This window comes from Bacillus sp. UNC125MFCrub1.1, from assembly GCF_000701305.1.
GTDB classification, from domain to species: Bacteria; Bacillota; Bacilli; order Bacillales; family Bacillaceae; genus Bacillus; species Bacillus altitudinis.
This window is the reverse complement of the sequence record NZ_JNIG01000015.1, coordinates 1-45,798: the sequence shown is the minus strand read 5'-3', so window position 1 is coordinate 45,798 and position 45,798 is coordinate 1. Positions and strand designations below refer to the sequence as shown.

At 41.9% G+C, this 45,798-nt stretch carries 55 protein-coding genes, 2 rRNA genes, 1 pseudogene and 2 other annotated features; all 58 genes and pseudogenes read right to left on the bottom strand.

Translation table 11 applies throughout. The features are described 5' to 3' along the window. Positions 1-126, bottom strand: a pseudogene (locus N521_RS19575) (type I methionyl aminopeptidase); the annotation flags it as partial. Beyond that, complete coding sequence (locus tag N521_RS12700; protein WP_007496336.1) at positions 123-776, bottom strand: adenylate kinase; 654 nt, start codon at positions 774-776, stop codon at positions 123-125. The gene N521_RS12700 and the pseudogene N521_RS19575, both read right to left, overlap by 4 nt. A 55-nt stretch (positions 777-831) precedes the next feature. Next, a complete protein-coding gene (gene secY / locus N521_RS12695) occupies positions 832-2,124 on the bottom strand; it encodes a preprotein translocase subunit SecY (RefSeq protein ID WP_007496334.1) in 1,293 nt (430 codons plus the stop codon). A 1-nt stretch (position 2,125) separates the two neighbouring features. Beyond that, positions 2,126-2,566, bottom strand: coding sequence for a 50S ribosomal protein L15 (gene rplO / locus N521_RS12690; RefSeq protein WP_003216888.1), 441 nt, complete (start codon positions 2,564-2,566; stop codon positions 2,126-2,128). Between the two features lie 30 nt (positions 2,567-2,596). Then, the gene (gene rpmD, locus N521_RS12685; RefSeq protein WP_003217067.1) at positions 2,597-2,779 is read right to left on the bottom strand and encodes a 50S ribosomal protein L30; all 183 of its coding nucleotides are present in this window, start codon (positions 2,777-2,779) and stop codon (positions 2,597-2,599) included. A gap of 13 nt (positions 2,780-2,792) precedes the next feature. Continuing rightward, positions 2,793-3,293 (bottom strand): 30S ribosomal protein S5, encoded by a 501-nt coding sequence (gene rpsE, locus N521_RS12680; RefSeq protein ID WP_007496332.1) that lies wholly within the window; start codon positions 3,291-3,293, stop codon positions 2,793-2,795. 24 nt (positions 3,294-3,317) lie between these two features. Continuing rightward, positions 3,318-3,680: a 50S ribosomal protein L18 gene (gene rplR, locus N521_RS12675; RefSeq protein WP_003216951.1), complete on the bottom strand. Its 363-nt coding sequence runs from the start codon at positions 3,678-3,680 to the stop codon at positions 3,318-3,320. A gap of 32 nt (positions 3,681-3,712) precedes the next feature. Next, entirely contained in the window at positions 3,713-4,249 is a 537-nt protein-coding gene (gene rplF, locus N521_RS12670; RefSeq protein WP_008345395.1) for a 50S ribosomal protein L6, read from the bottom strand. A gap of 31 nt (positions 4,250-4,280) precedes the next feature. Then, the gene (gene rpsH, locus N521_RS12665; protein ID WP_007496327.1) at positions 4,281-4,679 is read right to left on the bottom strand and encodes a 30S ribosomal protein S8; all 399 of its coding nucleotides are present in this window, start codon (positions 4,677-4,679) and stop codon (positions 4,281-4,283) included. Positions 4,680-4,710: 31 nt separating this feature from the next. Beyond that, positions 4,711-4,896, bottom strand: a complete 186-nt coding sequence (gene rpsN, locus N521_RS12660; RefSeq protein ID WP_008356542.1) for a 30S ribosomal protein S14 — start codon at positions 4,894-4,896, stop codon at positions 4,711-4,713. A 22-nt stretch (positions 4,897-4,918) separates the two neighbouring features. Next, positions 4,919-5,458, bottom strand: a complete 540-nt coding sequence (gene rplE / locus N521_RS12655) for a 50S ribosomal protein L5 (protein WP_003217159.1) — start codon at positions 5,456-5,458, stop codon at positions 4,919-4,921. Between the two features lie 25 nt (positions 5,459-5,483). Further along, positions 5,484-5,795 (bottom strand): 50S ribosomal protein L24, encoded by a 312-nt coding sequence (gene rplX / locus N521_RS12650; protein WP_007496325.1) that lies wholly within the window; start codon positions 5,793-5,795, stop codon positions 5,484-5,486. Between the two features lie 35 nt (positions 5,796-5,830). Further along, a complete protein-coding gene (rplN, locus tag N521_RS12645) occupies positions 5,831-6,199 on the bottom strand; it encodes a 50S ribosomal protein L14 (protein ID WP_003216882.1) in 369 nt (122 codons plus the stop codon). 39 nt (positions 6,200-6,238) lie between these two features. Continuing rightward, positions 6,239-6,502 (bottom strand): 30S ribosomal protein S17, encoded by a 264-nt coding sequence (rpsQ, locus tag N521_RS12640; RefSeq protein WP_003216906.1) that lies wholly within the window; start codon positions 6,500-6,502, stop codon positions 6,239-6,241. A 25-nt stretch (positions 6,503-6,527) separates the two neighbouring features. Further along, positions 6,528-6,728, bottom strand: coding sequence for a 50S ribosomal protein L29 (gene rpmC / locus N521_RS12635; RefSeq protein WP_003217155.1), 201 nt, complete (start codon positions 6,726-6,728; stop codon positions 6,528-6,530). Continuing rightward, complete coding sequence (gene rplP / locus N521_RS12630; RefSeq protein ID WP_003225801.1) at positions 6,718-7,152, bottom strand: 50S ribosomal protein L16; 435 nt, start codon at positions 7,150-7,152, stop codon at positions 6,718-6,720. Before rplP ends, rpmC begins: the two co-directional genes overlap by 11 nt. Before the next feature lies 1 nt (position 7,153). Next, a complete protein-coding gene (gene rpsC, locus N521_RS12625; RefSeq protein WP_003217241.1) occupies positions 7,154-7,810 on the bottom strand; it encodes a 30S ribosomal protein S3 in 657 nt (218 codons plus the stop codon). A gap of 3 nt (positions 7,811-7,813) precedes the next feature. Next, positions 7,814-8,155 carry a 50S ribosomal protein L22 gene (gene rplV / locus N521_RS12620; protein WP_007496316.1) on the bottom strand — a complete coding sequence of 114 codons (342 nt, stop codon included), beginning with the start codon at positions 8,153-8,155 and terminating at the stop codon, positions 7,814-7,816. A gap of 17 nt (positions 8,156-8,172) precedes the next feature. Beyond that, the gene (rpsS, locus tag N521_RS12615) at positions 8,173-8,451 is read right to left on the bottom strand and encodes a 30S ribosomal protein S19 (RefSeq protein ID WP_003216920.1); all 279 of its coding nucleotides are present in this window, start codon (positions 8,449-8,451) and stop codon (positions 8,173-8,175) included. A gap of 57 nt (positions 8,452-8,508) precedes the next feature. Further along, the gene (gene rplB / locus N521_RS12610) at positions 8,509-9,342 is read right to left on the bottom strand and encodes a 50S ribosomal protein L2 (protein WP_007496314.1); all 834 of its coding nucleotides are present in this window, start codon (positions 9,340-9,342) and stop codon (positions 8,509-8,511) included. 28 nt (positions 9,343-9,370) lie between these two features. Then, positions 9,371-9,658, bottom strand: coding sequence for a 50S ribosomal protein L23 (gene rplW, locus N521_RS12605; protein ID WP_003217016.1), 288 nt, complete (start codon positions 9,656-9,658; stop codon positions 9,371-9,373). Continuing rightward, a complete protein-coding gene (gene rplD, locus N521_RS12600; protein WP_007496312.1) occupies positions 9,658-10,281 on the bottom strand; it encodes a 50S ribosomal protein L4 in 624 nt (207 codons plus the stop codon). The genes rplW and rplD overlap by 1 nt, the downstream gene beginning before the upstream one ends. 27 nt (positions 10,282-10,308) lie before the next feature. Beyond that, positions 10,309-10,938, bottom strand: a complete 630-nt coding sequence (gene rplC, locus N521_RS12595; protein ID WP_007496311.1) for a 50S ribosomal protein L3 — start codon at positions 10,936-10,938, stop codon at positions 10,309-10,311. A 37-nt stretch (positions 10,939-10,975) separates the two neighbouring features. Continuing rightward, a complete protein-coding gene (gene rpsJ / locus N521_RS12590; RefSeq protein ID WP_003156464.1) occupies positions 10,976-11,284 on the bottom strand; it encodes a 30S ribosomal protein S10 in 309 nt (102 codons plus the stop codon). Between the two features lie 218 nt (positions 11,285-11,502). Continuing rightward, complete coding sequence (locus N521_RS12585; RefSeq protein ID WP_035391587.1) at positions 11,503-12,462, bottom strand: alpha/beta fold hydrolase; 960 nt, start codon at positions 12,460-12,462, stop codon at positions 11,503-11,505. Between the two features lie 108 nt (positions 12,463-12,570). Further along, the gene (tuf, locus tag N521_RS12580) at positions 12,571-13,761 is read right to left on the bottom strand and encodes an elongation factor Tu (RefSeq protein WP_007496302.1); all 1,191 of its coding nucleotides are present in this window, start codon (positions 13,759-13,761) and stop codon (positions 12,571-12,573) included. Positions 13,762-13,878: 117 nt separating this feature from the next. Then, the gene (gene fusA, locus N521_RS12575; protein WP_007496301.1) at positions 13,879-15,957 is read right to left on the bottom strand and encodes an elongation factor G; all 2,079 of its coding nucleotides are present in this window, start codon (positions 15,955-15,957) and stop codon (positions 13,879-13,881) included. A gap of 54 nt (positions 15,958-16,011) precedes the next feature. Then, the gene (rpsG, locus tag N521_RS12570) at positions 16,012-16,482 is read right to left on the bottom strand and encodes a 30S ribosomal protein S7 (protein WP_003216884.1); all 471 of its coding nucleotides are present in this window, start codon (positions 16,480-16,482) and stop codon (positions 16,012-16,014) included. 121 nt (positions 16,483-16,603) lie between these two features. Beyond that, positions 16,604-17,023 (bottom strand): 30S ribosomal protein S12, encoded by a 420-nt coding sequence (gene rpsL / locus N521_RS12565; protein ID WP_003216962.1) that lies wholly within the window; start codon positions 17,021-17,023, stop codon positions 16,604-16,606. Between the two features lie 113 nt (positions 17,024-17,136). After that, positions 17,137-17,385: a 50S ribosomal protein L7ae-like protein gene (locus N521_RS12560; protein WP_008345416.1), complete on the bottom strand. Its 249-nt coding sequence runs from the start codon at positions 17,383-17,385 to the stop codon at positions 17,137-17,139. A gap of 146 nt (positions 17,386-17,531) precedes the next feature. Then, a complete protein-coding gene (gene rpoC, locus N521_RS12555) occupies positions 17,532-21,131 on the bottom strand; it encodes a DNA-directed RNA polymerase subunit beta' (protein ID WP_035391584.1) in 3,600 nt (1,199 codons plus the stop codon). A 61-nt stretch (positions 21,132-21,192) separates the two neighbouring features. Beyond that, on the bottom strand, positions 21,193-24,774 hold the full coding sequence (gene rpoB / locus N521_RS12550; protein WP_007496297.1) for a DNA-directed RNA polymerase subunit beta: 3,582 nt from the start codon (positions 24,772-24,774) through the stop codon (positions 21,193-21,195). A 255-nt stretch (positions 24,775-25,029) separates the two neighbouring features. After that, positions 25,030-25,635, bottom strand: coding sequence for a class I SAM-dependent methyltransferase (locus N521_RS12545; protein ID WP_007496296.1), 606 nt, complete (start codon positions 25,633-25,635; stop codon positions 25,030-25,032). A 96-nt stretch (positions 25,636-25,731) separates the two neighbouring features. Then, complete coding sequence (gene rplL / locus N521_RS12540) at positions 25,732-26,097, bottom strand: 50S ribosomal protein L7/L12 (protein WP_008345418.1); 366 nt, start codon at positions 26,095-26,097, stop codon at positions 25,732-25,734. A gap of 42 nt (positions 26,098-26,139) precedes the next feature. Further along, the gene (gene rplJ / locus N521_RS12535; RefSeq protein ID WP_007496293.1) at positions 26,140-26,640 is read right to left on the bottom strand and encodes a 50S ribosomal protein L10; all 501 of its coding nucleotides are present in this window, start codon (positions 26,638-26,640) and stop codon (positions 26,140-26,142) included. A gap of 69 nt (positions 26,641-26,709) precedes the next feature. Beyond that, positions 26,710-26,850 (bottom strand) — a sequence feature (ribosomal protein L10 leader region). 46 nt (positions 26,851-26,896) lie between these two features. Continuing rightward, a complete protein-coding gene (rplA, locus tag N521_RS12530; protein ID WP_007496292.1) occupies positions 26,897-27,595 on the bottom strand; it encodes a 50S ribosomal protein L1 in 699 nt (232 codons plus the stop codon). A 99-nt stretch (positions 27,596-27,694) separates the two neighbouring features. Further along, positions 27,695-28,120, bottom strand: coding sequence for a 50S ribosomal protein L11 (gene rplK, locus N521_RS12525; RefSeq protein ID WP_003216956.1), 426 nt, complete (start codon positions 28,118-28,120; stop codon positions 27,695-27,697). 171 nt (positions 28,121-28,291) lie between these two features. Continuing rightward, entirely contained in the window at positions 28,292-28,825 is a 534-nt protein-coding gene (nusG, locus tag N521_RS12520; RefSeq protein ID WP_003217197.1) for a transcription termination/antitermination protein NusG, read from the bottom strand. A gap of 171 nt (positions 28,826-28,996) precedes the next feature. Further along, positions 28,997-29,173, bottom strand: coding sequence for a preprotein translocase subunit SecE (gene secE / locus N521_RS12515; protein ID WP_008345422.1), 177 nt, complete (start codon positions 29,171-29,173; stop codon positions 28,997-28,999). Between the two features lie 34 nt (positions 29,174-29,207). After that, positions 29,208-29,357, bottom strand: coding sequence for a 50S ribosomal protein L33 (gene rpmG / locus N521_RS19295; protein WP_008356502.1), 150 nt, complete (start codon positions 29,355-29,357; stop codon positions 29,208-29,210). 76 nt (positions 29,358-29,433) lie between these two features. Next, on the bottom strand, positions 29,434-30,090 hold the full coding sequence (gene sigH, locus N521_RS12510) for an RNA polymerase sporulation sigma factor SigH (RefSeq protein ID WP_008345424.1): 657 nt from the start codon (positions 30,088-30,090) through the stop codon (positions 29,434-29,436). Between the two features lie 63 nt (positions 30,091-30,153). Continuing rightward, positions 30,154-30,666: a ribosome-dependent mRNA decay endonuclease Rae1/YacP gene (rae1, locus tag N521_RS12505; protein ID WP_007496285.1), complete on the bottom strand. Its 513-nt coding sequence runs from the start codon at positions 30,664-30,666 to the stop codon at positions 30,154-30,156. A gap of 2 nt (positions 30,667-30,668) precedes the next feature. Further along, positions 30,669-31,418 (bottom strand): 23S rRNA (guanosine(2251)-2'-O)-methyltransferase RlmB, encoded by a 750-nt coding sequence (rlmB, locus tag N521_RS12500; RefSeq protein ID WP_008345427.1) that lies wholly within the window; start codon positions 31,416-31,418, stop codon positions 30,669-30,671. Further along, positions 31,402-31,833, bottom strand: a complete 432-nt coding sequence (locus N521_RS12495) for a Mini-ribonuclease 3 (RefSeq protein WP_008345428.1) — start codon at positions 31,831-31,833, stop codon at positions 31,402-31,404. Before N521_RS12495 ends, rlmB begins: the two co-directional genes overlap by 17 nt. A gap of 3 nt (positions 31,834-31,836) precedes the next feature. Further along, positions 31,837-33,237, bottom strand: a complete 1,401-nt coding sequence (gene cysS, locus N521_RS12490; RefSeq protein ID WP_008345429.1) for a cysteine--tRNA ligase — start codon at positions 33,235-33,237, stop codon at positions 31,837-31,839. Beyond that, on the bottom strand, positions 33,234-33,887 hold the full coding sequence (gene cysE / locus N521_RS12485; protein ID WP_017366453.1) for a serine O-acetyltransferase: 654 nt from the start codon (positions 33,885-33,887) through the stop codon (positions 33,234-33,236). Before cysE ends, cysS begins: the two co-directional genes overlap by 4 nt. A gap of 81 nt (positions 33,888-33,968) precedes the next feature. Continuing rightward, positions 33,969-34,198 (bottom strand) — a binding site (T-box leader). Then, positions 34,199-35,650, bottom strand: a complete 1,452-nt coding sequence (gene gltX / locus N521_RS12480) for a glutamate--tRNA ligase (RefSeq protein ID WP_035391581.1) — start codon at positions 35,648-35,650, stop codon at positions 34,199-34,201. A 94-nt stretch (positions 35,651-35,744) separates the two neighbouring features. After that, positions 35,745-36,221, bottom strand: a complete 477-nt coding sequence (ispF, locus tag N521_RS12475) for a 2-C-methyl-D-erythritol 2,4-cyclodiphosphate synthase (RefSeq protein WP_007496273.1) — start codon at positions 36,219-36,221, stop codon at positions 35,745-35,747. 3 nt (positions 36,222-36,224) lie between these two features. Then, positions 36,225-36,914 (bottom strand): 2-C-methyl-D-erythritol 4-phosphate cytidylyltransferase, encoded by a 690-nt coding sequence (ispD, locus tag N521_RS12470; RefSeq protein ID WP_008345432.1) that lies wholly within the window; start codon positions 36,912-36,914, stop codon positions 36,225-36,227. Positions 36,915-36,927: 13 nt separating this feature from the next. Further along, positions 36,928-38,028, bottom strand: coding sequence for a PIN/TRAM domain-containing protein (locus N521_RS12465; RefSeq protein WP_003217214.1), 1,101 nt, complete (start codon positions 38,026-38,028; stop codon positions 36,928-36,930). A gap of 153 nt (positions 38,029-38,181) precedes the next feature. After that, positions 38,182-39,261, bottom strand: a complete 1,080-nt coding sequence (gene disA, locus N521_RS12460; protein WP_007496267.1) for a DNA integrity scanning diadenylate cyclase DisA — start codon at positions 39,259-39,261, stop codon at positions 38,182-38,184. 2 nt (positions 39,262-39,263) lie between these two features. Further along, positions 39,264-40,643, bottom strand: coding sequence for a DNA repair protein RadA (gene radA / locus N521_RS12455; protein WP_017359160.1), 1,380 nt, complete (start codon positions 40,641-40,643; stop codon positions 39,264-39,266). Positions 40,644-40,736: 93 nt separating this feature from the next. Continuing rightward, the gene (gene clpC / locus N521_RS12450; protein WP_007496263.1) at positions 40,737-43,172 is read right to left on the bottom strand and encodes an ATP-dependent protease ATP-binding subunit ClpC; all 2,436 of its coding nucleotides are present in this window, start codon (positions 43,170-43,172) and stop codon (positions 40,737-40,739) included. Further along, positions 43,169-44,260: a protein-arginine kinase McsB gene (locus N521_RS12445; protein WP_008345444.1), complete on the bottom strand. Its 1,092-nt coding sequence runs from the start codon at positions 44,258-44,260 to the stop codon at positions 43,169-43,171. The genes clpC and N521_RS12445 overlap by 4 nt, the downstream gene beginning before the upstream one ends. 4 nt (positions 44,261-44,264) lie before the next feature. Next, positions 44,265-44,822 (bottom strand): protein-arginine kinase activator protein McsA, encoded by a 558-nt coding sequence (locus tag N521_RS12440; RefSeq protein ID WP_007496258.1) that lies wholly within the window; start codon positions 44,820-44,822, stop codon positions 44,265-44,267. Positions 44,823-44,836: 14 nt separating this feature from the next. Continuing rightward, positions 44,837-45,301 carry a CtsR family transcriptional regulator gene (locus tag N521_RS12435; RefSeq protein WP_035391577.1) on the bottom strand — a complete coding sequence of 155 codons (465 nt, stop codon included), beginning with the start codon at positions 45,299-45,301 and terminating at the stop codon, positions 44,837-44,839. Between the two features lie 177 nt (positions 45,302-45,478). Continuing rightward, positions 45,479-45,594 (bottom strand): 5S ribosomal RNA (gene rrf, locus N521_RS12430). A 61-nt stretch (positions 45,595-45,655) separates the two neighbouring features. After that, positions 45,656-45,798, bottom strand: a 23S ribosomal RNA gene (locus N521_RS12425); the annotation flags it as partial.

Sequence of the window (45,798 nt, the reverse complement as noted above, 5' to 3'; positions counted from 1 at the left end):
TTGATCCAATTCTTTTGTCGAAATACCTGGTTTTATGTGTTTCTTCAGCTCTTCATGAGTCAGTGCGACAATGCGTCCAGCTTCTCTCATAATCTCAAGCTCGCGAGGAGTTTTACAGATAATCATTTATTTAATCCCCCAAGCAGGTCCTTGATATCAGCGTAAACATCGTTAATGTGCTTCGCACCATCAATGTTTGCAAGATATCCTTTTTCTGAATAGAAATTCAGTAAAGGTTCAGTCTGCTTTAAGTTCACTTCAAGTCTTGTCGAAACGGTTTCTGCATTATCATCTGCACGTTGATAAAGCTCGCCTCCACACTTGTCACAAACATTTTCTTTCGCAGGTGGATTAAATACTAAATGATATGTTGCTCCGCAATCTTTGCAAATTCTTCGGCCAGTCAGACGCTCCATCAAAGCATCTTTATCGACTTTAATATTAATGACATAATCAATCGTTCTGCCAAGGTCCTTTAGAATGTCTTCTAAAGCTTCAGCCTGAGCGACAGTTCGCGGAAATCCGTCCAGAAGAAAACCTTGTTCACAATCATTCTTGCCAAGTCTTTCTCTAACAATACCGATTGTGACCTCATCAGGAACAAGCTCTCCTTTATCGATAAAGGATTTTGCTTCGAGTCCAAGTTGTGTCTCCTCTTTCATAGCAGCACGGAACATATCTCCTGTTGAGATATGAGGGATCCCATAATCATCAACAATTCGTTCTGCCTGAGTGCCTTTACCAGCACCCGGAAGCCCCATTAAGACTAAGTTCATTTCGGATTTCCCCTTCCTTACTTAGAGAGGTTGGGCAGGAGCCCAGCCCTCTGTTTTATTTCATAAATCCACGGTAGTTTCGTTTCACTAATTGGCTTTCAAGCTGTTTCATTGTTTCAAGTGCAACACCTACAACAATGAGAAGACTTGTGCCGCCAATTTGTGCAGCGGAAGGTAATCCAGCGAATTGAATGAAAAAGATAGGAAGTATTGAAATCACGGCTAAGAAAATGGCGCCCACAAACGTGAGTCGGTACAAAATGCTCGTAATTCTATCTTGAGTCATTTTCCCTGGACGAACTCCCGGGATATAGCCACCCTGCTTTTGCAGATTTTCAGCCATTTGTTCAGGGTTTACTTGGACAAAGGCATAAAAATATGTGAAAGCAACAATCAGTGCTACATAAATCGTCATACCGATTGGCTTAGTATAGTCAAAGTTGTTAGTTATCCAGGTTGTCACATTATTTGTTCCGAAGAACGATGCGATCGTCTGCGGAGTAATAATGAACGAAACGGCAAAGATGACTGGAATCACCCCTGCTGGATTCACTTTCAATGGAAGGTGCGTTGCTTGACTAGCAGACATTTGTGCACGGCCAGTTCCTTTTGAATATTGAATCGCAATCTTTCTCACTGCCATTTGAATGTAAATAACACCGATAACAATGACAAGAATAGCAATCACAATAAGGGCAATTTTCAGGATTTGCATGAACAGCTGTCCATCTCCACCTACAAATTGCTGAGCGTACACTTGCTTTAATGTTTGAGGGATACCTGCGATGATACCGGCAAAGATAATAATCGAAATACCGTTACCAACACCGTGAGCAGTAATCTGCTCTCCCAGCCACATTAAAAATGCTGTTCCCGCAGTGAGTACGACCGCAATTAAGAGATACGTTGAAACACCTGGGTTTTCAATCAGCATGCCTCCTGCCATATTGTTAAATCCATATGACATTCCTAACGCCTGGATAAATCCTAGAACAATTGTAAAATACCTTGTGAATTGTGCTAATTTTCGGCGGCCAACCTCTCCTTGCTTTGACCACTCAGTAAACTTCGGTACAACATCCATCTGCAAGAGCTGGATGATGATCGAAGCAGTGATATACGGCATAATCCCCATTGCAAGAATGGAGAATTGGAAAAGTGCCCCGCCCCCAAACGTGTTGAGGATTCCGAAAACACTCATTTGATCCTGTGCCTGGAGAACTTCGGCGTTCACATTAGGCACAGGGATGAAAGCACCTATACGAAAGACGACTAACATTAAAAGTGTAAATATAATCTTATTCCGTATATCTTTCACGCGCATAAAATTGGAGATTGTCTTAAACAAGTTAGATCACCTCGGCTGTACCGCCAGCAGCTTCAATCGCTTCTTTAGCAGAAGCAGAGAATTTATTGGCTTTTACAGTTAATTTTTTTTCTAATTTACCGTTGCCAAGAATTTTTACTCCTGCTTTTAACTTGCTTATTGCACCAGTCTCTAGAAGAAGTTCAGGAGTGACTTCCGTTCCTTCGTCAAAACTGTTTAATCTGTCTAAGTTGATTACCGCGTAATCTTTACGGTTGATGTTTGTAAAACCACGTTTTGGAAGGCGTTGGAATAAAGGCATTTGACCACCTTCGAATCCAGGGCGTACACCGCCGCCAGAACGAGCGTTTTGACCTTTATGACCTTTACCAGAAGTTTTACCGTTACCTGATCCAATACCACGACCAACACGGTTGCGTACTTTACGTGAACCTTCTGAAGGCTTCAATTCATGAAGTTTCATTTGGGCACCTCCTTATCGATTAAAAATGTTTTATTGTTCTTTAACAGAAACTAAATGAGACACCTTGTTAATCATGCCGCGGATCGCTGCATTGTCTTCATGTACGACTGTTTGGTTTGTTTTCTTTAGACCAAGAGTACGAACAGTGACACGCTGATCTTCTGGGCGACCGATTACACTGCGTTTGAGGGTAATTTCTAATTTATTTGCCATTATTGTTCCCTCCTTATCCTAACAGGTCTTCTACAGATTTTCCACGAAGCTTCGCTACATCTTCAGCACGTTTAAGTTCACTTAAACCTTGAAGTGTTGCGCGGATCATGTTGATCGGTGTATTAGAACCTAGAGATTTAGAAAGGATATCAGCTAGACCAGCAAGCTCAAGTACCGCACGCACTGGGCCTCCAGCGATAACTCCTGTACCTTCTGAAGCAGGCTTCAATAGAACGTTTCCTGCACCGAATCGACCGATGATTTCATGTGGAATTGTAGTTCCAACCATTGGTACTTCAATTAAATTCTTTTTCGCGTCTTCAACAGCTTTGCGGATCGCTTCTGGTACTTCTTGCGCTTTACCAGTACCGAATCCTACATGACCGTTTTTGTCACCGACAACAACTAAAGCTGCAAAACGGAAACGACGTCCACCTTTAACAACTTTCGCTACCCGGTTAACCGTAACTAAGCGTTCTTCTAACTCTAATTTGCTTGGGTCAATACGACTCATTCGGATGTGTCCCTCCTTCTTTTATTAAAATTTAAGTCCAGCCTCACGAGCAGCTTCAGCTAGAGCTTTTACACGTCCATGATATAAGTATCCTCCGCGGTCAAATACCACGTTAGAGATGCCTTTTTCAACAGCACGTTTTGCAACAAGTTCGCCAACTTTAGTAGCAGCTGCAGCGTCAGAACTATTCTCGATCTTTAACTCTTTATCAAGAGTAGAAGCACTTACAAGTGTTACACCGTTAACATCATCAATTACTTGAGCGTAGATGTTCTTGTTAGAACGGAAAACGTTAAGGCGAGGTCTTTCAGCAGTACCTGAAAGTTTCGCACGAACACGAGCGTGTCTTTTAAGACGAGTAGCGTTTTTGCTAGTTTTCGTAATCATCCGAGTCACTCCTTTCTTCACATTAAGCGATCTTACTTACCAGTTTTTCCTTCTTTACGGCGAACGAATTCACCTTCGTAACGAATTCCTTTACCTTTGTAAGGCTCTGGAGCACGGACAGCGCGGATGTTAGAAGCTAGAGCTCCTACACGCTCTTTATCGATACCTTTAACGATTACTTTCGTTTGAGATGGAACTTCTACTTCAACTCCAGCCTCAGGAACGATTTCAACTGGGTGAGAGTATCCAACGTTAAGAACAAGTTTGTTTCCAGATTTAGCTGCACGGTAACCGACACCGATTAGTTCTAAACCTCTTTCGAAACCTTTAGATACACCTTCAACCATGTTTGCAATTAAGCTACGTGTTGTACCATGTAATGCACGGTGTTCTTTATTTTCAGACGGACGGCTTACAGTTAAGACGTTGTCCTCAATTTTAATTTCCATATCAGGGTGAAATGCACGAGTTAGTTCACCTTTTGGTCCCTTTACTGTCACTGTGTTATCGTTGTTTGTCACAGTTACTCCTGAAGGGATCTCGATTAGCTTTTTACCTATACGAGACATACCAAGCACCTCCATTCATCTTAAACTTTTTTTACCATACGTAAGCAAGTACTTCTCCACCAGCTTGTTTAGCACGGGCTTCTTTGTCCGATAAAACACCTTGTGATGTAGAAATAATTGCGATTCCAAGTCCGTTAAGTACACGTGGTACTTCATTTGATTTCGCATATACGCGTAAACCAGGTTTACTGATTCTTTTAAGACCAGTGATAACACGTTCGTTGTTTTGGCCGTATTTAAGGAACAAACGGATAATTCCTTGTTTGCTGTCTTCGACGTACTCAACGTCACGGATAAAACCTTCACGCTTTAAGATTTCAGCAATTTCTCTTTTGATTTTTGAAGCCGGTACTTCTAGCTTCTCATGACGTACCATGTTCGCATTGCGAATACGAGTCAGCAAATCTGCAATCGGATCTGTCATAACCATTATTTAATAACCTCCTTCCCATTTATGGGGATTACCAGCTGGCTTTTTTAACGCCAGGAATTTGTCCTTTATATGCAAGTTCGCGGAAACAAATACGGCAAAGTTTAAACTTGCGAATTACTGAATGTGGACGTCCACAACGTTCGCAGCGCGTATACTCTTGAACTTTAAACTTTTGTTTGCGTTGTTGTTTCGCAATCATAGACTTTTTAGCCACGATTTCGCCTCCCTTTCATTGATTATTTCTGGAACGGCATACCTACTTGAGTTAATAACTCACGTGCTTCTTCGTCCGTGTTGGCAGTCGTAACGATAACGATATCCATACCGCGGACTTTTGTTACTTTATCGTAATCAATTTCTGGGAAGATTAACTGTTCTTTAATACCAAGCGTGTAGTTTCCACGACCGTCGAAAGATTTCTTAGAAATCCCGCGGAAGTCACGTACACGTGGTAAAGATACAGAAATAAGTTTATCAAGGAAATCGTACATGCGCTCTCCGCGAAGTGTTACTTTCGCACCGATTGGCATTCCTTCACGTAGACGGAATCCAGCAATAGACTTCTTCGCACGAGTAACGACAGGTTTTTGACCAGCGATAAACGTTAATTCTTCAACAGCAGTATCGATTGCTTTAGCGTTTTGAACGGCGTCACCAACACCCATGTTGATCACGATTTTTTCGATTTTTGGCACTTGCATTACTGATTTGTATTCAAACTTAGAAACTAATGCAGGTGTAATTTCTTTTACATACTTTTCTTTAAGGCGGTTCATGAGAAAGACCTCCCTTCCTTATTTACTATTTATCTAGAACTTGCCCAGATTTTTTCGCTACACGGACTTTCTTTCCGTCCTCAACTTTATATCCAATACGTGTCACTTCACCCGTTTTAGGATCAAGCGGCATTACGTTTGATACGTGGATCGGCGCTTCTTGTTCAGAAATTCCGCCTTGAGGGTTAGCTTGGGTTGGTTTAGAGTGTTTTTTCACAAGGTTAATACCTTCTACTAAAACACGGTCCTTTTTAGGGAAAGCAGCAAGGATGACACCTTGTTTACCTTTATCCTTACCAGAGATAACCACTACTTTATCGCCCTTTTTAACATGCATTTAATCGCACCTCCTTGAGTCGCGGATTGTATTCATTAAAGTACTTCTGGTGCTAAAGAAACAATTTTCATATAGTTATTTTCACGAAGTTCACGTGCTACTGGTCCGAAGATACGAGTTCCACGTGGGCTCTTGTCGTCACGGATGATGACACATGCATTTTCATCAAAACTGATGTAAGATCCATCGTTTCTGCGAGCTCCGCTCTTAGTACGAACGATAACTGCTTTCACAACTTCACCTTTTTTGACAACGCCTCCTGGTGTTGCTTGTTTAACCGTACAAACAATGACATCACCGATGTTAGCCGTTTTACGTCCAGAGCCACCAAGAACTTTAATCGTTAGTACTTCGCGTGCGCCAGAGTTGTCAGCTACTTTTAAACGAGTCTCCTGTTGAATCATTAATGTTACCTCCCTTCGGAAAAAGAAATCCGAACTTTATTAGATAATAACAGCTTCTTCGACAACTTCAACTAGACGAAAGCGTTTAGTCGCAGATAATGGACGAGTTTCCATGACCTTTACGATGTCTCCGATTTTTGCTTGGTTGTTTTCATCATGTGCTTTGAACTTTTTAGAGTATCTTACACGTTTGCCATAAAGTGAATGCTTTTTGTATGTTTCAACTACAACAGTGATGGTTTTATCCATTTTGTCAGAAACAACACGACCTTGATACACTTTACGTTGGTTACGTTCGCTCATGTTTGCGGGGCCTCCCCTCTAATTATTATTTATTAGCAGCGATTTCTCTTTGACGAATCACAGTTTTCATGCGTGCGATTGATTTACGCACTTCACGAATGCGAGCAGTGTTTTCAAGCTGCCCAGTCGCTAATTGGAAACGAAGATTGAAAAGTTCTTCTTTAAGAGACTTTACTTTTTGTTCAATTTCAGCAGTGGTAAGGTCACGAATTTCATTAGCTTTCATTTGATTCACCACCAATTTCTTCACGTTTTACGAACTTCGTTTTAATTGGCAATTTGTGAGATGCAAGACGAAGAGCTTCACGAGCAACTTCTTCAGACACACCAGAAATTTCAAATAAAACTTTGCCCGGTTTTACTACAGCTACCCAGCCTTCTGGAGCACCTTTACCGGAACCCATGCGGACCTCTAGAGGTTTAGCTGTGTATGGCTTAGAAGGGAAAATTTTGATCCAAACTTTACCGCCACGTTTCATGTAACGAGTCATAGCAATACGAGCAGCTTCGATTTGACGGTTAGTGATCCAAGAAGCTTCAAGAGCTTGGATACCGAACTCACCGAAATGTACTTCAGTACCGCCTTTTGCACGACCACGCATTTTTCCACGATGTTCTCTGCGATACTTCACGCGTTTTGGCAATAACATATTATTTTCCTCCTTCCGCAGTATTCTTCTTAGTTGGAAGGACTTCTCCACGATAGATCCATACTTTTACGCCAAGCTTACCATAAGTAGTATCAGCTTCAGCAGTAGCATAATCGATGTCAGCACGAAGTGTGTGCAATGGAACAGTACCTTCACTGTAATATTCAGAACGAGCAATATCTGCACCGCCAAGACGACCAGAAACCATTGTTTTGATTCCTTGTGCTCCAGCACGCATTGTGCGTTGGATTGTTTGTTTTTGTGCACGACGGAATGAAATACGATTTTCAAGTTGACGAGCGATGTTTTCAGCAACTAGCTGAGCATCAAGATCTGCTCTCTTGATTTCAAGAATGTTGATGTGTACACGTTTGCCAGTTAGGCTGTTAAGAGCTTTACGAAGTGCTTCAACTTCAGATCCGCCTTTACCAATTACCATACCTGGTTTAGCCGTGTGGATTGTGATATTTACGCGGTTTGCAGCACGTTCGATTTCTACTTTAGAAACAGACGCGTCAGACAAACGCTTGCTGATGAATTCACGGATTTTCAAGTCTTCATGTAAGAAGTCAGCGTAATCTTTTCCTGCGAACCATTTAGATTCCCAATCACGAATGACGCCAATACGAAGACCTACTGGATTTACCTTTTGACCCACGGATTATCCCTCCTTCTTTTCTGATACAACGATTGTAATGTGGCTAGTACGTTTGTTAATTGCGCTCGCACGACCCATAGCACGTGGACGGAATCTCTTAAGTGTTGGACCTTCGTCAACGAATGCTTGAGTAATCACTAGGCTGTTAGCGTCCAACTCGTAGTTGTGCTCAGCATTTGCGATAGCAGATTTTAATACTTTTTCAATAATTGGTGAAGCAGCCTTAGGTGTAAGGTTTAAGATAGAAACTGCTTCTCCTACTTGCTTACCTCGGATCAGGTCCATTACTAGACGTGCTTTACGAGGAGCAATACGGACTGTTCTTGCGACAGCTTTAGCTTGCATTTAAAAGCCTCCTCTCATTAGCGTCTTGTTTTTTTATCGTCACTAGCATGACCTTTGTAAGTACGGCTTGGTGCGAATTCGCCCAATTTGTGACCTACCATATCTTCAGAAATGAAAACAGGTACATGTTTGCGTCCGTCATAGACAGCGATTGTGTGACCGATGAATTGTGGGAAAATTGTAGAACGACGAGACCAAGTTTTTACGACTTGCTTTTTGTCAGTTTCATTCAATTTCTCGACTTTAGCCATCAAATGATCATCAACAAATGGTCCTTTTTTTAAGCTGCGAGCCATTGTGGAACCTCCCTTCGTGATTGAACTACGGTCCTAAATGAACCGTAGACAACCCCGTTACTTGTTTTTACGACGACGTACAATGAATTTATCAGACTTGTTGGTTTTCTTACGAGTCTTGAATCCAAGAGTCGGTTTACCCCATGGAGACATTGGTGATTTACGTCCGATTGGAGCGCGTCCTTCACCACCGCCGTGTGGGTGATCGTTAGGGTTCATTACAGAACCACGAACTGTTGGGCGTACGCCTTTCCAGCGAGAACGTCCAGCTTTACCGATGTTGATTAGTTCGTGTTGTTCGTTTCCAACTTGACCGATAGTCGCACGGCAAGCAGAAAGGATCATGCGTACTTCACCAGAGTTCAAACGTACAAGAACGTATTTACCTTCTTTACCTAGAACTTGAGCAGAAGTACCAGCAGAACGAACTAATTGTCCACCTTTACCTGGTTTTAATTCAATGTTATGCACAACTGTACCAACTGGGATGTTGATAAGTGGAAGAGCATTACCTGGTTTGATGTCAGCTTCTGGTCCAGAAGTAACTTCAGTACCAACTTGGATTCCTTTCGGAGCAAGAATGTAACGTTTCTCACCATCTGCATAGTTTACAAGAGCGATGTTCGCTGAACGGTTTGGATCATACTCGATTGTAGCAACGCGTCCAGGTATACCGTCTTTATCACGCTTAAAGTCGATGATACGGTATTGACGTTTGTGACCGCCACCTTGATGACGAACAGTCAATCTACCTTGGTTGTTACGTCCGCCTTTTCTGTGAAGCGGTGCAAGCAACGATTTTTCTGGTTTGTCAGTCGTGATTTCAGCAAAATCTGAAGTAGTCATGCCACGACGACCATTACTGGTTGGTTTATACTTTTTAATCGCCATTTTGAATTTCCCTCCTTCTTTTTAAGATTTACGCTTCAAAAATTTCGATTTCTTTGCTGTCAGCAGTTAATTTCACGATCGCTTTTCTGCGACGGCTAGTCATACCAGTGTAGCGTCCAACGCGTTTTGATTTACCTTTGTAGTTTTGAACGTTGACTTTCTCAACTTTCACTCCAAAGATTTCTTCAACAGCGTCTTTCACTTCTGTCTTGTTAGCTCTGACATCAACTTCGAACGTATACTTCTTCTCTGTCATTAGATCAGCAGAACGTTCAGTAATGATAGGGCGCTTTAGAACATCACGAGGATCTTTCATTATGCAAGTCCCTCCTCTACTTTTTCAACCGCTGCTTTAGTGATCAGAAGTTTGTCGTGGTTGACAACGTCAAGAACGTTGATACCGTTAGCTTCAACAACTGTTACTCCAGGGATGTTACGAGCAGATAAAGCAACTGTTTCGTTTGCATCCGCAGTGACGATCAACGCTTTCTTCTCAACAGATAACCCTTTAAGGATGCCTGCGAATTCTTTCGTTTTCACTGCATCAAGAGTAAGATCTTCAAGAACGATGATGTTGTTGTCGATTACTTTAGAAGACAATACTGACTTGATAGCCAAGCGGCGAACTTTTTTAGGTAATTTATAAGAATAGCTGCGTGGTGTTGGACCGAATACGATACCGCCTCCGCGCCATTGTGGTGAACGGATAGAACCTTGACGAGCACGACCTGTACCCTTCTGTCTCCAAGGTTTACGACCTCCGCCACGTACTTCAGAACGAGTTTTTACTTTGTGAGTTCCTTGACGTAAGGAAGCTCTTTGCATAAGAATAGCATCGAATACTACGCTTTCGTTTGGCTCAATTCCAAACACAGAAGCGTTTAATTCGATTTCACCGTTAGTAGAACCGTTTTGGTTAAATAATGCTACTTTTGGCATGACTTGTTTCCTCCTTTCCTAAGAGAGTTATTTAGTTTTAACTGCACTCTTTACAGTTACTAGAGATTTTTTAGCTCCTGGTACGTTACCTTTGATCAAAAGAAGATTGCGTTCTGCATCAACTTTAACGATCTCAAGATTTTGGACAGTGATTTGCTCTCCGCCCATACGTCCTGGAAGAAGTTTACCTTTGAATACTCGGTTTGGATCAACAGGTCCCATTGAACCAGGACGACGGTGGTAACGTGAACCGTGAGTCATTGGTCCGCGTGATTGTCCGTGGCGTTTGATAGCCCCTTGGAATCCTTTACCTTTTGATGTTCCTGTTACATCTACGATATCTCCATTTGCGAAAATATCAACTTTGACTTCCTGACCAACTTCATACGCATCTAACTCCACACCGCGTAATTCTTTTACGAAGCGCTTAGGAGCAGTTTCCGCCTTAGCAACGTGGCCTTTCTCTGGTTTGTTAGAAAGCTTCTCACGTTTGTCGTCAAAACCGATTTGGATTGCTTCATAGCCATCCGTGTCAGTAGTCTTCTTCTGAAGAACAACGTTAGCAGCAGCCTCAACAACAGTTACAGGGATAAGATCACCGTTTTCTGCGAATACTTGCGTCATACCAATTTTTCTACCTAAGATTCCTTTGGTCATTCGTCACACCTCCTATAATATGTGTTTTCTATTTGAATTAAAGTTTGATTTCGATATCTACACCGGATGGTAAATCTAAACGCATAAGTGCATCAACTGTTTGCGGAGTTGGATTCACGATGTCGATTAGACGTTTGTGAGTACGCATCTCGAATTGCTCACGAGAATCTTTGTACTTATGCACCGCACGAAGGATTGTGTAAACTGATTTTTCAGTTGGAAGCGGAATTGGACCAGATACACTAGCACCAGAACGCTTAGCCGTTTCAACAATCTTCTCAGCAGATTGATCAAGAATTCTATGATCATATGCTTTTAAACGAATACGAATTTTTTGTTTTGCCATTATTTTCCCTCCTTTTCGCCTACTTACGTTAGACAGTTCTCCGTGAGAAAAACCTGATCACCTTGCCATGGCAAAGCGGCCGGGTGTGTCAGCAACCTCTCACTTCATCGCAGTCAAAGACCAACATGCACTATTGTACCAAATTGGCCTGCGTGTTGCAATAATAAATCGGATAAATTTATGATTTGCACACTTTTCATATTATACAGGGGTTCAGCCTATAAATCAAGCTTTCCCTGAAGATGATGTGTAGCTGTCTTCCTGACGATACGAATAAATTCTTCTGGCTCTTCAATATGCGGAGAATGCGCAGATTTTTTAAAAGTAAACCACTCTTTTATTGGTGCTGTAAGTTGATCAACATATGGTTTTGATACAGCAGCTGGTGTAATCATGTCATGTTCCCCGATGATAAAGTAGCAGGGTATTAATATAGAAGAAACTCGGTATTGAATGCTTTCGTTCATCAGCTCGTCCCACAGCAAATCCTGGCTATACTTCTGTCCCATAAGGAATTTCCACTTATCTTTTAGCTGATAATGCTTACTAACGAGAAATGCATACAGCATTTGAAAAATGGGCTTCCACCTATGCGTGAGCCCTACTTTTGCGAACTCTTTATATAGTGAGAATAAAGCATGAGCAGAGGTGCGTTTCCAAGGGGGTGGTGTCAGCAATCTTAGACATCTAGTGAAGAAATGCTTGCCTTGATATTTTTTTAGAAGAAGTTCGTACGATACAATATCCTCTTTTAATACATCAACCACCTGACTAATTCCATAATAGGCATGATACAAATCTGGGCGTTTATGTACAGCTTGTATGGCGATTAATGATCCCCATGAATAACCTGCAATGTATATTTTCGCTTGATCAGTATAGGAAAGTAGTTTTTCTGTAAGCTCAATCGTATCCTCTATGAATTGCCCAATGGTCATAGAAGACTCAGGAATGTTTTTTTGATAAGACAGTCCTGCACCACGCTGGTCCCAATGAACAACAGTGAAGTCTTGATCAAGTTCCTTATGAAAGGAATCGATATAACTCATTTGAGCTGAGCCTGGGCCACCGTGTAAAAATAATAAAACAGGTTTTGTTTTTTTCGCTTGATCTTCTTTTATCATAATCCATTGATCAAGCCCGCCAATCAGCCACTTTTTCAACATTGTCATCGCCATTCCAGTGATCCTCTCGGTTCCATTTAGATTCTATAGCTTATAGTAGCCGTTATGCACTGGAAAAGCAAAAAAAGAGACCCTTTTGCAAGGAGTCTCTTTTAACAGTTATTACTTAATGATAGTAGAAACGACGCCAGAACCTACAGTACGTCCACCCTCACGGATAGAGAAACGAGTTCCTTCTTCGATAGCGATAGTAGAGATAAGTTCAACTTCCATCTCAGTGTTATCGCCAGGCATTACCATTTCAGTACCTTCTGGAAGATGTACGATACCAGTTACGTCAGTTGTACGGAAGTAGAACTGCGGACGGTAGTTAGTGAAGAATGGAGTATGACGTCCACCCTCTTCTTTAGAAAGTACATAAACTTCAGCTTTGAAACGGCTATGTGGAGTGATTGTACCTGGTTTAGCAAGTACTTGACCACGTTGGATATCTTCACGAGATACACCACGAAGTAGTGCACCGATGTTGTCACCAGCTTCAGCATAGTCAAGAAGTTTACGGAACATTTCAACACCTGTAACAGTTGTTTTACCGTTTTCTTCTTGAAGACCGATGATTTCAACTTCGTCACCGACTTTAACTTGTCCACGCTCAACACGACCAGTAGCAACTGTTCCACGACCAGTGATTGAGAATACGTCCTCAACTGGCATCATGAATGGCTTCTCAGTGTCACGCTCTGGAGTTGGGATGTACTCATCAACCGCATCCATAAGTTCGAAGATTTTTGCTTCGTAATCAGCATCACCTTCAAGAGCTTTAAGAGCAGAACCTTTGATAACTGGTACATCGTCACCAGGGAAGTCATAGTCAGAAAGAAGGTCACGAACTTCCATTTCAACAAGTTCAAGTAACTCTTCATCGTCAACCATGTCACATTTGTTAAGGAATACTACGATGTAAGGAACACCTACGTTACGAGAAAGTAGGATGTGCTCACGTGTTTGTGGCATTGGACCATCAGCAGCAGATACTACTAAGATCGCGCCGTCCATTTGAGCAGCACCAGTGATCATGTTTTTAACATAGTCAGCGTGTCCTGGGCAGTCTACGTGTGCATAGTGACGAGTTTCAGTTTCATACTCAACGTGTGCAGTTGAGATTGTGATTCCACGCTCGCGCTCTTCTGGAGCACCATCGATTTGGTCATAAGCCATAGCTGTACCTTTACCAGATTTCTTATGAAGAACTGTTGAGATAGCAGCAGTTAGAGTTGTTTTACCATGGTCAACGTGTCCAATTGTACCAATGTTAGCATGCGATTTGGAACGGTCGAATTTTTCTTTAGCCATTCTAAAAATCCTCCTTAAAGGTTCATTGTATTTGGTATGAGTGATAGAAAGTGAAGAGTTACCTCTCACTTTCTGATCTTCAATAGTAGTTATACTTTAGTTTAAAGGCAAAATCAATTATTCACCTTTATTTTTTTTGATGATTTCTTCACTGATGCTCTTAGGCACTTCTTCGTAGTGATCCATGTGCATAGTGAAAGTACCGCGTCCTTGTGTGTTAGAACGGAGTGCAGTTGCATATCCGAACATTTCAGAAAGTGGAACCATAGCGCGAACAACTTGAGCGTTACCGCGAGCTTCCATACCTTCTACACGTCCACGACGAGATGTGATATCACCCATGATGTCTCCCATGTATTCTTCTGGGATAACGACTTCTACTTTCATCATTGGCTCAAGTAGAACTGGGTTACATTTGCTGACAGCATTTTTCAATGCCATAGATGCAGCAATTTTAAACGCCATTTCGTTAGAGTCAACATCGTGGTAAGATCCATCGAATAATTTTGCTTTGATGTCGATTAATGGGAATCCAGCTAATACACCATTTTCTAGTGAATCTTCAAGACCTGCTTGAATTGCTGGAATGTATTCACGTGGAACAACCCCACCGACGATTGCATTTGTGAATTCGAAGCCTGCGCCTTCTTCGTTTGGTTCGAATTCGATCCAAACGTGTCCGAACTGACCGCGTCCACCAGACTGACGTACGAATTTACCTTCAACTTTTGCACTAGAACGGAATGTTTCACGGTACGCAACTTGAGGAGCTCCTACGTTAGCTTCAACCTTGAACTCACGCTTCATACGGTCAACAATGATATCAAGGTGAAGCTCACCCATACCAGAGATGATCGTTTGACCAGTTTCAGTGTTTGTTTGTGTACGGAATGTTGGATCCTCTTCAGCTAGTTTAGCTAAAGCGATACCCATTTTATCTTGGTCAGCCTTAGATTTAGGCTCGATTGCTACATCGATAACTGGCTCTGGGAATTCCATAGACTCAAGGATAACAAGATTTTTCTCGTCACAAAGAGTATCACCAGTAGATGTATCTTTAAGACCAACAGCTGCTGCGATATCCCCTGCATATACAGTAGAGATTTCTTCACGGCTGTTTGCGTGCATTTGAAGGATACGTCCAACACGCTCACGCTTGTTCTTAGAAGAGTTCTTCACGTAAGAACCAGAATCAAGTGTTCCAGAGTATACGCGGAAGAAAGTTAGTTTCCCAACATAAGGGTCAGTCATAACTTTAAATGCAAGAGCTGCGAATGGTGCGTCATCAGTAGACTCACGTACAACCTCTTCATTTGTATCTGGCAATGTACCTTTGATTGCAGCAACATCAGTTGGTGCAGGAAGGTAGTCAAGCACAGCGTCAAGTACAAGCTGAACACCTTTGTTTTTGAAAGCAGATCCAACAAGAACTGGGTAGAATTCAACATTCAAAGTTCCTTTACGGATTGCAGCTTTCAATTCAGGAATTGTGATTTCTTCACCCTCAAGGTATTTTTCCATAAGCTCTTCATCAAGCTCAGCGACAGCTTCAATTAAGCTGCTGCGAAGCTCTTCAGCTTTGTCTTTATACTCAGCAGGGATTTCTTGTGCATCAGAGCGAGTTCCAAGGTCATCTTCGTAGAAGTATGCTACGTTTTCTACAAGGTCGATGATTCCTTCGAATTGATCTTCAGCGCCGATCGGCAATTGAATTGCATGAGCGTTCGCTTGAAGACGATCTCTTAATGTGCTTACAGAGTAAAGGAAGTCCGCACCGGTTTTATCCATTTTGTTAACGAATACGATACGAGGTACTCCGTAAGTTGTTGCTTGGCGCCAAACTGTTTCAGTTTGAGGCTCTACACCTGATTGTGCATCAAGAACAGCAACCGCACCATCAAGTACACGCAAAGAACGTTCAACTTCAACAGTGAAGTCTACGTGTCCTGGTGTATCAATGATGTTTACACGGTAACCTTTCCATTGTGCTGTAGTAGCAGCAGAAGTGATTGTAATACCACGTTCTTGCTCCTGCTCCATCCAGTCCATTTGTGAAGCTCCTTCGTGAGTTTCACCAATTTTATGGATACGACCAGTGTAGTACAAGATACGCTCAGTCGTTGTCGTTTTACCGGCATCGATGTGAGCCATGATACCAATATTACGAGTTTTGTCTAAGGAGAACTCTCTTGCCATTGGGTAATTTCTCCTTCCTTATTAGGGAATAGTTTTTTTAGTTTGGTATAAATCCTACCAGCGGTAGTGAGCGAATGCTTTGTTCGCTTCTGCCATTTTGTGTGTATCTTCACGTTTCTTAACAGCAGCACCAGTGTTGTTAGCTGCGTCAAGGATTTCGTTAGCAAGACGCTCTTCCATCGTTTTTTCTCCACGAAGACGAGCGTAGTTTACTAACCAGCGAAGACCTAAAGTCGTACGACGGTCTGGGCGAACTTCTACAGGAACTTGGTAGTTAGCTCCACCTACACGACGTGCTTTAACTTCAAGAACTGGCATGATGTTTTTCAAGGCTTGTTCGAAAACCTCCATCGCTTCATTACCAGTACGTTCTTTGATGATATCAAATGACTTGTAGAGAATAGTTTGTGACTTTCCTCTTTTACCGTCGATCATCATTTTGTTGATCAAACGAGATACAAGTTTAGAATTGTAAATTGGATCTGGCAAAACGTCTCTTTTTGCTACAGGACCTTTACGTGGCATCTGAATAGCCTCCCTTCTCTTTTAAAAGGATTTCTATCTGTCTTTCATCTCAATTTCATCGTCAGCTGCCTGACTCCACTGATCTGAACTCAACTTCTAAAAACCCTTATGTTTGTTTATATTATTTGCTTTGTTTAGGGCGTTTTGTTCCGTATTTAGAACGTCCTTGCATACGACCGTCAACTCCGGCAGTATCAAGCGCACCACGAACGATGTGGTAACGTACACCCGGTAAGTCTTTTACACGGCCGCCACGGATAAGTACTACACTGTGCTCTTGTAGGTTATGTCCGATACCAGGAATGTAAGCTGTTACCTCAATCAGGTTAGACAAACGTACACGAGCATATTTACGTAGTGCTGAGTTTGGTTTTTTCGGTGTCATTGTACCGACACGAGTACAAACCCCGCGCTTCTGTGGAGATGTTACGTTAGTGTGCTCTTTTTTGAAACTGTTGTATCCTTTGTTAAGTGCAGGAGACTTTGAGTTTTCAACTTTACTCACGCGTCCTTTGCGTATTAGCTGATTAATTGTAGGCATGTTGTTATTCCTCCCTTCATTACTTTTTTTATAACCCACATACCCAGGTGGTTCATCAAAAGGCAAAAAACAATGCTTTTGCATTTTAAGCATGCAAAAACAAAACAAGTACGCTATAACATAATGGCAACAGCTGCTGCCCCAACTTCAATTCCGCAGGCCTTGCCGAGCTTTTTCATGGAATCTACCACTAAAATGTCTACACCCTTCTCTTGCGCTAGTTTCATTACACTAGCGGTTAAAGCAGGATCAGCATCTTTCGCTACGACGATTTCCTTCACTGAATCTCGTTTCAGAGCTTTTACTGTTTGCTTCGTACCAATAATAATGGATTGAGCCTGTGATACTTTATCATAAGACATCGAATATCCTCCAAAGTAACAGGTTTTATTTTGAGCACCTTGGTTATATTATCATCATGGCAGAAGGATGTCAATATCGTTTGACAGATTATCTTGACATCCTTCACCATTTTTTGATGATTTTTATAGAAATCTTAAGAGAAAGATTACTCTACAGGAACCATATCGTCAGACGGCTGCACTTGTGAAACCGGCTTAACTTTACGGTAGTTTGGCATTCCAGTTCCAGCAGGAACAAGTTTACCGATGATGACATTCTCTTTCAAGCCAAGCAGTTCATCACGTTTTCCTTTGATCGCCGCATCTGTTAGGACACGAGTCGTTTCTTGGAAGGATGCTGCAGACAAGAATGAGTCTGTTTCAAGCGATGCTTTTGTAATACCAAGAAGAACTGGACGGCCTGTTGCAGGACGTTTGCCTTCGAATAGTACTTTTTTGTTCGCTTCTGTGAATTGGTGTACATCAAGAAGTGTGCCTGGTAATACATCTGTATCCCCTGCATCAGCGACACGCACTTTACGAAGCATTTGGCGAACCATTACTTCTACGTGCTTATCTCCGATTTCTACCCCTTGCATACGGTATACTTTTTGTACTTCATGAAGCAGATATTCTTGAACAGCTGTCATATCAGTCACTTTAAGAAGTTCTTTCGGATCGATTGAACCTTCTGTCAGTACTTGACCACGAGTGACTTTGTCACCTTCAACAACTTTCAGACGTGCATTGTAAGGAGCTGTGTAAGAGCGAGTTTCAACTTCGCCTTGAACCACAATTTCCTGCTGCTTGTCACGAACATCGTTAATTTCAGCAACGACACCATCAATTTCAGAAATGGTTGCCTGCCCTTTCGGATTACGCGCTTCAAATAACTCTTGGATACGAGGTAAACCTTGAGTGATATCGTCTCCTGCTACCCCACCGGTGTGGAACGTACGCATTGTAAGCTGTGTTCCTGGCTCACCGATCGATTGTGCAGCGATGATTCCAACTGCTTCACCGACTTCAACGTCAGTACCAGTTGCAAGGTTACGGCCGTAGCATCGTTTACATACACCATGAGGCGTGTTACATGTAAATGCAGAACGGATCCATACTTCCTCGATTCCTGCTTCAACCACTTCAAGTGCTTTATCTTCATCAATTAGTTCGTTTTCGCCAACAATGACTTCGCCCGTTTCAGGATGAACAATTGGTTTTCTTGCAAAACGTCCGATCAGACGTTCTTCAAGTTTCTCAATAATTTCATTTCCTTCTTTAATGGACTTCGCCAAGATTCCACGGTCTGTACCGCAATCTGTTTCACGGATAATAACATCCTGTGCAACGTCAACGAGACGACGCGTGAGGTAACCTGAGTCAGCTGTTTTAAGAGCTGTATCGGCAAGACCTTTACGCGCTCCGTGAGTGGAAATAAAGTATTCCAATACTGTTAAACCTTCACGGAAACTAGATTTAATCGGAAGTTCGATGATACGTCCAGCCGGGTTGGCCATCAGACCACGCATACCAGCCAGCTGAGTGAAGTTAGATGCGTTACCACGCGCTCCAGAGTCACTCATCATGTAGATAGGGTTGACTTCATCAAGGGACTTCATCAGTTTACCTTGGATGACATCTTTAGAAGAACTCCAGATTGAAATGACTCTCTCATAACGCTCTTCTTCTGTAATCAAACCACGTCTGAATTGCTTCATGACGTTATCTACTTTTGCTTGCGCTTCTTCGAGGATCTTCTGTTTATCATCTAATACGACGATATCAGACACCCCAACCGTAATACCCGCTTTAGTAGAGTATTTGAAACCAAGATTTTTCATGCGGTCAAGCATTTTAGATGTCTCAGTGATATGGAATCTCTTAAAGATTTCAGCAATGATTTTACCTAAAATACCTTTTTTGAACGGCGCATTGATTTCTTGTTTCTCGATCGCAGCTTTGACATCCTCACCTTTTTCAAGGAAGAAACGATCAGGCGTTTTTTCTTCAATATTGCTCTTAGTCGGTTCATTCATGTATGGGAATGATTCCGGTAAGATTTCGTTAAAGATTAGTTTTCCAACTGTTGTAATCAACAATTTAGAACGCTGTTCATCAGTGAATGTAACGTTCTTCAACGAGCTAGCTGCAACAGCTACACGTGTATGAAGATGTACATACCCATTTTGATAAGCAAGAAGGGCTTCATCCGTATCTTTGAAGACCATACCTTCTCCGATAGCACCTTTACGCTCAAGTGTAAGGTAATAGTTACCAAGCACCATATCCTGAGATGGCGTAACAACAGGTTTTCCATCTTTCGGGTTCAAAATGTTTTGAGCAGCAAGCATTAAGATACGAGCTTCAGCTTGAGCTTCAGCAGATAATGGTACGTGAACCGCCATTTGGTCACCATCAAAGTCAGCGTTGTAGGCAGTACATACAAGTGGATGCAGACGAATTGCGCGTCCTTCCACAAGTGTAGGTTCAAACGCTTGAATACCAAGTCTGTGAAGAGTTGGTGCACGGTTTAGTAAAACTGGATGCTCACGAATTACTGATTCTAAAACATCCCAAACTTCCGGCTGCACGCGCTCAATCTTACGTTTCGCGCTCTTAATGTTGTGAGCTAATCCTTTTTCAACAAGCTCCTTCATCACGAATGGTTTGAATAGTTCAAGAGCCATTTCTTTCGGAAGTCCACACTGATACATTTTCAAATGTGGTCCAACGACGATAACGGAACGTCCAGAATAGTCAACACGTTTACCAAGCAAGTTTTGACGGAAACGTCCTTGTTTCCCTTTCAGCATGTGAGAAAGAGATTTCAATGGTCTATTTCCTGGTCCTGTTACTGGTCGGCCTCTACGTCCATTATCAATCAAGGCATCGACAGCTTCTTGAAGCATACGCTTCTCGTTCTGAACGATGATGCTTGGCGCGCCAAGATCTAATAAACGTTTCAGACGATTGTTACGGTTGATGACACGACGATAAAGGTCGTTCAAGTCAGAAGTAGCAAAACGTCCGCCATCAAGCTGAACCATTGGACGTAATTCTGGTGGAATAACCGGAAGTACATCAAGGATCATCCAAGACGGTTTGTTTCCTGAGTTACGGAAAGCTTCCAACACTTCAAGGCGTTTGATCGCACGTGTACGACGCTGTCCTTGAGCTGTTTTTAGCTCTTCTTTGAGTGTATCTACTTCTTTCACAAGATCGATATCTTGAAGAAGTTTGTTAATTGCTTCTGCACCCATAGCTGCTTGGAAGGTGTTACCGTATTTATCTAAATAAGCACGGAATTCTTTCTCAGAAAGAAGTTGTTTCTTCTCAAGCGGTGTGTTGCCCGGATCAGTCACGACGTAAGAAGCGAAGTAAATCACTTCTTCTAACGCACGTGGTGACATATCTAGAACAAGACCCATACGGCTTGGGATACCTTTGAAATACCAAATGTGGGAAACTGGGGCAGCCAGTTCGATATGCCCCATTCTCTCACGACGGACTTTTGCCCGTGTTACTTCTACACCACAACGGTCACATACAACACCCTTATAACGAACGCGTTTATACTTTCCACAATGACATTCCCAGTCTTTTTGCGGTCCGAAGATACGTTCACAAAAGAGACCATCTTTTTCCGGTTTCAGTGTACGATAGTTAATCGTTTCAGGCTTTTTCACTTCACCAAAAGACCAAGAACGGATTTTATCAGGTGATGCGAGACCGATGTTCATATACTCAAAATTGTTCACATCTAGCAAGGGGCCTACCTCCCTTTTAATCTTCGGGTTATACCCTAGTCACTTGCTCTAATCGTTTCTGCTATTCTTTTGTGACTGCGTCACGTTCAAGATCGACAGGTGCGAGGTCTGCAGCATCTTCGTCATTAGATAACGCTAATCCGTCTGCTTTCTTCGTTTCCTCATCGTCTTCTAAATCTCTCATTTCTATCTCTTCTTCATCGCCAGATAGGATTTTCACATCCATACCTAAACTTTGAAGTTCTTTAATTAATACTTTGAATGATTCAGGGACACCTGGTTCAGGTACGTTATCCCCTTTGACGATCGCTTCGTATGTTTTCACACGACCCACAACGTCATCCGATTTTACAGTTAAGATTTCTTGAAGTGTATATGCTGCACCGTAAGCTTCAAGTGCCCATACTTCCATCTCTCCGAAACGCTGTCCACCAAACTGTGCTTTACCGCCCAGTGGCTGCTGCGTAACAAGTGAGTATGGTCCAGTTGAACGTGCGTGAAGTTTATCGTCAACCATGTGAGCCAGTTTGATCATATACATGATTCCAACAGATACACGGTTGTCGAATGGTTCACCAGTTCGACCGTCATAAAGGACTGTTTTCGCATCACGGGACATACCTGCTTCTTCAAGCGTTTCCCAAACATCTTCCTCGCGAGCACCATCAAATACTGGTGACGCAATGTGGATGCCTAGGTAACGTGCAGCCATACCCATATGAAGCTCAAGTACCTGACCGATATTCATACGAGATGGTACCCCTAGAGGGTTTAACATGATATCAATCGGTGTTCCATCTGGAAGATACGGCATATCTTCTTCTGGAAGGATTTTGGAGATAACCCCTTTGTTACCATGTCGTCCGGCCATTTTGTCACCTTCAGAAATTTTACGCTTCTGAACGATGTATACGCGAACTAACTGGTTAACACCTGGTGGTAATTCATCTCCATCTTCACGGTTAAAGACTTTGACATCGTGGATGATTCCGCCGCCGCCGTGTGGTACACGTAGAGACGTATCACGCACTTCACGAGCCTTTTCACCGAAGATTGCATGTAATAGACGTTCTTCAGCTGTTAGTTCTGTTACACCTTTAGGCGTTACTTTCCCGACAAGAAGGTCTCCGTCTTTTACTTCTGCACCAATACGGATGATTCCACGCTCGTCAAGGTTGCGTAAAGCATCTTCCCCAACGTTTGGAATATCACGCGTAATTTCTTCTGGTCCAAGCTTTGTATCACGAGCTTCTGATTCATATTCTTCAATATGAATAGAAGTGTAGACGTCATCTTTTACAAGGCGCTCACTCATAATGATCGCATCCTCATAGTTGTAACCGTCCCAAGTCATGAAGCCGACCATGACGTTACGTCCTAGAGCCAATTCACCTTTTTCCATAGAAGGACCGTCTGCAAGGATTTCTCCTTTGACGACTTCATCTCCAACACTTACAATTGGGCGCTGGTTGTAGCAAGTCCCTTGGTTAGAGCGGACAAATTTCAGCAAGCTGTATTTGTCTAGGTTTCCTTTGACTTGTTGTCCGTCAACGTCTTCATAACGGCGAACCCAAATATTCTTCGCTTCAACACGTTCTACAACACCTGGGTAACGGCAGATCACAGCAGCACCAGAGTCTTTACCTGATACATACTCCATACCTGTACCAACAATCGGTGATTCCGGCTGCATCAAAGGCACAGCCTGACGTTGCATGTTTGCTCCCATTAGAGCACGGTTAGAGTCATCGTTTTCTAAGAATGGGATACATGCTGTCGCTGCAGAAACAACCTGCTTCGGCGAAACGTCCATGTAGTCAACGCGGTTTCGAGGAACAACGGTGTTTTCCCCTCTGAAACGAGCAATGATATTATCATCAATAAACGAACCATCTTCACCTAATATAGCGTTCGCTTGTGCTACTACGTAGTTATCCTCTTCATCAGCTGTTAGGTAATCGATTCTCGGCGTCACTTTACCTGTTTCAGGATCAACCCGACGGTAAGGTGTTTCGATAAATCCGAAGCGATTCACTTTCGCAAATGAAGATAGAGAGTTGATCAAACCAATGTTTGGACCCTCTGGTGTTTCAATCGGACACATACGACCATAGTGAGAATAGTGAACGTCACGAACTTCCATTCCTGCACGCTCACGTGTCAAACCACCCGGTCCAAGCGCTGATAGACGACGTTTGTGTGTCAATTCAGCAAGCGGGTTTGTTTGATCCATGAACTGAGAAAGCTGAGAGCTACCAAAGAACTCTTTGATAGAAGCGATCACAGGACGGATGTTGATCAGCTGCTGAGGTGTGATCGTGTTCGTGTCTTGAATCGACATTCTTTCACGAACAACACGCTCCATTCTGCTTAAACCAATACGGAATTGGTTTTGCAGAAGTTCACCTACAGAACGCAGACGACGGTTACCAAGGTGATCGATATCATCTGTGTCACCTACTCCATGAAGCAGGTTAAAGAAGTAACTGATTGAAGCAATGATGTCAGAAGGCGTGATATTCTTCACAGCTTCCTCTACATATGCATTACCAATCACGTTGATCACTTGCTCGCCTTCTTGATCAGTTGGTGCATAAATCTTGATAGATTGAAGTTCTACTTCATCCTCTACTACGCCACCGTTTGGATAAAGCTTTCTAAATCCGATGCCGTTTTCTAAGTATGGAAGAACTTTATCAAGCACTCTTCTATCTAAAATTTGACCTTTTTCTGCTAGGATTTCACCTGTTTCAGGATCAACTAGCGTTTCAGCCAATTTTTGATTGAATAGTCTATTTTTAATATGAAGCTTCTTATTAATCTTGTAGCGTCCAACATTTGCTAAGTCATATCTCTTCGGATCAAAGAAGCGAGAGTCTAGCAAGCTTTTCGCATTTTCAACAGTTGGCGGCTCTCCGGGACGAAGACGCTCGTAGATTTCGAGAAGTGCTTTATCGGCATTCTCTGTATTGTCTTTTTCCAACGTGTTGCGTAAGTATTCATTCTCGCCAATGAGGTCAAGAATCTCTTGATCAGAGCTGAAGCCGAGAGCACGCAAAAGAACCGTAACCGGCAACTTACGTGTGCGATCGATGCGTACATAGACTACATCCTTCGCATCAGTTTCGTATTCTAACCATGCGCCACGGTTTGGAATGACAGTCGCAGTAAAACCTTTTTTACCGTTTTTGTCTACTTTACCACTGAAATATACACTTGGAGAACGTACTAACTGAGAAACGATTACACGTTCCGCACCATTAATGATAAAAGTACCTGTGTCTGTCATGATTGGGAAATCACCCATAAACACATCTTGGTCTTTTACTTCTCCAGTTTCTTTGTTAATTAAACGAACTTTTACTCTTAGTGGAGCAGAGTAAGTTACATCACGTTCTTTTGATTCTGCTACAGGATACTTAGGATCCCCTAGGCTGTAATCAATGAATTCAAGAGAAAGGTTACCAGTAAAATCCTCAATTGGGGATATATCTTGAAACATCTCTCTAAGACCCTCATCAAGAAACCACTGATAAGAAGAGGTTTGAATTTCAATGAGATTTGGTAATTCTAACACTTCGCTTATGCGTGCGTAGCTTCTGCGCTGGCGGTGTCGTCCATACTGAACTAGTTGACCTGTCAACTGATTCACCCCTCAAATCATGCGTATTATATGTGTAAAAAGTATTTCTGTCTTTCAAATGTCAGTAAAGAAATACTTTTACAAGACAAAAGAAAAAAGGGTTTCTAAAATAAGAAAACCACATCCAAAAACAAATACCGATTTTATTAGTTTTCCCAAGTATGCATAATTTATACAAAATAGTTGTTTTTTAAGCCTATCAAGCAAAATATACACATTGGCATTTTATAATGTTAACACAGCTAGGAAACTGCGTCAAACTTTTTTAGCTTTGATAATATAGTAGCCCTTTTTTTTCATAACGACCGTCACTTCTCCAAAAAGCTGCTCTAATTTCTCAATCGCAGATGGTCCACCTTGTTTTTTCTGAATAACCACCCACAACTCACCTTCCGGCAATAAATGATCAGCACTTTTTTCAAAGATCGCATGTACTACTTTCTTCCCTGCCCGTATTGGGGGATTGGTCAGTATAGAGGCAAAAGCAGCTGATGAATGAACATTCGAGAACAAATCACTTTGATAGATGCGGACATTATCAATGCGATTATGCTTAGCGTTTTCCTTTGAAAGTTCGACTGCTCTTTCGTTCACATCAATCATATGAATGGTGCGGCCTGTCATTTCGTTTGCTAACGATAAGCCGATCGGTCCATAACCGCAACCGACATCTAAGACGTCGCCATCCAAGTCAGGTTCTTCAAAAGCTTCAATTAAAAGCCTCGAACCATAGTCGACTTCTTTCTTAGAAAACACTCCACTGTCACTTGTAAAAGTAAAGCTACGGTTTCTCAAGGTGAAGTCCCATGTCTGTTTATTGCTTTTCACTGATGGCTTTTCCGTATAATAGTGGTCACTCATGGTGAATGGACCTCCTCTGGATTCAATCGTTTCAGGAGATAAGAAAAGAAAAAGCCCGCCAGTAAAAGCGAGCTTTCCCAAAAGATTAGGCGAAGATTACTTAACTTCTACAGAAGCGCCAACTTCTTCAAGCTTAGCTTTAAGTTCTTCAGCTTCTTCTTTAGCAATACCTTCTTTAAGTGGTTTTGGAGTGTTGTCAACAAGTTCTTTAGCTTCTTTCAAGCCAAGACCAGTGATTTCACGAACCACTTTGATAACTTTGATTTTTTGGTCTCCAGCACCAGCAAGTACTAGATCAAAATCAGTTTTTTCTTCAGCAGCAGCACCGCCACCAGCAGCTACAGCTACAGGAGCAGCAGCAGTTACGCCAAATTCTTCTTCGATTGCTTTTACTAAGTCGTTTAACTCAAGTACAGTTGCTTCTTTAACTGAAGCAATGATTTCTTCGATATTTAAAGCCATTTGTAATTCCTCCATTTTAAGTTTTTTTACGTCAAGTACGCATTAAGCGCCTTGTTCTTCTTTTTGATCTGCAACTGCTTTAGTAGCAAGAGCAAGGTTACGAACTGGAGCTTGAAGAACGCTAAGCAACATAGATAGTAAGCCTTCGCGAGACGGAAGCTCCGCAAGAGCCTTCACTTCTTCTACAGTCGCTACGTTTCCTTCGATAACACCAGCTTTGATTTCTAAAGCTTCGTGGCTTTTCGCAAATTCGTTGATGATTTTCGCAGGTGCGATAACATCTTCGTTACTGAATGCGATAGCGTTTGGACCTGTTAAGAAATCGTTTAAACCCGTTAGTTCAACTTGTTCAACTGCACGGCGAGTCAAAGTATTTTTGTAAACTTTGAATTCTACGCCAGCATCACGAAGCTGTTTACGAAGTTCAGTCACTTCAGAAACTGAAAGACCGCGGTAATCTACGATTACAGTAGACAAACTGTCTTTAAATTTAGAAGTAATTTCATCAACGACAACTTTTTTAGTATCGATTGCATTGCTCATGGTTACACCTCCTGTACATTCTTTGTGTAACACTTATACCGATCAGGCCATCACGTTCCTAACGAACGGTTCTCCATATAAAAAGCCTCCATTAAGACATGGAGGCTGTATATACAAGCATACGTTAACGTAAGACTGTGACATATACACCTCGGCGGGTTAATTAAGCCATAAGGCCCCTGCTGTCTACGGTATAAATGATTATTCTATTTTACAACATTTTGATATTATCAAAACGGTTGTGACAAGTCAAGAATTATTTTGCAGAGAAAGAAGATGGGTCCACTTTCACGCCAGGGCCCATAGTAGATGTAACAGAAACGTTTTTCACGTATACACCTTTAGCCGCTGCAGGTTTTGCTTTAAGGATTGTGTCATAGATTGTTGCAAAGTTCTCAACAAGCTTTTCGTCCTCGAAAGAAACCTTTCCGATTGGCGCGTGGATGTTACCAGCTTTATCAACGCGGTATTCTACTTTACCAGCTTTGATTTCATTGATTGCTTTTTCTACTTCGAAAGTTACAGTTCCTGTTTTAGGGTTTGGCATAAGACCTTTTGGTCCAAGTACACGACCGATCTTACCAACTTCACCCATCATGTCAGGTGTCGCAACGATTACATCGAATTCGAACCAGCCTTGTTGGATTTTAGTGATGTAATCAGAATCTCCAACGTAGTCTGCTCCAGCAGCTTCTGCTTCTTTTGCTTTTTCGCCTTTAGCGAACACAAGAACGCGTTGAGTTTTACCAGTTCCGTTAGGAAGTACAACTGCACCGCGGATTTGTTGATCGTTTTTACGAGGGTCTACGCCCAAACGAAAAGCAACTTCTACAGTCGCATCAAATTTCGCTGTATTTGCTTTTTTTGTAAGAGAAACAGCTTCAGCTACATCATACGCTTTAGTACGTTCGATTAGCTTAGCAGCTTCTACATACTTTTTACCTTTTTTAGCCATTATAAAAATCCTCCTTATGTGGTTTTAGCGGAATAACCTCCCACGAATAAGGGTTGCGAACTTGTCAAAACCAAACTCGCAACCCAACAAGACAAAAAATTAATCTTCGATGACAATACCCATACTGCGTGCAGTACCTTCAACCATGCGCATAGCTGATTCAACGCTAGCAGCGTTTAAGTCAGGCATTTTTGTTTCCGCGATTTCGCGTACTTTATCACGCTTAACAGTTGCCACTTTATTACGGTTAGGTTCACCAGAACCAGACTCAATACCAGCTGCTTTTTTAAGTAAAACTGCAGCAGGTGGAGTTTTAGTAATAAATGTAAATGAACGGTCTTCAAAAACCGAAATTTCAACAGGAATGATAAGACCAGCTTGGTCAGCTGTACGAGCGTTAAACTCCTTACAGAATCCCATGATATTAACACCGGCTTGACCTAGTGCAGGTCCAACTGGTGGAGCTGGGTTAGCTTTTCCAGCAGGAATTTGCAATTTAACAACTTTAACTACTTTTTTAGCCACGAGACACACCTCCTTAAAGTCCGTGATGTGGTAATAGGGGAATCCCCCTCCCACTCAACAACTTCATTCTTTATATGAATGACGAAATAACTAGCTAGCGATCTTGAGCGAACTCAAGACGTACCTTTGCTATATTACCACTTCTATACACTCATTTCAAGCTCTTTTAAATTACAATTTATCGATCTGTGTGAACTCAAGTTCCACAGGAGTTTCTCTACCAAACATATTAACGAATACTTTGACTTTGCTTTTATCATAATCAATCTCTTCGATAGAGCCTGTGAAGTTAGCAAATGGTCCATCGATGACCTTGACTGTTTCTTTAAGTTCAAAGTCGATTTCTGTCTTGCGCTCTTCAAGCCCCATTCTCTTCAGAATGGTTTCTGCTTCGCCAGGTAATAACGCTGTCGGCTTAGAGCCTGATCCAGCTGATCCAACGAATCCTGTCACACCTGGTGTATTACGAACGACATACCAAGAATCGTCAGTCATGACGATTTCTACTAACACATATCCAGGGAATACTTTCTTTTTCACTACTTTTTTCTTACCGTTTTTAATGTCCGTTTCTTCTTCTTCTGGTACAACAACGCGGAAAATTTTATCCTGCATGCCCATTGATTCAACACGCTTTTCCAAGTTCGCTTTCACTTTGTTCTCATAGCCAGAGTACGTATGCACAACATACCAATTCTTTTCCATTTTCGTTCAGGACTATTTAGTCCTTCCCTCCCCACATTTCGTAATGTCTATTTGACGAATCTCGAGTACCGGTAAATATTTTCAAGCAATTGAAAAAACCCGTAAAACGGGTTTTTTGGCAAGTCATATTATGATCTATTATAGCACGTTCAGCAGACCATTATTCAAGTATTAATGAATTAATTCGATTAATTGTGAGATTCCTATATCAAGAAAAGAGAAAAAGATGGCAAAAAATACGACTGTTAAAATAACAGTGATCGTGTAGCGGACCATTTCGTTTTTCTTTGGCCAGCTGACCTTTTTCATTTCTTTCCCGACACTTTTTAAGAAACTGATAATACGCATGTAAAAGACCTCCACAGATTAAAGAACGCAAATCCTACTTCGTTTCTAAATGTGTTTTATGTGAATTACAAGTCTTGCAATATTTCTTAACTTCTAATCTTTCAGCTGCTGAAGCAACACTTTTCATTGTCGTATAATTGCGGCTTCCGCAGTCTTTACAGGCTAGAGTAATCTTTTTCCTCATATTTACACCTATTTTCTCGACATCATTTCCTTAGTACCTTATCACAGTGTCGAAAAAGCTGTCAATATAGGTTTGATTAGAGACTGATCTCGCGCAGCTCTAAATATTTCTCTAATTTTCTCTTTACTCTTTGGAGTGCGTTATCAATTGATTTCACATGACGGTTTAAATCTTCAGAAATCTCCTGATAGGACCTACCATCAAGATAAAGCACAAGTACCTTTCTTTCCAGCTCGCTTAGTAATTCACCCATTTTCATTTCAATATCATCAAATTCTTCTTTGCTAATGATTAAATCTTCTGGGTTAAGCGCTTTAGCACCGGAAATGACGTCCAATAATGTTCTGTCCGATTCTTCATCGTATATCGGCTTGTCTAATGATACATAGGAATTTAACGGGATATGTTTTTGGCGAGTAGCTGTTTTAATTGCGGTGATAATTTGGCGGGTAATACATAATTCTGCAAAAGCCTTAAATGAAGTAAGCTTGTCCTCTCTGAAATCGCGGATAGACTTATAAAGTCCGATCATCCCCTCTTGGACAATGTCCTCTCGATCCGCTCCAATCAAGAAATAAGATCTTGCTTTCGCACGTACAAAATTGCGGTATTTCGTTATTAAATAATCTAGCGCATCACTATCTCCGACATGAACCCTTTCAATGACTTGTTCATCTTCCAACTGGCAAAATTGCTCTCTGATGGACTTACCCTTGCTGTTGTTTAGATTCACTTCGATCCCCCCGACCGCACCTAGATAGAAATATTATACAATAATGGTTGAAATATCGTCAAGCTATTCCAAGTTTCCCCGCCGCCATTTTTCAAACGTTTTCAATACATCTTCTGACAATTCAATTTTGGATGCTGGTTTATCAGAAGTAATCTTTTTGACACGTGTTTCAATCTTTCGTTCAATCACTTCTATCTCTCTTAAGAGCTCTCGTGCTGACTTACGAAGTGCACCCTGTCCAAAAATTGCCCATTGTTCTGTATAATCAGAGGTCGCCACATGAATTTGCGTCCGAATGTTATTCAAGTCTTGTGCCAGTTTTTCAATCCGCTCATCAGCCGTTTCATTTTCTCTTGTAAAGATGACCTCTACTCGGTGGTTTGTCCGCTTCTTTTCGATTCCTTTGACCATATGGGCATCGAATACGACAATGACTCGATACCCTGTATATGCTTGATATTCTGCTAAATGTTGAATCAGCACGTCTCTGGCTTCTTCAAAGCTGTTTTCTTTTAAGTGCTGCAAACGAGGCCATGCACCTATCATGTTGTATCCATCGACTAAGAGGATGTCCATCTCTATTCTCCTAACGGATAACGTTTTCGATACACTTCATACATCAATAGACTAGCGGCAACTGATGCATTTAATGAAGTGACCTGCCCGGCCATTGGCAATTTAATCAAGAAATCACATTTTTCCTTAATCAATCGGCCAATTCCTTTTCCTTCACTGCCGATGACAAGAGCGAGAGGCATCGTGCCGTCAAATTGTCTGTAGTCCTGCTTCGCAGATGCATCTGTTCCTGCGACCCAGATTCCTCTTTCTTTCATTTCATCAAGAGCTCTGGAAAGATTGGTTACTTTTGCGACCGGGATATGTTCAATGGCTCCAGTAGATGCTTTCGCAACAGTTGTCGTCAAGCCTACCGCTCGTCGTTTTGGAATGACGATTCCATGTGCACCAACAGCATCGGCCGTACGCATGATCGACCCTAAATTGTGCGGATCTTCAATTTCATCTAAGATGATGAAAAATGGTTGTTCATTCCGCTTTTCAGCAATTTGATACAGATCGTCCAATTCTGCATATTCATATGCTGCTACTTGTGCAACGATTCCCTGGTGCTGACCTGTTACCATCTGATCAAGCTTTTTCCTCGGAACATACTGAATGGTGATATTTTGCTTTTTCGCGAGTTCAATGACCTGCTGGGCTTGTCCTTTTACAGTGTTTTCTGCCATCCAGAGCTTATATAACTCCCGATCTGACTTCAGTGTTTCAATCACTGCATTTTTCCCAATCACATAATCATGTTGCTGACTCATTTGTCTTCCTCCCTGACGTTCCGATTTCAATCGCCTGACTAATCAACTCTTCTAAGCGTTCGTCCTGCTTCTCGATAAATAAATAACCCATGAGCGCTTCAAACGCTGTACTATAACGATACGTTTGAACGTCTGTGTTTTTAGGCACTGTGCCTGATTTTGCATTTCTTCCTCTTTTCAGCACCGCTTCTTCCGCTTCTGTGAAAAAGCCCTTCTGCTGAAGCTCAAATAAAATAGCGGCCTGAGATTTAGCTGAAACGATCTTACTTGCACGTTTATGAAGCTCATTTGGTTTGGTCGCCCCCGTTTGGAGGAGGTGATGCCTCACGTATACTTCAAAAATGGCATCACCCATATAAGCAAGTGCAAGTCCGTTCAACTGTTTTCCGTCTTTCAGCTTTTCAAAATTCAACATGACCTATTCTCCTCTTTTCCAGCGCGTACCTTGAGGAGTGTCCTCCAATACAATATTCATGCTCTTTAACTGGTCACGAATTTGATCAGACAATGCGAAGTCACGATTCCTTCTAGCTTCATTCCGCTTCTCAATTAATGCTTCTACCTCTTCGTCAAGCGTGTGCTTTTCTTCTAGTGAGAAGCCGAGGACGGATGTGATTTCTTGGAACAAGCCAATAAATGCCTTGATCACTTCCTCAGAAGTATGATCATTTTCCATATAGTAATTCGCTTGTTTCGCTAGTTCAAATAAAACAGAGATGGCATTTGCCGTATTGAAGTCATCATTCATTTCAGAAATAAATGTCGCACGCTGCTCTTCAATCTTTGTCAGCCATTCCGTGTTATCCTCTGTTAAATTGGTACTGCTCTCAAGGCGATGATGTAGATTTGAATAAGATGTTTTGAGTCTGTTAAATGCACTCTTTGTACTTTCCAATAAGTCAATGGAGTAATTGATTGGATGACGATAGTGAACCGACAGCATAAAGAAACGAAGCACATCTGGATCTTGTTCTTTAATAATGTCATGTACGAGCACAAAGTTCCCAAGTGATTTTGACATTTTTTCATTCTCAATATTAATATACCCGTTATGCATCCAATACTTCGCAAAAGGTTTTCCTGTCAAAGCCTCAGATTGAGCAATCTCATTCTCGTGATGAGGGAACGTTAAATCCTGTCCGCCAGCATGAATGTCAATCGTATCGCCTAAATACTTTTTGACCATCGCAGAGCACTCGATGTGCCAGCCTGGCCGCCCTTCTCCCCACGGGCTATCCCAAGAAATCTCCTGATCCTTTGCGGCCTTCCATAATGCAAAGTCGAGTGCATCCCTTTTCTTTTCACCTACACGAATACGGGCACCTGTCTTTAATTCATCAATCGATTGGTGAGACAGTTTTCCGTAGCCTTCAAATGAGCGTGTGCTGTAATACACGTCACCATCTGCTTCATAGGCGTAGCCTTTTTCAATCAATGTGGCGATAAACGCAATGATATCATCCATATTTTCTGTCACTCGCGGGTGAAGGTCTGCTTTTTTGCAGCCTAATGCACTGACGTCCTCAAAGTATGCTTGGATAAATCGATCAGCAATCGTTGGGACATCCTCGCCTAATTCATTTGCTGCTTTGATGAGTTTATCATCCACATCAGTAAAGTTGGATACGAAATTCACATCATAGCCGCTATATTCTAAATACTTACGTACCGTATCATATACAATGGCCGGTCTTGCATTCCCGATATGAATGTAGTTATACACGGTTGGTCCGCATACATACATTTTGACCTTTCCTGGTTCAAGCGGGACAAACTCTTCCTTCTTACGTGTCAATGTATTATAAATATTGATTGTCATGATTGTTCTTCCTTTCTGCTCAATGAAGCCAGCTCACGTTTTAGCTTTTCCATTTCTCGCTCCAATTCTTTGAAACGATCAGAAACTGGATCTGGCAAATCTTGATGATTGAGATCACGATTGATTTTCTTTCCATTTTGAACGACCACTCGCCCAGGTATACCTACAACAGTAGAATGGTCTGGTACGTCTTTTAACACAACAGACCCCGCACCAATCTTGGACCCTTTTCCTACGGTAATAGAACCGAGCACCTTAGCACCAGTCGCAATCAGCGCATCGTCCAAAATAGTTGGATGCCGCTTTCCCTTTTCTTTCCCTGTTCCCCCTAATGTCACGCCTTGGAAAACAGTGACGTTATCGCCAATTTCACATGTTTCCCCAATCACGACGCCCATGCCGTGATCAATAAAGAACCGCCGGCCGATGGTTGCTGCTGGGTGAATCTCAACCCCTGTGAAAAACCGGCTGACCTGAGAAATGATCCGCGCAAGAAAATACAGCTTACGCTTGTAAAATGCATGCGCAACACGATGAGCCCAAATCGCATGAAGCCCTGAATAGGTTAGCACTACTTCAAGATAGCTTCTAGCAGCAGGATCTTGATCAAACACAGTATCAATATCTTCTTTCAGCATTTTGAAAAACACATGCTCCCCCCGTTCTTCCCCATCAATCTCTCTTAGGACTTACTCTCTTTTTTGGACAAATAAAAAACGCCTCTGCCATATGACAGAGACGTTTTGAAAACGCGGTTCCACTCTGTTTAGAAAGCCTCTTATTGCAAACTTCCTCAACTTCATCCCATAACGGAGGGTACCGCCCTTGCATACTAACATACGTGTTCCTCAAGGGTCTTGAGGGTGCATTTCCAACGTCTGCCCATAAGTCTCTTTCAGCCGGTGAAGACTCTTTCTGTGATAGGCGAAAACATTGTACTTCTCCCTCGCAACGATTTTCCTTATATTTGTTTAATGCGGTTTAATACCGTCTCTTTACCTAGTAGTTCAATACTTTGCGGAAGCTCTGGGCCATGCGTTTGTCCAGTGACAGCCACACGAATTGGCATGAATAGTTTCTTACCTTTATGCCCTGTTTCTTTTTGTACCGCTTTAATGGCAGCTTTGATTTCATCAGGTGTGAAAGACTCAAGACGTTCAAGCTGACCTGCAAACGAAGCCATCACTTCTGGTACTTGCTCTTCTGCAAGAACTTCCTTTGCCTCTTGATTATACTCAATTTGTTCCTTAAAGAACAACTCTGTTAACTCAACAATTTCTGCTCCGTAGCTCAATTGCTCGTGGTATAGAGAAATGAGTTTGCGCACCCACGTGTTTTCTTCTTCTGACAGCTGCTCGCTTACCTTGCCTGCCTTTTGAAGATGTGGAAGTGTAAGTGCCACAACTTGATCAAGATCAAGTGCTTTTACGTATTGGTTATTCACCCATTTTAGTTTATGCATATCGAAGAGAGCTGGTGACTTAGAAAGTCGATTGACATCGAAAATATCGATGAACTGCTCTTTTGTAAATAGTTCCTCTTCGCCAACTGGAGACCATCCAAGTAGTGCAATGAAGTTAAACAAAGCTTCTGGTAAATAGCCCAAGTTCTTATACTGTTCGATGAACTGGATAATTGATTCATCACGCTTGCTTAATTTCTTGCGGTTCTCGTTTACAATCAGCGTCATATGTCCGAACAGCGGAACATCCCAGCCAAATGCATTGAAGACCATAATTTGTTTAGGTGTATTCGAGATGTGATCCTCACCACGAAGAATGTGAGTCATTTTCATCAAATGATCATCCACCGCTACAGCGAAGTTATACGTTGGTGTACCATCTTTCTTCACAATAACAAAGTCACCGATGCCGTCTGTTTCAAATGAAATCTCGCCTTTGACCATATCGTCAAATTTGATGATTTCTCCTTTAGGCACTCGGAAGCGGATGCTTGGCTCTCTTCCTTCAGCAATCAGCTTGTCCTCTTCTTCTTTTGATAAATGACTGCATTTACCAGAGTATCGAGGCATTTCACTGCGGGCAATTTGTGCTTCACGCTCTTCTTCTAGTTCTTCAGCCGTACAATAGCACTTATACGCCAAATCTTTCTCTAGCAGCTCGTCATAATATTTTTTGTAAATATCATTACGCTCTGATTGTCTGTAAGGACCGTAGCCCCCATCTTTATCAATGCTCTCATCCCAATCAATTCCGAGCCACTGCAGGTGGCGAAGCTGACTTTCTTCTCCGCCTTCTACATTACGCTTTTGATCCGTATCCTCGATTCGAATAATAAATTTGCCGCCTTGGCTGCGTGCGAACAAATAGTTGAAAAGAGCCGTTCTAGCATTCCCAATATGTAAATGACCAGTTGGACTCGGTGCATAACGAACACGCACTTCATTTCCCATGAGTTTAACTTCCTTTCATCTGCATCATGTTGTCTGACACCAATTTTTTATAAACGTATTTTATCATCAAAACCCATTCTCATCAAAACGGATTTTACTTTTTCTGAAGAAGCACTGTCGCCTGAGAGGCAATTCCTTCGCCTCTTCCTGTAAATCCAAGTTTCTCTGTCGTTGTTGCTTTGACATTCACCTGTGTGACATCTGCCTCAAGAGCTTCTGCGATTTTCTCACACATTGGCTGAATGTATGGTGCCATCTTTGGTTTTTGCGCCATGATCGTGCAATCGATATTCACCAGTGTATAGCCTTTTTCTTTTACAAGTGCCCACACGTGCTGAAGTAATTTAAAAGAGTCTGCATCTTTAAACTCAGGATCCGTGTCTGGGAAATGTCTGCCGATATCTCCTTCTGCAATCGCACCTAGGCAGGCATCCGCCACAGTATGAAGCAGTACATCCGCATCTGAATGCCCAAGTAGACCCTTTTCATAAGGGATCGTCACACCGCCAATAATAAGAGGTCTTCCCTCTGTTAATTGATGTACATCAAAACCTTGTCCTATTCTAAACATGTTCTAGTACCCTCTTTCCGCATCCATAATTGCCTTAGCAACCAATAAATCATCCGGTGTTGTCAGTTTAATATTGGTATAGTCTCCTTGGACAATATACACACTCTCACCGTGTAATTGTTCCACAAGACTGGCGTCATCTGTTCCAAGAAAGCCTGTCCGCTCCGCATGTTCATGCGCTTCTTTTAAAATAGAATGACGAAAAGCTTGTGGGGTCTGGACTGCCCACAAGCTCTGACGTTCAATGGTTTGTTCCACTTTGCCTTCTTGAACGCGTTTGATTGTGTCTTTCACTGGTACCGCTACGACTGCGGAGCCTTTTTCAATCGCTGCTTTAACGAGCAAGTCAATCTGTGTATGCTTAATAAAAGGCCTTGCGCCATCATGAACAAGCACGATGTCCGCATCTTGCACAGCCTTCAATCCTTCGTATACACTTTGCTGCCGTTCTTCACCGCCAGTGACAAGTGAAACAGGCGTTTGAAAAGCGTGTACCTTCAGTAGCCTTTCAAAGTCACGACGCTCTTCTTCATTGATCGCTAAGATCATGCGTCTGCATTGTGAATGAGCGTCAAACACCTTCAGTGTGTGGATGATGACCGGCATTCTTTTCAATTCAATAAAAAGTTTATTGCGGCCGGCCTTCATTCGCTTCCCCTGCCCCGCAGCCGGAATAACTACTTCATAATACATGTTCGTTCTCCCTTTAGAGCGCCTTCTCCAGAAGTTTTGGCTTCGCAAAAATCATTCTTCCAGCAGCAGTTTGCAGCACACTCGTGACGAGCACATCAATGTCTTTTCCAATATAATTGCGTCCTTCTTCGACCACAATCATCGTACCGTCATCTAAGTAAGCAACACCTTGGTTATGCTCTTTCCCGTCTTTGATGACCTGTACCTTCATTTCTTCCCCAGGCAGTACAACCGGTTTGACTGCATTGGCTAGATCATTGATGTTTAACACTGCTACTTTTTGAAGTTCGCATACTTTATTTAAATTAAAATCATTTGTCACAACAACACCTGAAGTTAACTTAGCGAGTTTCACAAGCTTGCTGTCAACCTCTTGAATATCTTCGAAGTCACCTTCGTAAATTTCAACTTTAATATCCAGTTCTTTTTGAATACGATTTAAAATATCAAGACCTCTTCGGCCTCTATTTCTCTTTAATACATCAGAAGAGTCTGCAATGTGTTGTAATTCCTCGAGTACAAATTGAGGAATGACCATCACACCTTCTAGGAATCCAGTTTGACAAATATCTGCGATTCTTCCATCAATGATAACACTTGTGTCTAAAATTTTCAGCTTTTTATCTTCTATTTCAGGTTCATCATCAGCTGCTCCTTTTTTCTTTGTGACCTTTGCAGATCGGGAGAACAACCCCATCATTTCATCCTTCTTCTTAAACCCTACCTGAAATCCAAGGTATCCTAAAAAGAAAGCCAGGAAAATCGGAATAATGGTACCAAAAATATGATATGGGATATTGTTTAGCGGGATCACGTTTACAATAAGATATGCTAGAATAAGTCCAAATACTAAACCGAAACTTCCAGATATAAGATCAGGAAGAGGCGCCTTCAATAGAGAATCCTCGATCCATTTCACCCAATTAACCACATAGCCTGTGCACCATTTACCAATGATAAAGAACACAGCGGCTCCTATTAGTGCTGAAGAGTAAGCATTTGTTATGAAAGGTATGTCCTTCACATTTAACAGCAGAAATAACTCTGGAATGATAAAAATCCCTACAACTGCACCGAAAATGATAAAAAACGCCTGAACGATTCTTTTTAACATACCTTCACCTCCTTTATTTTTCATCTGTCAATCCACCTTCATCTGACATTGATATATGCTTAAGTTTCCTATCATCATGAACAGAAAACAAAACCATCATTAATATACCCATATTCATCCATTTTTAACCGTATTTAAGAAAAATTTCTCTTTTTATAGCTGACGGTCGATATAATGTTTTTCTTGCAGTCTTTTTAATCCTTTTTTTATCTTTTTCGCTCTTACTTCTCCAATTCCTTCTACTTCATCCAAATCTTGTACATCCGCTTCCATAATTCGATCTAGCACACCAAATGCTTCGACCACGTTTTCAACGATTGGCATAGGCAGTCTAGGGATTTTATGAAGTAATCTGTAACCTCTAGTGTACACATATTCGTCAATATTTGTAGATGCTGGATAGCCGAGTAACTTGTACAAAATAGAGTCATCTAAAAGTTCAAAGCTCGACATATCTTGGAGCTGTTTCAGCAGCACATATGGATCTTTGATCTTTTCTTTCACGTAATCTTTAATAAATAAAGCCGCTTCCTGCTCCATATCTGTAATCAGCTCATTGACTTGCAGACGGATCAAGTGTCCTTCTGTCCCAAGCTCTTTGATATACATATTGATTTCATTTTTGATTCTAAGTACCATTTCATAACGATGCAGCACGGATAATACATCACCAAAGGTCACAAGCTCTTCAAATTCTAAGGCGCTTAACGCAGAAATGGCATGATCTAAAATGGTTTTATATTTCTCAAGTGTTTGTATCGCTTGGTTGGCCTTCGTCAAAATAAAACCAATATCTTTCAGCGTATATCGTCGATTCCCTTGGTATAAGGTAATGACGTTCCGACGTTCAGAAATGGCAATGATTAAGCAGCCTGTCTGCTTTGCTACACGTTCAGCCGTTCGGTGTCTCATGCCTGTTTCTGATGAATGAATGGTTGCATCCGGCATGAGCTGTGTATTCGCATACAAGATTTTTTGACCAGAGTCACTTAAAATAATCGCCCCATCCATCTTCGCCAATTCATATAAATGTGCTGGGGAGAATGCAGAATTAATATGAAATCCTCCATCTACCACACTTTTCACTTTATCGTTATAACCAACAACAATGAGCCCTCCAGTATTGGCTCTTAGGACGTTTTCAATCCCTGCCCGCAGGGGTGTCCCCGGTGCCACAAACTGGACAATATCTAAGAGATCGACTTCTCTCGCTCCTTTTTTCTCTTTTTCCATTTCTATGATCCCCCTAGTGAAATACGAAGTGCCTCTGCTACATTTTCTACACCGACTAACTCAATCCCTCTCGGTTTTTTCCATCCATCTATATTCGCCTGAGGAATAAACATTCGCTTAAATCCTAGTTTAGCAGCTTCCTGCACACGCTGTTCAATTCTTGATACTCTTCTGACTTCTCCCGTCAGACCCACTTCTCCTATAAAGCAATCTGCTTGATGCGGCGCTGCATCTTTAAAGCTTGATGCAATACTAACGGCAATAGCCAAGTCAATCGCTGGTTCATCAAGTTTCACACCACCTGCGACCTTTAAATAGGCATCTTGGTTTTGCAGCAGCAGCCCTACCCGTTTTTCTAAAACGGCCATAAGCAATGACACTCGGTTATGATCAAGGCCAGTAGCCATTCTCCGTGGATTCCCAAAGCTCGTCGGTGAAATAAGTGCTTGTATCTCCACTAGAACAGGTCTTGTTCCTTCCATTGAGGCAACAACACACGATCCAGATACACCTGCTGACCGCTCTTCTAAGAAGATTTCTGATGGGTTTAATACCTCTGTGAGCCCTTCCTCTCTCATTTCAAAAATTCCTAATTCATTCGTTGAACCAAAACGGTTTTTCACTGCCCGTAAAATACGAAACGTATGATGGCGCTCCCCTTCAAAATAAAGAACTGTATCTACCATATGCTCTAAAAGGCGCGGCCCAGCAATCGAGCCTTCCTTCGTCACGTGACCAACGATAAAAATAGGAATACCATTCGTCTTGGCAATTTTCATCAGCTGAGCAGTACATTCCCTCACCTGAGAAACAGATCCAGGAGCTGACGTGATATCGCTTTGATAAACGGTTTGAATTGAATCGACCACAACAAAAGCGGGTTTCATCTCTTGTATAGCAGACGTTATATACTCCATATCGGTTTCAGCCAAAACATGTAAAGAGGCACTTTCAATACCGAGACGGTCCGCCCTAAGCTTCGTTTGTTTGATTGATTCCTCACCAGATATGTATAACACATTCTGATTCTGATCTGATAGCTGTGCTGAAACTTGTAATAATAGTGTGGACTTCCCAATCCCAGGATCACCGCCAATAAGAACGAGTGAACCTTTGACAATTCCACTTCCTAATACTCGGTTAAATTCTTCTAAATTCGTTTTAATTCGGGGTTCTTCGGATGTTTCAATTGCAGATATAGGTGAAGGTTTTTGAATGGTTTGAACAGAATGATTAAACGCACTTCGACGATTTGCCGGCTCTTTACGAACGACCTCTTCTGTCATACTGTTCCAAGTGCCGCAGCCGGGACATTTCCCCATCCATTTGGCTGACTCATAACCGCACGATTGGCATATAAATTTTGATTTTGACTTAGCCATAGATTGAAGAATACAACTCCTTATACTGGTCAGAAAATAAGTAAAGGGAGGCATCCAACTTACTGGTATGCCTCACACTTTTTTCTTACTATATTAGTTCGTAGCAGCCGTTGCTTTTACGACAATTTCTCCATCTTCTACATCTAATACGATATGTTGGCCCTTTTCAATATTGCCTTTCAGCAATTCCTCAGAAAGTCGATCCTCGACGTGCTTTTGAATCGCTCTTCTTAACGGACGAGCACCATACTCAAGATCTACGCCTTCGTCGGCAATCTTGGCTTTTGCTGCTTCCGTCAATTCAATTGAAAGGTCCTGCTCTTTTAGTCGTTTTGTCAATTGATCAGACATGAGAGACACAATCTCTTTTAGATGTTTCTTTTCGAGTGAGTGGAAGACAATGATTTCATCAATACGGTTGATGAACTCCGGTCTAAACGCACGTTTCAGCTCACCCATTACTTTGCCTTTCATATCTTTGTAATTTTGACTTTCATCCTGCACGTTAAAGCCAACATATTTATTGCGCTTCAGCTCACTAGCTCCAACGTTTGAAGTCATAATCAAAATCGTATTTCTAAAGTCAACAGTACGACCTTTAGAATCAGTGAGACGACCATCTTCTAACACTTGAAGTAAGATGTTAAACACATCAGGGTGCGCCTTTTCAATCTCATCTAGAAGCACGACAGAATACGGCTTTCTTCTCACTTTTTCAGTCAGCTGACCGCCCTCATCATAGCCCACATAGCCTGGAGGTGATCCAACAAGTCTTGAAGTCGAGTGTTTTTCCATGTACTCAGACATATCAATACGAATCATCGCTTCTTCATCACCGAAGATAGACTCAGCGAGTGCTCTTGCAAGCTCAGTCTTACCAACACCTGTTGGCCCTAAGAAAATAAAGGAGCCTATCGGACGTTTCGGATCTTTTAGTCCAGCACGGGCACGTCTTACAGCTTTTGCAACAGCAACAACTGCTTCATCCTGTCCAATGACGCGAGAGTGGAGCAATTGTTCCATGTTTAGAAGCTTATCTGTTTCTGTTTGAGCAATTTTTGAAACAGGTACTCCCGTCCAGCTAGAAACAACCATTGCGATATCATCAACAGATACCTCTGAATTCTCTTGTCCCTGCTTTTCTTTCCAAGATTTCTTCGTCACTTCTACCTTTTCACGCAATCGCTGCTCAGTATCACGAAGAGAAGCGGCTTTTTCAAATTCTTGACTTTGAACAGCTGCATCCTTTTCCTTGCGTACTTCATCCAGCTTTTGCTCAAGTTCCTTTAGATTAGGCGGTGTTGTGAAAGAACGTAAGCGAACTTTTGAACCCGCCTCATCAATTAAGTCAATCGCCTTATCTGGAAGGAAACGATCAGAGATATAACGATCAGAAAGTTTTACCGCCGCCTCAATGGCTTCATCTGTAATAGACACACGGTGATGTGCTTCATAACGGTCTCTAAGCCCTCTTAAAATTTGAATACTTTCATCAACAGATGGCTGGTCCACTTGAATTGGCTGGAATCGACGTTCAAGTGCAGCATCTTTTTCAATATATTTACGGTACTCATCTAACGTTGTTGCCCCGATACATTGAAGCTCACCACGTGCTAAAGATGGTTTTAGAATATTAGAGGCATCAATCGCACCCTCTGCTCCTCCTGCACCAATCAGTGTATGAAGCTCATCAATGAAGAGAATGATATTTCCAGCCTGACGGATTTCGTCCATGACTTTTTTCAAACGATCCTCGAATTCACCACGATATTTCGTTCCCGCTACAACGGTTCCCATATCAAGTGTCATGACTCGTTTATCACGCAAAATTTCAGGCACTTCGTTGTGAATAATTTGCTGTGCGAGGCCTTCTGCGATCGCTGTTTTACCAACACCAGGCTCTCCAATCAAGACAGGGTTATTCTTTGTTCTTCTACTTAGGACCTCAATGACACGCTGAATTTCTTTGCTACGGCCAATCACAGGGTCCAAACTGTCTTCTTTCGCAATAGCCGTTAAGTCTCTTGCCAAGCTATCCAAAGTTGGTGTATTGGCATTGCTATTAGATCCTGCCGCAGATGCACCCGTTTCATTGCTGCCTAGAAGCTGCAATACTTGCTGGCGTGCTTTATTTAAGCTCACTCCGAGGTTATTTAAGACACGGGCAGCTACACCCTCTCCCTCACGAATAAGACCTAAAAGAATATGTTCTGTCCCTACATAGGAATGACCAAGCTTTCTCGCTTCATCCATAGAAAGCTCCGTAACCTTCTTCGCTCTAGGTGTGTAATGAGGAATAGCTTGAGACACCTCTTGCCCTCTTCCAATCAAGCTCTCGACTTCTTTTTGGATTTTATCTGAAACAAGGCCCAGTGCTTCTAATGCTTTTGCGGCGATGCCCTCACCTTCACGTACAAGACCAAGTAAAATATGCTCTGTTCCGATGTTCTTATGGCCTAGGCGAATGGCTTCTTCTTGTGCAAGTGCTAATACCTTTTGAGCTCTTTCAGTGAATCTTCCAAACATCATATCGTTTCATCCTCCTGTCCATTCCTATGCATTTCTAAGCGCAGCCTTTCTCTGATAATTGCTGCTCGTTTTATATCTCTTTCATTTGGTTCCAAGGCTCCTCCTGAATATTGCTGAAGGAAGCCAGGCTGTGTCAAAATCATGAGTTCATTCAGTATATTACTTGAAAGCCCCTTAATGATACCTAAATCAATTCCAAGTCGCACATCTGACAAACACTTAGCCGTTTCCTTAGATTCAATCATGCGACAATTAGCCAAAATCCCCAAGGAACGGTACACTCTGTCTTCAAGTTCAATTTTAGACGTCTGATATAATGCCTTACGTGCAGATCGCTCTTGTTCAATGAGCTGTGCCGTCACACTATTCAAGTCATCTACAATATCTTCTTCTGATTGACCCAGTGTCATTTGATTTGAAATTTGAAAGATGTTTCCTATTGCTTCGCTACCCTCACCATAAATTCCTCTGACCACAAGACCTAATTGATTAATTGCAGGAATAATGCGATTCATTTGTCTTGTCAGGGCTAATGCTGGTAAGTGCATCATGACTGAAGCCCTAATACCTGTACCTACATTGGTCGGACAGCTCGTTAAGTATCCTCGCTTTTCAGAAAACGCATAATCCACTTGCTCTTCAATCCAGTCATCTATTTGGTTAGCTGCTTTTAGTGCATTAGCCAGCTGAAATCCTGGGAACAAGCATTGAATACGAATATGGTCTTCCTCATTCAGCATGACACTGATTTCTTCATTTTCTGAAAGCAAACAGCCACCAAATCTTGATTCTGCTAAATTGGGGCTAATCAAATGCTTTTCAACAAGTACCCTTTTAGCCAAAGGCTGCGTGTCATTCATTCGAATCAGAACAAAGTTTCCAATGTCCTTCACTTCCTGGCTCGCAAACTTTTGCTCGAATTGCTGAAGAACAGCTTCAGCCTCCTCTTGAGAAAACTGAGTTGGGAAACGAACATGCTCTAGATTGCGTGCCAGCCGAATACGACTGCTTAGAACAATGTCACTTTCTGGTCCTTTCTGTTTCATCCATTGACTTAATGCGTCTTGAATAAAATGCTGGAGCGACATGTCGTTAATCTCCCTCCCTCTGCTGAGATTGCTCATGCTCTAATGCACGAATTTGATCTCGAACTTCCGCTGCTTTTTCAAACTCTTCCTGTTCAATCAGCTGCTTCAGTTCTTGCTGCATTAACTCAAGTTTCCGGCGAACATGCAGACTGCCGGCAATCCGTTTAGGGACTTTTCCATTATGGACTGTATTTCCACTATGGACTTTCCTTAAAACAGGATTTAAATACTGATCAAAGGTTCGATAACATTCTGCACAGCCAAAACGGCCTGTTTTCCTGAATTGCTGAAAAGTTAAGCCACACTTAGGACATTGATCCACTTCTCTTGCCTCTTGAAAAATAGATGATCCTTTATTCGCACTTGTGGTAAAGCTAGGATCAATATTCAATAAGCCTGATAATAAGTTGTGAATCGAGAAACCTTGGTTTCCACTCATAGCATATGAATCACTGTTTTCTTTTGCACATTGTTCACATATGTGCATTTCTTGTTTTTCTCCATTTATTACTTTCGTAAAGTGAAAAGTGGCTGGTCTCTCATTGCATTCTTGACAAATCAATCTTTTCACCCGCTTTACTTTAATTTCAAAGCATTTAACATCGCTTTCATCATCCGAGCCCGCAGTTCATCTCGTTCAGGTAAATCAATGTGTAAAACAGAACGGTCCATGACACTAATCATCATCTTTGCTTCTCTTTCGGATAAAATGTTGTTCTCAACAAGACGCATGATGATATGATCAGATGCAGCCTGTGATAAACGATGATATATTTGGGAAATAATGTTGTTCAATAAATCGACTTCATCATTTATTTTGACTTTAATGATACGGATATAGCCACCGCCGCCACGCTTACTTTCGACGATATAACCTCTTTCGCTCGTAAAGCGTGTATTGATAACATAGTTAATTTGTGAAGGTACGCATTGAAACTTATCTGCAATTTCATTGCGTTTAATTTCTAATATTTCTCGACCATTCTGATCCAAGACTTCCTTCAAATACTGCTCGATGATATCAGAAATATTTTGTGCCACTCCGCCTCCTCCTCCATTGACTTTGACTATATTTGACTTTAATCTTACTATAAATTTTTTCGATCGATTTTTCAAGATAATCGCTCAACTAACAATATTATTTCCACATTTATCTGGTGCCAAACGTCCCAAAAACACAAAAAAGACCAGTTCCGACTGGAACTGATCCTTTGAAAAGCTTGGCGGCGTCCTACTCTCACAGGGGGAAACCCCCAACTACCATCGGCGCTGAAGAGCTTAACTTCCGTGTTCGGTATGGGAACGGGTGTGACCTCTTCGCTATCGCCACCAAACCTGATGGAGAGAATGTTCTCTCAAAACTAGATAACAATGTTCATTTTTCACATTAGAATATAGGTTAAGTCCTCGATCTATTAGTATCTGTCAGCTCCACGTGTCACCACGCTTCCACCTCAGACCTATCAACCTGATCATCTTTCAGGGATCTTACTTCCTTGCGGAATGGGAAATCTCATCTTGAGGGGGGCTTCATGCTT

Coding starts and splice junctions, on each gene's coding strand:
- N521_RS12700 (WP_007496336.1), bottom strand. CDS start 776: ATGAACTTAGTCTTAATGGGGCTTCCGGGTGCTGGTAAAGGCACTCAG.
- rplO (WP_003216888.1), bottom strand. CDS start 2,566: ATGAAACTTCATGAATTGAAGCCTTCAGAAGGTTCACGTAAAGTACGC.
- rpmD (WP_003217067.1), bottom strand. CDS start 2,779: ATGGCAAATAAATTAGAAATTACCCTCAAACGCAGTGTAATCGGTCGC.
- rpsE (WP_007496332.1), bottom strand. CDS start 3,293: ATGAGTCGTATTGACCCAAGCAAATTAGAGTTAGAAGAACGCTTAGTT.
- rplR (WP_003216951.1), bottom strand. CDS start 3,680: ATGATTACGAAAACTAGCAAAAACGCTACTCGTCTTAAAAGACACGCT.
- rplF (WP_008345395.1), bottom strand. CDS start 4,249: ATGTCTCGTATAGGTAAAAAGCTAATCGAGATCCCTTCAGGAGTAACT.
- rpsH (WP_007496327.1), bottom strand. CDS start 4,679: ATGGTTATGACAGATCCGATTGCAGATTTGCTGACTCGTATTCGCAAT.
- rplE (WP_003217159.1), bottom strand. CDS start 5,458: ATGAACCGCCTTAAAGAAAAGTATGTAAAAGAAATTACACCTGCATTA.
- rplX (WP_007496325.1), bottom strand. CDS start 5,795: ATGCATGTTAAAAAGGGCGATAAAGTAGTGGTTATCTCTGGTAAGGAT.
- rplN (WP_003216882.1), bottom strand. CDS start 6,199: ATGATTCAACAGGAGACTCGTTTAAAAGTAGCTGACAACTCTGGCGCA.
- rpsQ (WP_003216906.1), bottom strand. CDS start 6,502: ATGAGCGAACGTAACCAACGTAAAGTGTATCAAGGTCGTGTTGTTTCT.
- rpmC (WP_003217155.1), bottom strand. CDS start 6,728: ATGAAAGCTAATGAAATTCGTGACCTTACCACTGCTGAAATTGAACAA.
- rplP (WP_003225801.1), bottom strand. CDS start 7,152: ATGTTATTGCCAAAACGCGTGAAGTATCGCAGAGAACATCGTGGAAAA.
- rplV (WP_007496316.1), bottom strand. CDS start 8,155: ATGCAAGCTAAAGCTGTCGCAAGAACAGTCCGTATTGCTCCTCGTAAA.
- rpsS (WP_003216920.1), bottom strand. CDS start 8,451: ATGGCTCGCAGCTTAAAAAAAGGACCATTTGTTGATGATCATTTGATG.
- rplB (WP_007496314.1), bottom strand. CDS start 9,342: ATGGCGATTAAAAAGTATAAACCAACCAGTAATGGTCGTCGTGGCATG.
- rplW (WP_003217016.1), bottom strand. CDS start 9,658: ATGAAAGATCCTCGTGATGTTCTAAAGCGCCCTATCATTACTGAACGT.
- rplD (WP_007496312.1), bottom strand. CDS start 10,281: ATGCCAAAAGTAGCATTATTTAACCAAAACGGTTCTACTAACGGTGAA.
- rplC (WP_007496311.1), bottom strand. CDS start 10,938: ATGACCAAAGGAATCTTAGGTAGAAAAATTGGTATGACGCAAGTATTC.
- rpsJ (WP_003156464.1), bottom strand. CDS start 11,284: ATGGCAAAACAAAAAATTCGTATTCGTTTAAAAGCATATGATCATAGA.
- N521_RS12585 (WP_035391587.1), bottom strand. CDS start 12,462: ATGGCGATGACAATGTTGAAAAAGTGGCTGATTGGCGGGCTTGATCAA.
- tuf (WP_007496302.1), bottom strand. CDS start 13,761: ATGGCTAAAGAAAAATTCGACCGTTCCAAATCGCATGCTAACATTGGT.
- fusA (WP_007496301.1), bottom strand. CDS start 15,957: ATGGCAAGAGAGTTCTCCTTAGACAAAACTCGTAATATTGGTATCATG.
- rpsG (WP_003216884.1), bottom strand. CDS start 16,482: ATGCCACGTAAAGGTCCTGTAGCAAAAAGAGACGTTTTGCCAGATCCA.
- rpsL (WP_003216962.1), bottom strand. CDS start 17,023: ATGCCTACAATTAATCAGCTAATACGCAAAGGACGCGTGAGTAAAGTT.
- N521_RS12560 (WP_008345416.1), bottom strand. CDS start 17,385: ATGTCTTATGATAAAGTATCACAGGCTCAATCCATTATTATTGGTACG.
- N521_RS12545 (WP_007496296.1), bottom strand. CDS start 25,635: ATGAGTGACCACTATTATACGGAAAAGCCATCAGTGAAAAGCAATAAA.
- rplL (WP_008345418.1), bottom strand. CDS start 26,097: ATGGCTTTAAATATCGAAGAAATCATTGCTTCAGTTAAAGAAGCAACT.
- rplJ (WP_007496293.1), bottom strand. CDS start 26,640: ATGAGCAATGCAATCGATACTAAAAAAGTTGTCGTTGATGAAATTACT.
- rplA (WP_007496292.1), bottom strand. CDS start 27,595: ATGGCTAAAAAAGGTAAAAAGTATGTAGAAGCTGCTAAGCTAATCGAA.
- nusG (WP_003217197.1), bottom strand. CDS start 28,825: ATGGAAAAGAATTGGTATGTTGTGCATACGTACTCTGGCTATGAGAAC.
- secE (WP_008345422.1), bottom strand. CDS start 29,173: ATGCGTATTATCAGTTTCTTAAAAAGTGTCGGGAAAGAAATGAAAAAG.
- rpmG (WP_008356502.1), bottom strand. CDS start 29,357: ATGAGGAAAAAGATTACTCTAGCCTGTAAAGACTGCGGAAGCCGCAAT.
- rae1 (WP_007496285.1), bottom strand. CDS start 30,666: ATGGACATCCTCTTAGTCGATGGATACAACATGATAGGTGCATGGCCT.
- rlmB (WP_008345427.1), bottom strand. CDS start 31,418: ATGAGTCAGCAACATGATTATGTGATTGGGAAAAATGCAGTGATTGAA.
- N521_RS12495 (WP_008345428.1), bottom strand. CDS start 31,833: ATGTTGAATTTTGAAAAGCTGAAAGACGGAAAACAGTTGAACGGACTT.
- cysS (WP_008345429.1), bottom strand. CDS start 33,237: ATGACAATCAATATTTATAATACATTGACACGTAAGAAGGAAGAGTTT.
- gltX (WP_035391581.1), bottom strand. CDS start 35,650: ATGGGAAATGAAGTGCGTGTTCGTTATGCACCGAGTCCAACTGGTCAT.
- ispF (WP_007496273.1), bottom strand. CDS start 36,221: ATGTTTAGAATAGGACAAGGTTTTGATGTACATCAATTAACAGAGGGA.
- ispD (WP_008345432.1), bottom strand. CDS start 36,914: ATGTATTATGAAGTAGTTATTCCGGCTGCGGGGCAGGGGAAGCGAATG.
- N521_RS12465 (WP_003217214.1), bottom strand. CDS start 38,028: ATGTTAAAAAGAATCGTTCAGGCGTTTTTTATCATTTTCGGTGCAGTT.
- disA (WP_007496267.1), bottom strand. CDS start 39,261: ATGGAAAAAGAGAAAAAAGGAGCGAGAGAAGTCGATCTCTTAGATATT.
- radA (WP_017359160.1), bottom strand. CDS start 40,643: ATGGCTAAGTCAAAATCAAAATTTATATGCCAATCGTGCGGTTATGAG.
- clpC (WP_007496263.1), bottom strand. CDS start 43,172: ATGATGTTTGGAAGATTCACTGAAAGAGCTCAAAAGGTATTAGCACTT.
- N521_RS12445 (WP_008345444.1), bottom strand. CDS start 44,260: ATGTCGCTCCAGCATTTTATTCAAGACGCATTAAGTCAATGGATGAAA.